At 71.8% G+C, this 56,159-nt stretch carries 57 protein-coding genes and 1 riboswitch (2 of these 58 cut by a window edge); of the genes, 33 read left to right on the top strand and 24 right to left on the bottom strand.

Annotated features, from left to right (window positions below):
* Positions 1-1,231 carry the 5' portion of an FAD-binding dehydrogenase gene (locus tag CLV67_RS11965; protein WP_106317484.1) on the bottom strand. Its footprint begins 440 nt before the window's first position, so 1,231 of the gene's 1,671 nt are visible here — the first part of the coding sequence; it begins with the start codon at positions 1,229-1,231; its stop codon lies beyond the left edge, outside the window.
* A 68-nt stretch (positions 1,232-1,299) separates the two neighbouring features.
* Between CLV67_RS11965 and CLV67_RS11960 the strand changes: the two genes are divergently transcribed.
* From CLV67_RS11960 to CLV67_RS11930, 7 genes are all read left to right on the top strand, one after another.
* Entirely contained in the window at positions 1,300-2,139 is an 840-nt protein-coding gene (locus CLV67_RS11960; RefSeq protein ID WP_106317482.1) for a TIGR02996 domain-containing protein, read from the top strand.
* A gap of 60 nt (positions 2,140-2,199) precedes the next feature.
* Positions 2,200-3,654 carry an IucA/IucC family protein gene (locus CLV67_RS11955; protein ID WP_106317480.1) on the top strand — a complete coding sequence of 485 codons (1,455 nt, stop codon included), beginning with the start codon at positions 2,200-2,202 and terminating at the stop codon, positions 3,652-3,654.
* Positions 3,655-3,676: 22 nt separating this feature from the next.
* A complete protein-coding gene (locus CLV67_RS11950) occupies positions 3,677-5,251 on the top strand; it encodes an IucA/IucC family protein (RefSeq protein WP_106317478.1) in 1,575 nt (524 codons plus the stop codon).
* Positions 5,244-6,371 (top strand): alanine racemase, encoded by a 1,128-nt coding sequence (locus CLV67_RS11945; RefSeq protein ID WP_106317476.1) that lies wholly within the window; start codon positions 5,244-5,246, stop codon positions 6,369-6,371. The genes CLV67_RS11950 and CLV67_RS11945 overlap by 8 nt, the downstream gene beginning before the upstream one ends.
* 88 nt (positions 6,372-6,459) lie before the next feature.
* On the top strand, positions 6,460-6,972 hold the full coding sequence (locus tag CLV67_RS11940) for a hypothetical protein (protein WP_106317474.1): 513 nt from the start codon (positions 6,460-6,462) through the stop codon (positions 6,970-6,972).
* A gap of 83 nt (positions 6,973-7,055) precedes the next feature.
* Positions 7,056-7,655: a hypothetical protein gene (locus tag CLV67_RS11935; protein WP_106317472.1), complete on the top strand. Its 600-nt coding sequence runs from the start codon at positions 7,056-7,058 to the stop codon at positions 7,653-7,655.
* On the top strand, positions 7,652-8,125 hold the full coding sequence (locus CLV67_RS11930; RefSeq protein WP_106317470.1) for a bacteriocin immunity protein: 474 nt from the start codon (positions 7,652-7,654) through the stop codon (positions 8,123-8,125). Before CLV67_RS11935 ends, CLV67_RS11930 begins: the two co-directional genes overlap by 4 nt.
* Positions 8,126-8,986: 861 nt before the next feature.
* On the opposite strand, the gene CLV67_RS11925 is transcribed toward CLV67_RS11930, so the two are convergent.
* On the bottom strand, positions 8,987-9,904 hold the full coding sequence (locus CLV67_RS11925) for a phosphotransferase (protein ID WP_106317468.1): 918 nt from the start codon (positions 9,902-9,904) through the stop codon (positions 8,987-8,989).
* A gap of 90 nt (positions 9,905-9,994) precedes the next feature.
* Here CLV67_RS11925 and CLV67_RS11920 point away from each other — a divergent pair, with 90 nt between their 5' ends.
* The 3 genes from CLV67_RS11920 to CLV67_RS11910 are packed head-to-tail and all read left to right on the top strand — an operon-like array spanning position 9,995 to position 12,410.
* Complete coding sequence (locus tag CLV67_RS11920) at positions 9,995-10,570, top strand: sugar O-acetyltransferase (protein WP_106317466.1); 576 nt, start codon at positions 9,995-9,997, stop codon at positions 10,568-10,570.
* Complete coding sequence (locus tag CLV67_RS11915) at positions 10,567-11,157, top strand: TetR/AcrR family transcriptional regulator (RefSeq protein ID WP_211304151.1); 591 nt, start codon at positions 10,567-10,569, stop codon at positions 11,155-11,157. The genes CLV67_RS11920 and CLV67_RS11915 overlap by 4 nt, the downstream gene beginning before the upstream one ends.
* 56 nt (positions 11,158-11,213) lie before the next feature.
* Positions 11,214-12,410 (top strand): MFS transporter, encoded by a 1,197-nt coding sequence (locus CLV67_RS11910; RefSeq protein ID WP_106317464.1) that lies wholly within the window; start codon positions 11,214-11,216, stop codon positions 12,408-12,410.
* 482 nt (positions 12,411-12,892) lie between these two features.
* Here the strand turns inward: CLV67_RS11910 and CLV67_RS11905 are convergent, their stop codons facing one another.
* Positions 12,893-13,321, bottom strand: a complete 429-nt coding sequence (locus CLV67_RS11905) for a GNAT family N-acetyltransferase (protein WP_106317462.1) — start codon at positions 13,319-13,321, stop codon at positions 12,893-12,895.
* Positions 13,322-13,459: 138 nt separating this feature from the next.
* Between CLV67_RS11905 and CLV67_RS11900 the strand changes: the two genes are divergently transcribed.
* Entirely contained in the window at positions 13,460-15,400 is a 1,941-nt protein-coding gene (locus tag CLV67_RS11900; protein ID WP_106317460.1) for an endo-1,4-beta-xylanase, read from the top strand.
* Between the two features lie 66 nt (positions 15,401-15,466).
* Positions 15,467-16,177, top strand: coding sequence for a hypothetical protein (locus CLV67_RS11895; protein ID WP_146169062.1), 711 nt, complete (start codon positions 15,467-15,469; stop codon positions 16,175-16,177).
* 7 nt (positions 16,178-16,184) lie between these two features.
* Here the strand turns inward: CLV67_RS11895 and CLV67_RS11890 are convergent, their stop codons facing one another.
* Positions 16,185-16,910 (bottom strand): SDR family oxidoreductase, encoded by a 726-nt coding sequence (locus tag CLV67_RS11890; protein ID WP_106317456.1) that lies wholly within the window; start codon positions 16,908-16,910, stop codon positions 16,185-16,187.
* A gap of 100 nt (positions 16,911-17,010) precedes the next feature.
* Here CLV67_RS11890 and CLV67_RS11885 point away from each other — a divergent pair, with 100 nt between their 5' ends.
* On the top strand, positions 17,011-17,850 hold the full coding sequence (locus CLV67_RS11885; RefSeq protein WP_106317454.1) for a LysR family transcriptional regulator: 840 nt from the start codon (positions 17,011-17,013) through the stop codon (positions 17,848-17,850).
* 21 nt (positions 17,851-17,871) lie between these two features.
* Here CLV67_RS11885 and CLV67_RS11880 read toward each other — a convergent pair whose 3' ends face one another.
* Positions 17,872-18,795, bottom strand: a complete 924-nt coding sequence (locus CLV67_RS11880; RefSeq protein WP_106317452.1) for a MerR family transcriptional regulator — start codon at positions 18,793-18,795, stop codon at positions 17,872-17,874.
* Positions 18,796-18,896: 101 nt separating this feature from the next.
* A complete protein-coding gene (locus CLV67_RS11875; RefSeq protein ID WP_106317450.1) occupies positions 18,897-19,427 on the bottom strand; it encodes a TetR/AcrR family transcriptional regulator in 531 nt (176 codons plus the stop codon).
* Positions 19,428-19,521: 94 nt separating this feature from the next.
* Here CLV67_RS11875 and CLV67_RS11870 point away from each other — a divergent pair, with 94 nt between their 5' ends.
* Positions 19,522-20,445 carry a TIGR03564 family F420-dependent LLM class oxidoreductase gene (locus CLV67_RS11870; protein WP_106317448.1) on the top strand — a complete coding sequence of 308 codons (924 nt, stop codon included), beginning with the start codon at positions 19,522-19,524 and terminating at the stop codon, positions 20,443-20,445.
* Between the two features lie 144 nt (positions 20,446-20,589).
* Positions 20,590-21,216 carry an MBL fold metallo-hydrolase gene (locus CLV67_RS11865; protein ID WP_106317446.1) on the top strand — a complete coding sequence of 209 codons (627 nt, stop codon included), beginning with the start codon at positions 20,590-20,592 and terminating at the stop codon, positions 21,214-21,216.
* A gap of 169 nt (positions 21,217-21,385) precedes the next feature.
* On the opposite strand, the gene CLV67_RS11860 is transcribed toward CLV67_RS11865, so the two are convergent.
* From CLV67_RS11860 to CLV67_RS11850, 3 genes are read right to left on the bottom strand one after another with little or no spacing between them, the layout of a single operon-like run.
* Positions 21,386-21,856, bottom strand: a complete 471-nt coding sequence (locus CLV67_RS11860) for a GNAT family N-acetyltransferase (protein ID WP_170153813.1) — start codon at positions 21,854-21,856, stop codon at positions 21,386-21,388.
* A gap of 48 nt (positions 21,857-21,904) precedes the next feature.
* Positions 21,905-22,717 (bottom strand): MerR family transcriptional regulator, encoded by an 813-nt coding sequence (locus CLV67_RS11855; protein ID WP_106317442.1) that lies wholly within the window; start codon positions 22,715-22,717, stop codon positions 21,905-21,907.
* Complete coding sequence (locus CLV67_RS11850; protein WP_106317440.1) at positions 22,717-23,208, bottom strand: GyrI-like domain-containing protein; 492 nt, start codon at positions 23,206-23,208, stop codon at positions 22,717-22,719. The genes CLV67_RS11855 and CLV67_RS11850 overlap by 1 nt, the downstream gene beginning before the upstream one ends.
* Before the next feature lie 82 nt (positions 23,209-23,290).
* On the opposite strand from CLV67_RS11850, the gene CLV67_RS11845 reads away from it, so the two are divergent.
* A complete protein-coding gene (locus tag CLV67_RS11845) occupies positions 23,291-23,686 on the top strand; it encodes a hypothetical protein (protein ID WP_146169061.1) in 396 nt (131 codons plus the stop codon).
* Here CLV67_RS11845 and CLV67_RS11840 read toward each other — a convergent pair.
* The 4 genes from CLV67_RS11840 to CLV67_RS11825 all read right to left on the bottom strand — a co-directional run bounded on the left by CLV67_RS11840 (position 23,661) and on the right by CLV67_RS11825 (position 26,792).
* On the bottom strand, positions 23,661-24,341 hold the full coding sequence (locus CLV67_RS11840; RefSeq protein ID WP_106317436.1) for a class I SAM-dependent methyltransferase: 681 nt from the start codon (positions 24,339-24,341) through the stop codon (positions 23,661-23,663). The genes CLV67_RS11845 and CLV67_RS11840 overlap by 26 nt on opposite strands.
* Complete coding sequence (locus CLV67_RS11835; protein ID WP_106317434.1) at positions 24,338-24,826, bottom strand: peptide deformylase; 489 nt, start codon at positions 24,824-24,826, stop codon at positions 24,338-24,340. The genes CLV67_RS11840 and CLV67_RS11835 overlap by 4 nt, the downstream gene beginning before the upstream one ends.
* Positions 24,827-24,847: 21 nt before the next feature.
* Positions 24,848-25,396, bottom strand: a complete 549-nt coding sequence (locus CLV67_RS11830; RefSeq protein ID WP_239166065.1) for a sigma-70 family RNA polymerase sigma factor — start codon at positions 25,394-25,396, stop codon at positions 24,848-24,850.
* A 181-nt stretch (positions 25,397-25,577) separates the two neighbouring features.
* Positions 25,578-26,792 carry a chorismate-binding protein gene (locus tag CLV67_RS11825; RefSeq protein WP_106317430.1) on the bottom strand — a complete coding sequence of 405 codons (1,215 nt, stop codon included), beginning with the start codon at positions 26,790-26,792 and terminating at the stop codon, positions 25,578-25,580.
* A 120-nt stretch (positions 26,793-26,912) separates the two neighbouring features.
* Here CLV67_RS11825 and CLV67_RS11820 point away from each other — a divergent pair, with 120 nt between their 5' ends.
* Positions 26,913-27,113: a DUF5999 family protein gene (locus tag CLV67_RS11820; protein ID WP_106317428.1), complete on the top strand. Its 201-nt coding sequence runs from the start codon at positions 26,913-26,915 to the stop codon at positions 27,111-27,113.
* Between the two features lie 103 nt (positions 27,114-27,216).
* Here the strand turns inward: CLV67_RS11820 and gcvP are convergent, their stop codons facing one another.
* Positions 27,217-30,009, bottom strand: coding sequence for an aminomethyl-transferring glycine dehydrogenase (gene gcvP, locus CLV67_RS11815; protein WP_373873124.1), 2,793 nt, complete (start codon positions 30,007-30,009; stop codon positions 27,217-27,219).
* A gap of 134 nt (positions 30,010-30,143) precedes the next feature.
* A riboswitch (glycine riboswitch) is annotated at positions 30,144-30,234 on the bottom strand.
* Positions 30,235-30,294: 60 nt separating this feature from the next.
* Between gcvP and mgrA the strand changes: the two genes are divergently transcribed.
* From mgrA to CLV67_RS11785, 7 genes are all read left to right on the top strand, one after another.
* Positions 30,295-31,290, top strand: coding sequence for an L-glyceraldehyde 3-phosphate reductase (mgrA, locus tag CLV67_RS11810; RefSeq protein WP_106317424.1), 996 nt, complete (start codon positions 30,295-30,297; stop codon positions 31,288-31,290).
* 17 nt (positions 31,291-31,307) lie between these two features.
* Positions 31,308-31,982 (top strand): nucleotidyltransferase domain-containing protein, encoded by a 675-nt coding sequence (locus CLV67_RS11805; RefSeq protein ID WP_106317421.1) that lies wholly within the window; start codon positions 31,308-31,310, stop codon positions 31,980-31,982.
* On the top strand, positions 31,979-32,731 hold the full coding sequence (locus tag CLV67_RS11800; protein ID WP_106317419.1) for a nucleotidyltransferase domain-containing protein: 753 nt from the start codon (positions 31,979-31,981) through the stop codon (positions 32,729-32,731). Before CLV67_RS11805 ends, CLV67_RS11800 begins: the two co-directional genes overlap by 4 nt.
* 57 nt (positions 32,732-32,788) lie before the next feature.
* Positions 32,789-33,796 carry an aldo/keto reductase gene (locus CLV67_RS11795; RefSeq protein ID WP_106317417.1) on the top strand — a complete coding sequence of 336 codons (1,008 nt, stop codon included), beginning with the start codon at positions 32,789-32,791 and terminating at the stop codon, positions 33,794-33,796.
* Positions 33,793-34,374, top strand: coding sequence for a pentapeptide repeat-containing protein (locus tag CLV67_RS11790; RefSeq protein WP_170153812.1), 582 nt, complete (start codon positions 33,793-33,795; stop codon positions 34,372-34,374). The genes CLV67_RS11795 and CLV67_RS11790 overlap by 4 nt, the downstream gene beginning before the upstream one ends.
* Entirely contained in the window at positions 34,371-34,604 is a 234-nt protein-coding gene (locus CLV67_RS52635) for a hypothetical protein (RefSeq protein WP_203736889.1), read from the top strand. Before CLV67_RS11790 ends, CLV67_RS52635 begins: the two co-directional genes overlap by 4 nt.
* A gap of 91 nt (positions 34,605-34,695) precedes the next feature.
* A complete protein-coding gene (locus CLV67_RS11785) occupies positions 34,696-35,331 on the top strand; it encodes a hypothetical protein (RefSeq protein ID WP_203736888.1) in 636 nt (211 codons plus the stop codon).
* Here CLV67_RS11785 and CLV67_RS11780 read toward each other — a convergent pair whose 3' ends face one another.
* Positions 35,332-35,721, bottom strand: a complete 390-nt coding sequence (locus tag CLV67_RS11780) for a hypothetical protein (RefSeq protein ID WP_203736887.1) — start codon at positions 35,719-35,721, stop codon at positions 35,332-35,334.
* Positions 35,722-35,845: 124 nt separating this feature from the next.
* On the opposite strand from CLV67_RS11780, the gene CLV67_RS11775 reads away from it, so the two are divergent.
* Positions 35,846-36,190 (top strand): hypothetical protein, encoded by a 345-nt coding sequence (locus tag CLV67_RS11775; RefSeq protein WP_106317413.1) that lies wholly within the window; start codon positions 35,846-35,848, stop codon positions 36,188-36,190.
* Here CLV67_RS11775 and CLV67_RS11770 read toward each other — a convergent pair.
* The gene (locus CLV67_RS11770; protein ID WP_106317411.1) at positions 36,114-36,755 is read right to left on the bottom strand and encodes a VanZ family protein; all 642 of its coding nucleotides are present in this window, start codon (positions 36,753-36,755) and stop codon (positions 36,114-36,116) included. The two genes, CLV67_RS11775 and CLV67_RS11770, sit on opposite strands and share 77 nt — an antisense overlap.
* Before the next feature lie 81 nt (positions 36,756-36,836).
* Here CLV67_RS11770 and CLV67_RS11765 point away from each other — a divergent pair, with 81 nt between their 5' ends.
* From CLV67_RS11765 to CLV67_RS11750, 4 genes are all read left to right on the top strand, one after another.
* Positions 36,837-37,478 (top strand): nucleotidyl transferase AbiEii/AbiGii toxin family protein, encoded by a 642-nt coding sequence (locus CLV67_RS11765; RefSeq protein ID WP_106317409.1) that lies wholly within the window; start codon positions 36,837-36,839, stop codon positions 37,476-37,478.
* A gap of 101 nt (positions 37,479-37,579) precedes the next feature.
* Complete coding sequence (locus tag CLV67_RS11760; protein ID WP_106317407.1) at positions 37,580-38,470, top strand: NAD(P)/FAD-dependent oxidoreductase; 891 nt, start codon at positions 37,580-37,582, stop codon at positions 38,468-38,470.
* 39 nt (positions 38,471-38,509) lie between these two features.
* Positions 38,510-38,992 carry an NUDIX hydrolase gene (locus CLV67_RS11755; RefSeq protein ID WP_106317405.1) on the top strand — a complete coding sequence of 161 codons (483 nt, stop codon included), beginning with the start codon at positions 38,510-38,512 and terminating at the stop codon, positions 38,990-38,992.
* A gap of 271 nt (positions 38,993-39,263) precedes the next feature.
* Positions 39,264-40,268: a hypothetical protein gene (locus tag CLV67_RS11750; RefSeq protein ID WP_106317403.1), complete on the top strand. Its 1,005-nt coding sequence runs from the start codon at positions 39,264-39,266 to the stop codon at positions 40,266-40,268.
* 1 nt (position 40,269) lies between these two features.
* Here CLV67_RS11750 and CLV67_RS11745 read toward each other — a convergent pair whose 3' ends face one another.
* Complete coding sequence (locus CLV67_RS11745) at positions 40,270-40,698, bottom strand: PPOX class F420-dependent oxidoreductase (protein ID WP_106317401.1); 429 nt, start codon at positions 40,696-40,698, stop codon at positions 40,270-40,272.
* A gap of 39 nt (positions 40,699-40,737) precedes the next feature.
* Positions 40,738-40,905, bottom strand: coding sequence for a hypothetical protein (locus tag CLV67_RS51830; RefSeq protein ID WP_170153811.1), 168 nt, complete (start codon positions 40,903-40,905; stop codon positions 40,738-40,740).
* A gap of 232 nt (positions 40,906-41,137) precedes the next feature.
* Between CLV67_RS51830 and CLV67_RS11735 the strand changes: the two genes are divergently transcribed.
* Positions 41,138-44,419 (top strand): DUF4132 domain-containing protein, encoded by a 3,282-nt coding sequence (locus tag CLV67_RS11735; RefSeq protein WP_239166064.1) that lies wholly within the window; start codon positions 41,138-41,140, stop codon positions 44,417-44,419.
* 78 nt (positions 44,420-44,497) lie between these two features.
* On the opposite strand, the gene CLV67_RS11730 is transcribed toward CLV67_RS11735, so the two are convergent.
* The 6 genes from CLV67_RS11730 to CLV67_RS53265 form a co-directional block, all read right to left on the bottom strand.
* Positions 44,498-46,738 carry an ABC transporter permease gene (locus CLV67_RS11730; protein WP_106317397.1) on the bottom strand — a complete coding sequence of 747 codons (2,241 nt, stop codon included), beginning with the start codon at positions 46,736-46,738 and terminating at the stop codon, positions 44,498-44,500.
* Positions 46,735-47,412 carry an ABC transporter ATP-binding protein gene (locus tag CLV67_RS11725; protein WP_106317395.1) on the bottom strand — a complete coding sequence of 226 codons (678 nt, stop codon included), beginning with the start codon at positions 47,410-47,412 and terminating at the stop codon, positions 46,735-46,737. The genes CLV67_RS11730 and CLV67_RS11725 overlap by 4 nt, the downstream gene beginning before the upstream one ends.
* Complete coding sequence (locus CLV67_RS11720; RefSeq protein ID WP_106317393.1) at positions 47,409-47,933, bottom strand: PadR family transcriptional regulator; 525 nt, start codon at positions 47,931-47,933, stop codon at positions 47,409-47,411. Before CLV67_RS11720 ends, CLV67_RS11725 begins: the two co-directional genes overlap by 4 nt.
* 68 nt (positions 47,934-48,001) lie before the next feature.
* On the bottom strand, positions 48,002-48,499 hold the full coding sequence (locus tag CLV67_RS11715) for a hypothetical protein (protein ID WP_146169060.1): 498 nt from the start codon (positions 48,497-48,499) through the stop codon (positions 48,002-48,004).
* A 93-nt stretch (positions 48,500-48,592) separates the two neighbouring features.
* Entirely contained in the window at positions 48,593-49,702 is a 1,110-nt protein-coding gene (locus CLV67_RS11710; protein WP_146169059.1) for a hypothetical protein, read from the bottom strand.
* Between the two features lie 43 nt (positions 49,703-49,745).
* Positions 49,746-52,823: an ATP-binding protein gene (locus CLV67_RS53265; RefSeq protein WP_239166076.1), complete on the bottom strand. Its 3,078-nt coding sequence runs from the start codon at positions 52,821-52,823 to the stop codon at positions 49,746-49,748.
* A 327-nt stretch (positions 52,824-53,150) separates the two neighbouring features.
* Between CLV67_RS53265 and CLV67_RS11700 the strand changes: the two genes are divergently transcribed.
* The 3 genes from CLV67_RS11700 to CLV67_RS11690 all read left to right on the top strand — a co-directional run.
* Positions 53,151-54,107 carry a pectate lyase family protein gene (locus CLV67_RS11700; RefSeq protein WP_106317385.1) on the top strand — a complete coding sequence of 319 codons (957 nt, stop codon included), beginning with the start codon at positions 53,151-53,153 and terminating at the stop codon, positions 54,105-54,107.
* A 231-nt stretch (positions 54,108-54,338) separates the two neighbouring features.
* Positions 54,339-54,695, top strand: coding sequence for an STAS domain-containing protein (locus CLV67_RS11695; RefSeq protein ID WP_106317383.1), 357 nt, complete (start codon positions 54,339-54,341; stop codon positions 54,693-54,695).
* A 63-nt stretch (positions 54,696-54,758) separates the two neighbouring features.
* Positions 54,759-56,159 carry the 5' portion of a cellulose-binding domain-containing protein gene (locus CLV67_RS11690; RefSeq protein ID WP_106317381.1) on the top strand. Its footprint extends 27 nt past the window's final position, so 1,401 of the gene's 1,428 nt are visible here — the first part of the coding sequence; its start codon is at positions 54,759-54,761; the stop codon falls past the right edge of the window.

Genomic DNA, 56,159 nt, shown 5'->3' with positions numbered 1-56,159 from the left:
CGGCGACCAGCTCGTCGAGACCGGCCGCCACCACGAAGTCGGCGCCGTGCTCCTTGAACGCCTCGACCGGGCCCGGCGCGCCCTTGCCGAACAGCCGCTGCTTCATGAACCCGCGCCGGTCACCCGACGTGATGTCGGGGTTCTGCTCGGAGCCCGACAGCGCGAACTCCTTCTCGATGATGCGCTGAGTGAGCAGGAACCACGAGTGGTCGTGCTCGGCGATGCCGGGCGTGGTGCGCAGGTGCTTGAGCGTGCCGAGGGTGTCGTAGCTGGGGAAGTACGGTGCGGGCAGCCGGTTGCCGAACGCGTCGAGCCACAGCGGCGACGGCGCGGACAGGATCCGGATCCCGTGGCCGGGCCAGATCGGGTTCCAGTTCTGCACACCTTCGGTGTAGTGCCACATCCGGTCCCGGTTGACCAGCCGGACCCCGGCGTCCTCGGCGATCTTCAGCATCCGGCCGTCCACATACGCGGGCACCCCGGTGACCATGAACTTCGGGGCCGTGCCCAGACGCGGCGGCCAGTACTGACGAACCAGGTCGTGGTTGGCGCCGATCCCGCCGGTGGTGACGATCACGGCCTGCGCACGCAACTCGAAGTCACCGGCGCGGTCGCGGTTGGAGCTGACCCCGCGGGCGGAGTCGTCGGGAGCGAGCAGGGTCCCGCGGACACCGACGGCCGCACCGTTCTCGATGATCAGCTCGTCGACGCGGTGCCGGTGCTTGAAGTGCAGCAACCCGTTTGCGGCGGCGGCCTGCGCGGCCGCGACGAACGGCGCGACCACGCCGGTGCCGGTGCCCCAGGTGATGTGGAACCGCGGCACCGAGTTGCCGTGCCCGGCGGCACGCAGGTCACCACGTTCGGCCCAGCCCGCGAACGGCAGCCAGCTCAGGCCCATCGAGGACAGCCACGAGCGTTTCTCACCGGCCGCGAACTCGACGTAGGCGCGCGCCCACTTCACGGCCTGCGAATCCTGGTCGTCGAGGCGGTCGAAGCCGGCGCTGTTGCTCCAGTCGGCCCACGCCAGTTCGACGCTGTCGTGGATACGGGCGCGGCGCTGCTCCGGGCTGCCGACGAAGAACAGGCCACCGAACGACCAGAACGCCTGCCCGCCGAGGTTGGCGGCGTTCTCCTGATCGAGCAGGGCCACCGTCTTCCCGGCGCTGGTGATCTCATGTGCGGCGGCAAGCCCGGCCAGACCCGCACCCACCACGATGACGTCGACGTCCACGGCACTCCCCCTCGATTGAATACGAGAATTTATCGGATTCGTGGCGTGGGGGAAATACGCTGCCCGGCGTGTACGCCGACATCCTCGCCGACCCCCACGACATGGACCTGCGGCTCGCCTACGCCGACCACATCCAAGCCACCGACCCCGAACACGCCGAACTGATCCGCCTGCAGATCACCAACGACCGCCAACGCACCAGCGGCGCCTGGCGCCAGCGCCAGCCACCCCACAGGCCGGCGCCCGGCGAGCCCGGCATCAGCTCCCCCACCCCACGCGAACAGCAACTGACCGCGGCCCTCCGCGACCGCCTCACCCCACCCCTGCCCGCCGCCGGCACCGTACGCCTGCAACGCGGTTTCCCCGAATATCCGACAATCGCCCCGGCCGCATTCCTCGACCACGCCGACGACCTGGCCCGGCTCATCCCCTGGCGCGGCATCCGCTTCGGCGACTGGGACGAAACCGACCTCGGTGACCTGCTCACCAGCCCGCTTCTGGCCCGAGCCGTCTACCTCGACCTGTCCTCCAGCCACCTCGACGACGCCGGACTACGCCTGCTGGCCTCCTCCCCGCACCTGAAACGGCTGCGGTGGCTCGGCCTGGCCGACTGCGGCATCACACTGCGCGGCGTGCAGTCGCTCGCCGAGGCAGGCGAACAGAACCTGCCGTCGCTGCAATACGTCGACCTGACCGGCAACCTCGGCGAGTTCACCCCGAGACGCTCCGACACCGGACCACGCCCCTACGACGACTGGGCCACCCCGATCCACATCTACGACCCCTGGGACCGCCCCTGGCTGACCCGGCAGGACAGAGCCGCCCACCTGTACGAACGATTCGAGCACCTGCCGTGGCTCGACGACGCGTGGGCCTGGCACCAGCCACCCATGCCGACCGCGGTGTGACCCCGGCCGCTCACACGCTCCCCCACGACCGCCCACACAGGCGACGGCAACAATGGTGGGGTGCCGCAACCCACCGCCGATCCCGCCGGCACCCGCTCGCAACTCGCCGAGCTGCGCCCCGACCTACTGGACCCCTTCGACGCCGCCCTGCCCGGCGCCCGCGCCGCCGTCATGGGCCGGCTCCTGGTCGCCTGCGCCACCGAACCACTACCCCGCAACGTCCACACCCGCCTGTCCTATCCCGCCGGCGCCGCCACCGCGTTCACCGAACCCGCCGCCGGCCTGACCGTCACCGTCGACGGCACCCGCACCGACGACCCGGCCCGCCTCGCCGCCCTGCTCTGGCCCGGCGCCCCCCTGGCCGACGAGATCGCCGGCAGCGTCGCCAACCTCGCCCTGGCCCGCGCCGCCAACCCCCGGCCACCGGCCATGCCCGCCGACCCGGCACCGGGCGAGATCGAACAGCTGCTCGTCGACGGCCACCCCCTGCACCCGTGCTGCCGCACCCGCACCGGCATGACCGTCGCCGACCAGCTCGCCTACGCCCCCGAACACCGCACCGCCTTCCGCCTGCAACGGCTACGGGTCCCGCCCGGCCGCTGGCACGGCGACGGCGAACCGGTCCTGCTCGCCCACCCCTGGCAGGCCACCCGCCTGCGCGAGCAGTACCGGTGGCTGACCGACGACGGACAGACCGGCCCGGTACGCCCCCTCATGTCCCTGCGCACCGTCGCCCCCCTCGACGGCGGCCCCCACATCAAGACCGCCGTCGACGTGCAGATGACCTCCGCCGTACGCACCGTCTCCCCCGCCGCCGTCCGCAACGGCCCCCTGCTGTCGGCACTGCTGACCACCCTCACCGCCGACCTGCCGCTCGACGTGCTCGCCGAGGCCTCCGCCGGAGCCGTCATCACCGGCAACGGCCCCGACCGGCGGCTCGCCCACCTCATCCGGCAGGCACCCCCGCCCGGCGCCGTCCCCCTCGGGGTACTGGCCACCGCACCGTCGCTGCTCGCCGCGCTCGGCGACCCGTACCAGATCATGAAAGACCTCGGTGTGGTCTTCTTCGCACCCCTGGCCCGGCTCCTCGAACGTGGCGTCGCCCTGGAAGCCCACGGCCAGAACACCCTGGTCCTGATCCGCGGCACCCGGATCGTGCGGACCCTCTACCGCGACCTCGGCGGCGTCCGCGTGCACGCCGGCCGGCTGAGAACCGCCGGCCACGAGACACCACCACTGATCGGCGACCTGCCCACCGGCGACGACACCGAACTGCGCACCAAACTCGCCGCCGCCGCCCTCGCCACCGTCGCCCGCCAAATGATCACCGCCCTCGACGCCGACCCCGACAAGCTGTGGCGCATCATCGCCGACTCCCTGCGCGGCACCACCGACACGACAGCGCTGCTCACCGGCCCCCTGCCGGTCAAGGCGACCACCGCCATGCGACTGGCCGCCGACCCCCTGCACGACCGCTGGACCCACCTGCCGAACCCGATGGCGGCGCACGCATGAACCTGTCGCGGAAGGACCCCCGATGATCCGCATCGTCAGCACCGGCCGACTCGCCGCGGCCGCCGCCCACACCGAGGCCGCCCTCGCCGTGCACGAACCACACCTCGTCGACGGGTTCGTGCGCCACCTGCCCTACGCCGCCGACACCGTCGGCCGCCGCCTGCGCGCCGCCCTCGTCCGCGAAGACCTCACCCCCGCCACCGCCGGCGGCACCCGGCACGCCTTCCACCGCGTCGAATACCCGAACGCCGGCGTCGCCGACCCGGTCGACCTGCTCGCCGGCATCGACCCCGACGGCACCATGTCCGCCGAGATCCGCAACGCCGTGCTCAACCTGGCCCTCGCCATGGCCCGCCGCACCGACAACCTGCCCACCGGCACCGACCCCGACAGCACCGCCGTCGCCCACGAACGCCTCGCCGTCGCCGGCCACAACCTGCACCCCTGCGGACGCACCCGCCTCGGCTGGGACACCGGCGACGTCCTCGCCCACGACCTGGAAGCCGGCCACACCGGCATCGGCTTCGTCGCCGTCCGCGACGACTCCCACCTCGGCGACGACCTCGGCCAATGGCTGCGCACCCGCGTCGACGGCATCCCCGACGCACCCCCCGGCCACCGCGTACAACCCGTCCACGCCTGGCAGCTCGACATGGTCACCAGCCGCTACCGAGAACTGTTCGCCGACGGCACCCTGCGCCGCCTCGACGGCCAGATCGACGCCATCCCCACCGCAGCGCTGCGCACCCTGCTGCTGCCCGGCGGCCACTACCTCAAACTCAGCCTCGACATCCAGGTCACCTCCACCCGCCGCAGCATCAGCGTCGCCTCCACCCGCAACGGCCCCGCCCTGTCCACCCTGCTCACCCGCATGATCGACAACGATCCGGACGGCAGCAGGCTGCTGCTCATGACCGAACCCGCCGGCGCCGCCGTCCCCGCCGGCAGCGGACGCGACCTTTCCGCCATCGCCCGCACCGGCCTCACCGGCCGCCTCCACAACGGCGAACAGGCCCTGCCCGGCGGCGCCCTGCCCCTGCTCGCCGCGGGCCTCGTCGACGAATCCGGCGGCGACCCGGCCGCCTGGCTCACCGCCTACGCCCGCCTCCTGCTGCCCCCACTGCTACGCCTGCTCGCCGACGGCGTCGCCCTCGAAGCCCACCTGCAGAACTGCCTGCCCACCTTCACCGGCGGCCACCCCCACCGCCTCGCCCTGCGCGACCTCGCCGGACTGCGCCTGCACCCCGGCCGCCTCACCGACGCCGGCCACCGCCTCGAACTCTGGCCCGGCTCCGTCGTCGGCACGAACGACACCGAGATCCTGCGCGCCAAACTCGGCTACACCGCCCTGCAAGCCCACCTCGGCGAGCTCATCATCCGGCTCGGCGAATCCCACGACCTCGACGAGCCCCACGCCTGGCGCCTCGTCCGCGACATCGTCGACGACACCTACGACCAGCTCGGCGGCCACCGCCACGCCGCCGCCGACCACAGCTGGCTCATCGCCGCGACCGTCCCCCACAAAGCCCTGGTCCGCATGCGCCTGGCCGGCACCGGCGACATCCACATCCCGGTCGGCAACCCCCTGCATGGCTGAGCACATCACCGCCGCGCTGCGCCACCTGCCGCCACCGCGCTGCGCCTACATCTACGACACCACCGCACTGCGATCACGTGCGGCGACACTGCGGGCCCACCTTCCGGACAACACCACGATGCTGTACGCGGTCAAAGCCAACGGCCATCCCGCAGTCGTACGGACCCTCGCCGAAGTGTGCGACGGACTCGAGGTCGCCTCCGGCGGTGAACTGAACCTCGCCGTACGGGCCGGCGCCCGCCGCATCGTCTTCGGCGGCCCCGCCAAGACCGACAGCGAACTGGCCGCCGCCGTCGCCGCCGGCGCCCTGCTCAACGTGGAGAGCCCCCACGAACTGCGCCGCCTCGCCGCCCTCGGCGTACACGCCGACGTGTGCCTGCGCGTCAACCGGGCCGGCACGGCACTGACCGGCAGCCACACCATGACCGGCACACCCACCCCGTTCGGCATCGACGAAACCCAGCTCCCGCAAGTCCTCGCCGACATACCCGCCGGGCTGCGGGTCATCGGCTTCCACCTGCACGCCGTCTCCAACAACCTCGACGGCCACGCCCACGCCGGCTTCCTCACCGCATCCCTGACCTGGGCCCAGCACACCGCCCGCCGGTACGACCTGCGCCTGCACGTGGTCAACGCCGGAGGCGGCCTCGGCGTCGACTACCTCAGCGACGCCTCCATCGACCCCACCCCGCTGAAGGACGTGACCGTCCCCGACGGCGTCGAACTGATCCTCGAACCCGGCCGCTACCTGACCGCCGACGCCGGCTGGTACGCCGCCGAAGTCCTCGACCTCAAAACCACCCACGGCCGCACCTTCGCCGTCCTGCGCGGCGGCACCCACCACTTCCGGCTCCCCGCCGCCTGGGGCTACTCCCACCCCTTCACCGTCATCCCGGTCGACGACTGGCCCCACCCCTACCCCCGCCCCGAGGTCCACGACACCGAGGTCGACGCCGTCGGCGAACTCTGCACCCCCCGCGACGTCCTCACCCGCGGCCGCCACGTCACCCGCCTACGCGCCGGCGACATCCTGCTGTTCGCCCGGGCCGGCGCCTACGGCTGGGACATCTCCCACCACGACTTCCTGCGCCACGACCCACCCGACTTCATCGTGCTGTGACACGGTTTCCACCCCACTGACCGGTTTTGATCACCAGCACCTCCGGAACACCGGCGGGAACCACCCACCAGGGGCGATCATCGGAAGGGTGGGGATCGATCTTGAGCTGGCCGACTGCGCCGCCGCCCGCAGCCGCCTCGCCGACTGCCGCCAGGCCGGCACACTGTGCGCGCACGAACCCGACTGCGAGGCCGCCCTCTACCGGCTCCTGGCCCGCGCCGCCACCGACCGGCCCGGCGAGGACAACCCCTGGGAGTTCCCCTACCGCAAATTCGCCGACATCAACGAGAAGATGGAACTCGCCGGAATGGGCTACCCCGCCCAACCCACAGCCTGGGAATCCGGCGACACCGACGGCCGCGTCGAACACGACGACGCCTGGCGCGCCCAGACCGTACCCGGCCGCCTCGGCATCCCCGCCTTCAAACTCCTCAGCAACGACCGCTGGCTGATCACCACCAAAGAGATCGACGAAGCCCTCGACGCCTACACCCGCACCCCCGACACCGTACGCGCCGAACTCGAAACCGACCCCAAATGGCTCGCCTGGCTCCGATGGCTCACCGTCGCCCGCGACCACGGCGGCTTCGAAGCCGAATGACCCCCATCTCGGGGAACACTCAGGGTCGGCCACCGGGAACCACCTGAGGCGCCACCACACACCACGCCACCAGGATCATCGACATGACCCGATTCGCGCTCCTGGCCGCGCCCCTCGCGATGACCGCCTACGGCATCACCCGCATCCTCGGCAGACTCGACGGCGACTACGGCCCCGGCGCCGACTGGCAGATCGCCCACCTCTTCGGCCTCGCCGGCATGCTGCTGTTCGTACCCGTCGTCCTCACCCTGCGAGCCCTCATCCCCGGCACCGCCGCCCGCAACGCCCTCACCGGCGTCACCCTCGCCGGTCTCACCGCCACCGTCGTCCAGTTCAGCGCCGACATGCTCCTCGCCCTGGCCGCCGCCGACCGCACCGAACTGCGCACCCTGCAACACGACTTCTCCGACCTGCCCGGCATCCAGCTCGCCGTCTACGACGCCGGCCCGCTGCTGTTCTTCCTCGGCATAGTCGCCATGGCCGCCCTCGCCGCCGCCGCACGGCACCTACCGTGGTGGAGCCCCGCCGTCATGCTCGTCGCGGTCATCCTGCCCGCCGCCGACCTCAACCTCATGCCGGTGACCGGCCTGCTCATGCTCGCCGCCCTGTACCCGCTCACGGAGACGACACCCCCGGCCGGGACGCCCGCCGACGACGAGCAGCGGCGCACAATACCGGCGTGAACCTGCGCCCCGAACTGCTGCCACCACCGGTGGCCCCCGAACGGATCGCCGAACTCGCCGCCGCCATCACCCGCATCGCCGGCCTCATGGACACCGGCCGGCCCTACGCCGACGAGCTCGCCGCCTTCAACACCGACACCGGCGGCGACCTGACGCCGCACGACTTCCACACCTACGACTCCTGGGGCTCCGCCGAGACCTACGCCCACCTCGTCGCCCGCCCCGGCTACCCCCGGATCCCGGACATCACCCGCGACGAACTCGTCGAGATCGCCCGGCGCATCATGGACGGCCCCGGCCCGCAGGCCGACGACCCGGACGCCGACTGGTACACGCTGCTGTTCGACACCAACATCACCCGGCCCGGCGCCTCCGGGCTGATCTTCCATCCGCCCGCCGAACTCGGCCCCGGCCCCACCCCGGAGCAGATCGTCGACACGGCCCTCGCCTACCGGCCGATCGCCCTCTGACCGTTCCGGGAGCCGACGTCGATCGGGTAGCGGGTGCGACCGCGCGGGTCGACACGAGCCCGTGAGCCGTACCCGCCGCACCTCGGCGCACCTTGTCGTGCCTCGGCGCACCTTGTCGTGTTTCGTCGTGTCTGAGGAGCGGCCGGCGGTCCTGGCTCCGGCCGGCTGAGTTGCCTCCCCTCTCGCCGTCACTCTCTCGCTGGATCTTTTGCGCGTGTCGCCGCGCGAGGTGATCCTGTGCGGTGATCGCCGCCCTGAAGGGCAGCCCCGACGGCAGCGGAAGGCCAACATCGGCCGCCCGCTGTACACGTCGAGTGACCGCGACGCACAGATAGCGGGAGGCGCGGCTCCCGCCCGCGACCTTGTGAGGTTGTGCCGCCATCTCGACCGCAGCTGCGCAAGATCGCGGGAGGCGCGCCTCCTCCTGCGCGACCTTGTGAGGTTGTGCCGCCATCTCGACCGTAACTGCGCAAGATCGCGGGAAGGTGCTATCCCTTCGCGCGACGCCTCCGGCTTCCCTTCCCCCAAGAGCTAGTGGCTGGGGTGCAAGGTCGCGGCCAGTGGCTACGAGCGTCCGAGATCCGCCTTGGGGCGATCCTCACGCTCCCCGGAATCACCTTTGCCGCCCTGCCGAACCGGCGCGCCACCCGCGCGACGGACCCTGCCGCGCTCAATCCGACAGGTCGGTCTCGGAAACGTCCAGGCCCCACGGGCAGGTTCACGGGCTCAACCAGGCCGACGACGCTGCCGACTCGGCATGCCGCGCGTGATGTGAGCTGTTCATGGGTTCGCCGGCGAAGCCGTCGTCTCTGGTTTTTCAAGGTGCGGCTTGCCGCACACCGCCTATAGCTTCCTAGGATTCTAGGTAGAAAGTAGGTGCTCGACGCGGGTCCGGCACTCGGCCACGAAAGCCGGGAACGTGTGCCAGTAGTAGGAGATGCCGCTCGCGGCCACCGCGACCGCCCAGGCACGAGCGCGCGTCCAGGTGGGTTCGTCCAGGTCGAAGGCGTTCCAGTAAGCGTCACGGGCCGGGGACGGCAGGTCCCAGACGGTCGCGTGCTCGGCGTCGGGATGACCGATCGACAGGGCGCCGAAATCGATCACCGCATGCAGCCGCCCGGCCTCGACCAGCAGATTCGTGGGCTTCAGGTCACCGTGGAGCCAGACGTGCGGGTGCGGCGAGTCCGCCAGCGCCAGCCCGGCCCTCCAGTGCTCCTCGAGGGCGGCGACGTCGGCCTCGAGGCCGATCAGCTCGCGGCAACGGGCGAGGCTCTCGCTCACCCAGCCGTCGCAGGAGCGCAGGTCACCGCCCCGGTACCAGCTCAGCTCGCCGGCACGGTTCGCGCCCATCAAGTCGACCGCGTGCAGTTCACGGACGAACCGCGCGAGGTCGGCGCCGAGGCCCGCCCAATCGCTGACGAAGCCGGCCTCGGTCGCGGCGGCGGCAGCGTCCGGCTCGGCGCCGTCGATCCAGCCGAACACCGACCAGTCAGCCGGGAAGGCGGGCGACGGGGCTCCCGCGAACACGGGGGCGGGGATGCGCAGACCCAGGCTCGGAGCCAGGCGCGGGAGCCACTCCCGCTCCTTGCGGAGGGACGCGGACTTCTCGACCGTACGGGGAAATCGCGCCAACAGGTCCTCGCCGAGGCGGAACATGGTGTTCTCGGTGCCTGCTCCGGCCGGCCCGAGCGGGAGGTCGGCCCATTGCGGGCACTGCTGCGTCAACAGGCGCCTCACCAGCGTCTCGTCCACAGTGATCTCGTCCTGATGCAGTGTCACGGCCGCGATCCTGCCGTCAATGATCCGCGACGGCCACCCGATTTCCCCAGCCTGTGTACGAGCGTACACATCATGTGTACGCTCGTACACATGCAAAGCGACACCCGCACCATGCGCGAACGCATGCTCGCCGGAGACCTCTACCTCGCCGACGACCCGGAGCTCGGCGAGAACGCGCTGCACGCCATGGATCTCACCGACGCCTACAACGGCACCTCCGCCCGCGACCCCAAGGAACGCCGCCGGATCCTGGAGGAACTGTTCGCCGAGATCGGCGACGGTGTCGAGATCCGGCCGCCGCTGCGGGTCGACTACGGCAGCAACATCCGGATCGGGCCGCGGACGTTCGCCAACTACGGGCTCATCGCGCTCGACGTCGCACCCATCACGATCGGCGCCGACGTGCAGATCGGCACCAGCGTGCAGCTACTCACCCCGACCCACCCGGTCGAGCCGGGACCTCGGCGCGACAAGTGGGAGGCCGCCGAACCGATCACGATCGGCGACAACGTGTGGCTCGGCAGCGGCGCGCTCGTTCTGCCCGGCGTCACGATCGGCGAGAACACGGTCGTGGGGGCGGGCGCCGTCGTGACCAGGGATCTTCCGGCGAACGTGGTGGCCGCCGGGAATCCGGCGCGCGTGGTCCGTACCATCGCAGAGCCGTGACCGGAACCACCGCGGACCCGGACCTGACCGCGACGCCGCCCGTGGCCCGCAGGGCCCGGCGGCACGACCCGAACCGGCGCGACCGGCTCATCGGCGCCGCCCTGACGGTCATCGCCGAGCGTGGCGTCGCCGGAACCACCCACCGTGAGATCGCCAAAGTCGCCGACGTGCCGCTCGGGTCGATGACCTACCACTTCGCGTCGCTCGACGAGATCCTCGCCGAGGCCTTCACCCGCCACGCCGATTCGATCGCCCGCGTCTTCGACGAGCGGCTCACCGCCGCCCGCAACCGCGACGAGGCCGTCGAGGCGGTGATCGCCCTGGTCACCGACGACCTGCTCGCCCCGGGCCACGACCTGGTGCTCACCGTCGAGCTCTACGTCGCCGCCGCCCGCAACCCGCGGCTGCGCACTGTCACCCAGGCCTGGATGCAACGCAGCCGCGACGCCCTCGAGATCCACTTCGACCCGACGACCGCGCGCGAGGTCGACGCCCTCATCGAGGGCCTCACTCTGCACAGCGCCCTCTCCACCGACCCGATGACGCCCGCCCAGATCCGGCACGCCATCGAGCGCTACCTGCGCTGACCCATCCGCTCCTTCGCTCCGCCCCTCGACTCTCCACCCCTTCACCGGAGACCACCGTGTCCAGTTCCACCGCGGCCGCGCCACCGACGCGGCAGGCCCGCCATGCCCGGGCCGCCATCGCGACCCTCTTCCTCACCAACGGCGCCATCTACTTCAACATCGTGCCGCGATACCCCGAGATCAAGGCCGAGCTGGGACTCAGCAACGCCGCCCTCGGTGCCGCGATCGCCGCGTTCCCGGTCGGGGCCCTCCTCGCCGGCCTGGCCGCGGGCATCGTGATCCGCCGGTTCCGGTCGTCGCGCACCGGCGCGCTCGGCATCGTGCTGACCACCGCCGCCACCCTAGGCGTGGCCGTGGCGCCCAACGCCTGGACGCTGGCCGCCGCCCTGTTCGTCGTCGGCGCCCTCGATTCGATCGTCGACGTCGCGCAGAACGCCCACGGCCTGCGGGTCCAGCGCCTCTACGGCCGGTCCATCGTCAACTCGCTGCACGGCGTGTGGAGCATCGGCGCCGTCATCGGCGGGCTGATGGGTTCGGCCGCGGCCGGGCTCAGGCTGCCGCTGCCCGTGCACCTGACGATCTCGGCCGTGCTGTTCAGCGTCGTCGCCGTCGCCGCCTACCGCTACCTGTTGCCCGGCCACGACGACGCTGAACGCGCCGACGCTCCCGCCACGGTGCCCACCGCGCCGGCTGCCGGCGGCACCGCGGTACGACTGCTCGCGGTCCTGGGAATCCTGGCCGCGTGCGGCGCGCTCGTCGAGGACGCCGGCGCATCCTGGGGCGCGGTCTACATGACCGGCTCTCTCAACACCAGCGCCGCCCTCGGCGGTCTGGCCGTCGTCGCCCTCCAGACGGCGATGACCATCGGGCGGCTCACCGGCGACCGGGTCGTCGACCGGTTCGGTCAGCGAACCGTGGTCCGGACCGGCGGTGCCCTCGCCGCCATCGGGATGGCGGGCGCCCTGGCCTTCCCGTCGGTGCCGGGCACTCTGGCCGGATTCGCGCTGGCGGGGCTCGGCGTGGCCACTCTCGTACCGGCCGCGATGCACACCGCCGACGAACTGCCGGGCCTCGCCCCCGGAACCGGGCTGACCGTCGTGAGCTGGCTGCTGCGCGGCGGGTTCCTGCTGTCGCCGCCGCTGATCGGATTGCTCGCCGACCAGACCAGCCTGCGGGTGGGCCTGTTCAGCGTGGTCGCCGCGGGCCTGATCACGGTCCTGCTGTCCCAGGTCCTGGTCCAGCGAACCCGCTGAGCACCGTCGGACTTCCGCGTGGTGATCGGCGGTGCGGTCCGCGCCGCGGATCACCACGCGGTCCCTGAAGCAGCCAGGTGTGGCGACTTGCGGCCCGGGTCACCTCGCAGGGCAACCGCTTCCGTCGCGGGCACACGCGGCGTCGGCGTGTGCCCGCGACGACGTCGGCAGCACACGCCCGGCGCCGCGTGTGCCCGCGACGACGTCAGCAGCACACGGCGGGCTTCGCGTGTGCCGGCAACGATGTCGGCGGCAACGTTGAGGTCGCACACTGAGGATCCGTGGACGCCCACCGTCGCCATCACGACGGCAGAGTCGCGCGCAACCGCTACGTGCGCCCCCACCGCGTAACGCCTGCCCTCCACGAACACCGCGCTCCTGGACACCGGATCAGGCCGCGCCAGCCACTGGATCCCGCCGCCATCCATTGCCTTCGGAGTTCACGACTTGAACTACAGCTGGCACACACCGCCTAGAGCGTCCTAGGAGGATGGGCTGGTAGCTAGCGGCTTCGTGAACAGGACGTCCGGGCAGGGCAGGTAGCCAAGCCTCTGCCAGAAGCGCAGACCCGCTTCGTTGTCCGGCAGCACCAGCAGGTTGATCCGTGGACAGCCGAGATTCGTCAGGCGCTGTTCGAGTTCGGCGACCAGCCCGGTGGCCATTCCCCCGCGGCGATGCGCGGGATGGACCGCGAGCCGGAAGATCCAGCCCCGCCGCCCGTCGAAAGTGCCCATCACCGCCCCGCCGATTCCGCGGGGGCCGGCGGGGGCCTCGGCCACCAGGAACAGCTCGGGATCGCGGGTGAGTTTCGCCTCGAGTTCGGCGCGGCCGACGACGTCGGTTCCGGCCGCACGCCACACCTCGGCGACCGCCTCGTAGTCGGACCATCGGAACTGCCGGATGCGGCTCACACCATCCCCCTCGCTGACGATCGAATCGGACGAAGTCGATCATCAGCGGCACTCCCCGGCAACACCGTTGTAATGGGAGCGCTCCCATGCAACGATGTCGCCCTATCCCCTCCACTCCCCCTCCGAAGGAGCCCGCGCATGCGCGCTCTCCCCAAGCTGGCACTGGCCGCTCTGGTGGCCGCGGCCTCGGTGGCCGTCGTCGCCGCGACCGCCGACGCCGCCGCCGATCCCATCCCCATAACCGTCCTGACCAGCGACTTCGAGGACGGCACCGTCCAGGGCTGGGCCGGCCGGTCCGCCGAGACGATTGCCCACAGCACCGCCGTCGCGCACGGCGGCACCGGCAGCCTGCTCGTCAGCGGCCGCACCGCCACCTGGCAGGGACCGTCCCTGGACGTGCTCGACACCTTCGAGAAGGGCACCGCCTACACGATCTCGGTGTGGGTACGGATGGCGTCCGGCTCCGACAGCGCCAGGCTGAGCGTGGAACGGCGTACCGGCGGGGTCGCCTCCTACGACCAGATCGTGGGCAACACCGCGGTGACCAGTGGCGCCTGGGTCAACCTGACCGGCCGGTACACGCTGGCCACCGACGTGGAGTTCCTGCGCGTCTACGTGGAGACCGCGTCGACGACCGGTGACCTCCACATCGACGACCTGACCGCCGGCTACGTCCCGGCGCTGCCGGTGCAGACCGGCATCCCGTCGGTGAAGGACGTGGTCACCGAGTTCCCGGTGGGCGCCGCGATCACCGGCGCGGAGATCGTCACCGAGCACGGGCAGCTGCTCACCAAGCACTTCGACTCGGTCACGCCGGGCAACGCGCTCAAGTGGGACGCCACCGAGCCGAGCGAGAACACCTTCACGTACGCGCAGGCCGACCCGCTGATGGCCTTCGCGAAGGCGAACGGTCTGGCCGTACGCGGGCACACCCTGGTCTGGCACAACCAGACGCCGTCGTGGGTGTTCACCGGCGCGGACGGCCAGCCGATGACGGCGACCGCCGAGGACAAGGCGCTGCTGCTGGAGCGGCTGGAGAACCACACCCGCAACGTGGCCGCCCGCTACGGCACCGACATCGGCGTGTGGGACGTGGTCAACGAGGTCATCGACGAGAGCCAGCCGGACGGCCTGCGCCGCAGCAGCTGGTTCGACGTGGCCGGTCTCGACTACATCCGGACCGCGTTCCGGGTGGCCCGCGAGGCGGCGCCGCACGCCAAGCTGTACATCAACGACTACAACACCAACGTGCCGGCCAAGCGCGACCACCTGTTCAACCTGGTCCAGCAGCTCAAGGCCGAGGGCGTGCCGATCGACGGCGTCGGCCACCAGGTGCACATCAACATCAACTGGCCGACCGTGGCCGAGACCAAGGCGATGATCGACAAGTTCGTACCGCTCGGGATCGATCAGCAGGTCACCGAGATGGACGTCAGCATCTACACCGGCAACAGCGAGAGCTTCCCGACACCGCCGGCGGACCGGCTGCTCAAGCAGGCGTACGTCTACCGCGACATGTTCGCCCTGTTCCGCCAGTACCCCGGGGAGATCACCTCGGTAACCCTGTGGGGCCTGGCCGACGACAACACCTGGCTGGACACGTTCCCGGTGACGCGCAAGGACGCGCCGCTGCTGTTCGACACCCGGCTGCAGGCGAAGCCGGCGTACTGGGGCGTCGCCGACCCTTCCAGGATCGAGACGAGCCCGTCTCCCAGCAGCCCGTCACCCAGCGCGTCGGTGAGCCAGCCGCCGGTCACCGGCTCCTGCGCGGTCACCTACAAGGTCACCGGCTCCTGGCCCGGCGGGTTCCAGGCCGACGTCACATTCACCAACCGCGGGAGTACGCCCCTGACGTCCTGGAAACTGGCCTGGCAATTCGCCGGCGGCCAGCAGATCAGCCAGCTCTGGGGCGGCGCACACACCCAGTCCGGCACAGCGGTGACGGTCGGCAACGTGGCCTGGAACGGTTCGGTCGCGGCCGGCGGCACGGCGTCGTTCGGGTTCCTGGGCAGCTGGACCGGCAGCAACCCGGCCCCGGCGGCGTTCACCCTGAACGGCACCGCCTGCACCGTCGCCTGACGGCACACCTCCCGGAGGTCACCCCTGGTGGCCTCCGGGATGCGGCGATTTGGCACGATCGGCCTCGTGCACTTCGTAACGGCGACCGCCATCGATCTGACCGGCCACTACCCCGTCATGGTCGAGGTGCACCTGGCCGAAGCCGACGGGCGGGCCGCCGTCATCCTCGGCAACGCGCCGCTGATCGACATCAGCGAGATCCACGGTTCACGGCTGCCCAGCCCGCTGGACCTGCGCTGTGAGGTGGTGGGACGCGACGACGACCAGACCGTGCTGATCCGGCTGAGGCACGGGGTCACCGACCGGGAGGGCCGCGACACGTTCCGGGTCGCGGCCGAGGCCGTACGATCGGAAGGTCCTGATGAGATCCTCGAGCGGCTCCTGCTGGAGCATCACGTGGATCCGGACGCCGTCACCGACGTCGAGTGTGCCTGGCTGCCGTTCACCGAGTTCGCCCAGACCCCGATCGACGGCCTGGCGCAGGACGACGCGGACGGTGTGATCGTCCGGTGGGGCCGTTATTCGTGGACCGACCGGGCGGCCACCCTGACGTTCACGCGGCGACTGGCGCTGTGGCAGGCGAGCCTGGTCATCCAGTTCCGCGGGTTCACGACGCTGCCTGCCGGTGACACCGGCTGGGACCTCTCCCCGCCGGGACCCGCCCGGGCGGCGGCCCTGACGCGGATCCGGTCCGCCGTCGACGACCGTCAAGGTCTGCGTGAGCTGTGGTACGCCCGCCCGTCCGGCAGCTCGGTCACGTTCCGCCAGGCCGACTGAGCGGGTCTCACCAGGGCACCGGCCCGGCGTCGTCGAAGAAGCTCCCGGTCGGACCGCCGTCGGGCAGCGTCGCGAGCCGGATCGCGATCGCCGCACCCTGCTCGGGGGTACGCACGCCGCGGAAGCCGTTGAGGTCGGTCGCCGTGAAACCCGGGCAGCCGGCGTTGACCAGGATGCCGCTGCCCCGCAGGGCCTTGGCGTACTGGATGGTGACGGCGTTGAGGAAGGTCTTCGACGGCGCGTACGCCATGGACAGCGGCCCGGTCTCGCCCGCGGGATCGCTCTGCCGGGTGAGCGAGCCGACGGTGCTGGACATGTTCACGATCCGCGGCGACGGGGAGCGGCGCAGCAACGGCAGCATGGCATCGGTGACCCGGATGACGCCGATCACGTTCGTCTCCACGACGGTACGCACGATCGCGACATCGGTGCTGGTCGGTGCCTGCTCCCAGCCACCGGTGACGGCCGCGTTGTTGACCAGCACGTCGAGACGGCCGGCGCGTTCCCCGATCAGTGCCGCGGCCTCGGTCACGCTGGCCTCGTCCGTCACGTCGAGCGGCACGCCGAACGCGTCGGCACCGCCCGCGCGCAGCTTCTCCACCGCCGCCTCGCGCCGGTGCTCGTCACGGGCGCCGATGCCGACAGTCCAGCCGAGCGCGCCCAGGCCCGCCGCGATCTCGTACCCGATTCCCTTGTTGGCGCCGGTGACCAGCGCAATGGTGCGTTCGCTCATGCCTCGATCCTTGTTCCGGTACGGCCCGTGGCACCAACACCGTCTGGGTCATCACCGATACCCGTGAGGTATCGACGCGGCGTGGCGCTACCGTGGCCGCATGGAGACGCGGGAACTGCGTTACTTCGTCGCCGTGGCCGAGGAGCTGCACTTCGGGCGGGCCGCCGAGCGTCTGGGGATGGCCCAGCCGCCGCTGTCACGCGCCGTCCGGCAGCTCGAGCGCCGGCTCGGGGCCACCCTCTTCGACCGCAACAGCCGGGGCGTCACGCTGACCGAGGCGGGTGCGGTGCTGCTGCGGGAGGGCCGGGCGGCGCTGGACGCGGTCGACGCCGCCGAACGTCGCACCCGTCGCGCAGCGAACGGGCCGGCGGGACTGGTGCTGGTCGCCAAGGCCGGGGCGTCCAGCGAGCTGCTGCCGAAGTTGCTCGACGCGTACGCCGCCGAGCCCGGTGCCGTGCCGGTCGACGTGCTGCTGTGCGGCGTCGGCCAGCAGGAGGGCCTGCTGCGTGACGGGCGGGCCGACGTGGGCCTGCTGCACCTGCCGTTCGATTCGGCGGCCGGCCTCGACGTCGAGCGGCTCACCACGGAGGGACAGGTGGCGATCCTGCCGGCGGGGCATCCGCTGACCGGGCGGCGCACGCTGACCATGGCCGAGGTCGCCGCCATCCCCGGCATGCCGATGCCGCGCTGGCCCGGCCGGGACGGCACCTACCCGGACGGCCCGGGGCCGGAGGTACGCGACCACGCCCAGCTTCTCCAGCTGATCGGCCTGGGCCGGGCCGCCGCGGTGCTGCCGGAGTCGTGCCGGCCCATGCTCGGTCCCGACCTGGCCACTGTTCCCGTGCCCGACGCGCCGAGGGTGACGACGGTGATCGCCTGGCCGCCGCACAGCCGATCGCTGGCGCTCGCCGGCCTCATCCGCACCGCGACCCGTCTCTGACCGGTCACGACAGGCGGTGTCTCACGTAGCGGCCGCTTCCTGGGCGGACAGCTCCACGGCCAGTTCCATACAGCGCAGGCGGGCCGGGGAGAAGTCGTACGGCATCTTGGCGATGGTCTCGAAAAGGCCCATGGAACCGGGCGGCCGCTTGACGGCGCAGACTTCCGGGTCGTCGGCGGCCGGAGGGTGCGACGCGTCCCAGGCGTCGAAGAGGGCCTCGTCGTCCTTGTCCATACCGGACTCCTCGATGAAGGCCAGCAGGGCGTTCTCGAAGGCGTGCCGCTCGGCGGCGACCTGAGCGACCCGCGGGTCATCGACGGCGACACTGTCGTCGAGGGCCTCCTCGGCGGCGTCGACGCGGTCGGATTCCTCCCGCAGCCGGGGATGCATGGCCAGGGCGACGAAGCGGCCGGCCTGGACGGCCGCGCCGAGCGGGCTGAAGATCCGCTCGGTGACCAGCAGAACGTCCAGGTCCGCCTGGCGCAGGGAGCCCTCGGGCAGGTTCTTGAGTCGTTCGGTGACGAAGTGGGAGAGCAGGCCCATCCGGCTGCCTTCGGCGCGCATCCGCTGCACGGCGGTCCGTTGCCGCCGCAACTCCGCCTCCTGCTCGGCAAGGGTCTCCTCCAGCCGATCGAGGATTCCGGCGATGCCTTCGCCGCCGTCCGCGACGCCGTCCGCGTCACCTGCTGCGCCGGCGGAAGCCGTGCCGGTGGTGAAGGCTTTACGGATGTCGTCCAGGGCGATCCCGGCGTCGGCCATCTTGCGAATCCACAGCAGGTGGATCATGTCCTCGTACCCGTAGCGGCGGCGGCCATCACCGCCCCGCGCCGGCTCGGGAAGCAGGCCGATCTCGTGGTAATGGCGAATCGCCCGTGGCGTACAGCCGGCAAAGGCCGCCGCGTCCCCGATCTTGACCTGGCGGGGTGGCATGGGAAACGAATGCACGAGCAGCGGCCTTCCTCATCGGATCGCGACGTGAGTCCACTGGATCACATGCCGTTACGGAAGGTACAAGCCCGCATGCACCCCGGTCCGGCCGGCCGCCGTCATCCGGTCGGCGCGGGCAGGCCGCGGGTCACCAGGTCGAGGAGGCGTTCGAGGCGTCCCGGGACGGCCGGGAGGCGTTCGCTGGCCCAGGCCACCGCGTTGACGACGGTCAGCACGTCGTCGACGCCGTCGCCGGCACCGGCGCGTTCCAGCAGCGCAGCCCCGACGGCGCGGATCTCGTCGTGGCACTCCGCCAGCGCGGAACCGGCCGCGTCGAGGGACTCGGTGGCGACCAGCCCGCGCATCGCGGTGGCATGCACCGCGACGGCCCGCAGCCAGTCGTGCAACCCGCGCGCCGGATCCGGATGTCCGAGCAGCTCACGGCCGGTGGCGCAGAGTTTCGCGACGTCCTCGGCGATGATCGCGGCGAGCAGCGCCGCCGCGGTCGGGAAGTGGCGGTAGAGCGTCCCCGGCCCGACCCCGGCCCGCTGGGCGATCTTGTTGAGCGACGCGGCCGGGCCGTGCGCGGTGAACTCGGCCCGCGCGGCGGCCAGCACGCGGTCGCGGTTCTGTTGCGCGTCGCTTCGCACGAGACCCCCTTGAACCTGGAGCGTTGCCTTCCGGAGAACCTCTCCGTATCCTAGCCCAGTCCATTCGGAGAACCTCTCCGCCTAGGAGGAGACCATGCGCATCAGCGTCATGATCGGCGAACTACGCGGCCCCGCCGGCCGTGACGACCTCATCACTCAGGCCACCGCCGCACGCGGTCTGGACGGCATCTGGTCCGCGCAGGCGCTCGGCTGGGACGCCCTCACCTCGCTGATCCTGGCCGGTGGGCACGCGCCGGGCGTACCGCTGGGCACCGCCGTCGTCCCGGTCCGGCAGCGACATCCGCTCACCCTCGCGAGCCAGGCCCTCAGCGTCCAGGCGGCGACCGGCGGGCGCCTCACCCTCGGCATCGGCGCGGGCATCGCCGCGATGACCGCCGGCATGTTCGGCCTGACGGCCGAGCGCCCGGTCGCCTACCTGCGGGAATACTTGCAGGTACTGCGTCCGCTTCTGCGGGGCGAGCCGGTCGCGCACGCGGGGGATCTCATCACCTCCATCGGTACGGTCGACGTGCCCACCACGGCACCGGAGGTTCTGCTGGCCGCCCTCGGCCCGGTGATGCTGCGGCTGGCCGGCGAGGCCGCCGACGGGACCGTCACATGGATGACCGGCCCGCGCACGCTGGAGTCGCATGTCGTCCCCCGCGTCACCGCCGCCGCACGCGAGACCGGCCGGCCCTCCCCGCGCATCGTCGCCGCCCTGCCCGTCTGCGTGACCGCCGACCCGGACCGCGCCCGGGACCGCATCGACGAGCGGTTCGCGATGGCCACCCAGGTGCCCGAGTACCGCGCCGTCCTGGACCGCGAACCCGCCGCCCGCCCGCGGGACGTGGCGCTCATCGGCGACGAGGAGACGGTGGCCCGCGCCGTGCGCCGGCTGGCCGGCACCGGCGTCACCGAGTTCGTGGCGGCCCCGCTGGGCGACCCGGCCGAGCAGCACCGCGCCATGGCCCTGCTGACCGAACTCGCCGGCGCGCCCCGAAGCCAACCGCCTTCGTAAACGGCCGAACCATCCGCCCCGGCAAGCGATCCCCGCCGACCGCGCCCGCAACCAGCGCAGCATCGCCCCTTTCTCGCGGCTGGTCCGCGATCGACCGGTCATCGCAGGCGGTCCGACATCGACCGGGCTTCGTAGGGTGGGACCATGCGACTGGTCAAGTTCACCCATGCGTGTGTCCGGCTCGACGACGGCGACCGCCGGCTGCTGATCGATCCGGGCGTTTGGACCGAGCCGGAGGCCTTCGACGGCGTGACCGACGTGCTGGTCACGCACGAACACGATGATCACGTCGACCTCGCACGGTTCGCCGAGCTGCCTGCCGGGATCCGGATTCACGCGCCCGGGCCCGTGGCCGCGCTGGCCACGAAGGCGGCGATCCCGCAGACCGTACGGGTCGTCGAGGCCGGCGACGAGTTCACGGCCGCCGGGTTCCGAGTGACCGCGGTCGGCGGCCGGCACGCCGAGATCTACGACGGCCTGCCCGGCTGCGCCAACCTCGGCTACGTCGTCGAGGGCGTCTACCACCCCGGCGACTCGTACTTCGTGCCCGATGTGCCGGTGACGGCACTGCTGGTGGCGGCCGCCGCGCCCTGGGGCAAGCTGCGCGAGGCCCTCGACATGACGCGGGCGATCGCACCGTCCCGGGCCTTCCCGATTCACGACCGGATGCTGTCCTCCGACGTCGGCTACGGCAACTTCGACGCCTGGATGGACCTCAAGGCCGGCACCGAGTACGCCCGCATCCCGCTCGGCGAGGCCGTCGACCTCTGAGCCACCGCCCGACGACCCAGCCCGACAGGATTGCCGACCTCCGCACCGCCGCCCGGCAACCCGCTGGCCTCCGACCGCCTTCCGAGGACCTCGCCGACCGCCGAACCGACGTCCGGTGCTCCTGGTGGGACGAGACCGCCGGCCTCCGGACCCCGGCCGGTGGCCCTGCTCAGGTCAGCGCCTTGGTGAGACGGACGTCCTCCTCCCGGTAACCGCGACTTCCGTAGAACGCCCGAGCCACGCGATTCGCGGCGCCGGTCTCCAACGTGACATGCCGGAGCCCTCGGCGGCGCGCCCAGTCCTCGGCCGCGTTCATCAGCAGCGTGCCGACACCGTGCCGCTCGTGGGCGGCGTGCACCACGAGCTCGCCCACATAGGCGTCGACCTCACCGGTGAAATGCGTCCGCTCGGCCACCGTCACCAGGCCGACGACCTCGCCTCCGGCACTGGCGACAAACACGTCCCGCCCGTCGGCGGCGGCGTTGTCCAGCGATGACGCGATCCAGCCGATCACCGCCCCGCGGACCGCGCCGTTATCACGCCAACCGGCCACGCCCGTCTCCAGGCGGGTGGCGAGGAGGACGGCGGACTCCCGGTCGGAGGGCTCATAAGGACGGATCCGGACAACGGCATCGGACATGAGATCAATGATGACGGCACCGACACCCATGAATAAACACCGCGGGACTCAGCGGAAGGGCAGGGCCACATCACACACCAGATCTCCGGGGCCGGCGGTTTCCAGGACGGCACCGTAGGCGTACACCTCCCGAGGTGACGCGGCCACGGTGTGGCCGTGCTCGCGCACCCACCGCCGGACCGTGTCGTAGATCGAGAGAATCCGCGGCGGCTCGAAGTGGCCCTTCACCACCGGGATGTACGCCTCGCGATGCGCCGGCTCCGCGCGGCCCGCGGCATCCGGGTGGACCGGCACGCAGACCTCGACCGGGCCGTTGGCGTCCTCGGTGACCTCACCGTGGAACACCACGAACCGCGGACCGGCCGGCCCGCCTGACCGGTCGGCAAGGTCGGTCAGGCGGGCGCTGGCCTCCTCGATCCAGCCCATCTCGGTGGCGTTGACGTAGCGGACCTCGCTGAGAATGTGCTGCGCGGCGACGTCACGCACGGACACCTCCCACGTGCCCTCCGGCGCCGGAGTCTCTGCGGCGAGGTTGCGCACCAGGCGGTCGGCGAGCTCACGCTGGGCCGCCAGCCGCTGTTCCACCGCGGTCCAGTAGTCGGCGAGCCGCGCCGCCGCGTCGGAGCCCGCGGCGCCGACGATCGCGGTGATCTCGGTGAGCGGCATGTCGAGCCTGCGCAGCAGCGCGATCAGCCGGCCCGCGTAGAGCTGGCCGCTCGCATACCGGCGGTAACCGGTGGCGGGAACCACGTGGGCGGGCCGGAGCAGTCCGATCCGGTCGTACAGCCGCAGAGCACGGATCGACAGGCCGGACCGGCGCGCGAACTCCCCGATCGTCAGCAGTCCGGGCTCGCCGGACATCAGGTCACCGGGAAGGCCACGTCGAAGACCTCGTCGTCGTCCTGGGCCGCCCCGAAGTCGGTCCAGTAGGTTTCACGTGGGGCGCTGGCGACACTGAGCCCGTTCGCGGTGATCCACTTCTCGATCGCCTCATACACCTCACCGAGTCGTCCGCTGACGACGTCGCCCTTGGTGACCCGGACATACGCCTCACGGAGCGCCTCGATGGTGCGATCGCCACCGGTGGCCACGACGGCGCAGACCTCGATCTCGGTCGGGCCCTCGTTCGGATTGCCCTCGTAGATCACCACGAAGACCAGCTCGTCCGCGCGACCGGAGCGTTCGAGGAACGGCCAGTCCACCGTGCCGAGCAGGCCGCCGGCCGCCCTCGCGCGCTCGGCCACCCGGGCCATCGCGCCGGGCAGCCAGGCCTGTAGACCGGCCTGGTCGTGAAGGCCCTCCTCGGTCACGACCCGCTGCTGTGGCACGTCACGAACCCGAATCTCGAACATCGTCGTCTCCCGTCTCGTGGCGCCCGCACGCCAACGGATTCAGGTTGCGGTCTCCCCCAGGGGCAGAGTCAAGATGACCATCGTGGCCACGCACGAAATCACGGTGATCGCAGCGTTCGACGAGGCGCTCCGGGCCGGCGACGCCGGCGACGAGGACCGTTGCTGGACGCTGATCACCCACCTTCACCTTCACGGCGGGCGGCCGGCCCTCGAAGTGGCCGCCCGGTGGGCCACGTTCGGGCTCGCCCGCCAGAGCTCCGCGGACTCGCGCCGGCTCCGGGACGCCCTCGCGGATCCCCGCCTGCTCCCCCAGTTGGTGGCCGAGCGGGACGATTTCCTGGACGACCCGGTCGACGAGTGGCCGGGCGACCTGCGGGCCGCGCTGGCGAGGCACGGCGAGCGCGGTGCGATTCGCGGCCCGCGGACGCGTGAAGACGGCGGGCGCGGTGCGATCAGCGGCCCGCGGACGGACGCGTGAAGACGGCCCGCCACCGGGTGGGCAGCGTCGTGCCCGGGGCGGGCGTCCGGGTGACCGAGACCGGGCTCAGGTCGCCGGTGGCGAAGGCGTCGATCTCGGCGCGGGTCAGCGGCCACGGCGGGCCGGAGCCGTCGCTGTCCAGGCGGGTGGTCGCGGCGGCCAGCACGATCAGGGTGCCGCCGGGCGCCACGAAGGTGCCGACCGTCGCGATCGCGGCCGCCCGGATCCCGGGCGGCAGGGCCTGCACGTTGTTGCTCTCCACGACCAGGTCGTACGCCGCCCGCCAGGCCGCCGGCGGGTCGAGCAGGTCGGCGACGACGTAGTCGACGGTGCTGCCGGGGTGCCGTTCGCGGGCCAGGTCGATGGCGGTGGCGGAGATGTCGAAGGCGGTGACCCGGTATCCGAGGGCGGCCACGTGCTCGGCGTCGCGGCCGGGCCCGCAGCCGACGATCAGGGCGCTGCGTCCGCCACCGGGCGGCAGGCCGAGGGCGCGCAGGTGGGCGCTCGGTTCCGGCACGTCCCAGGGCACCTCGGCGGTTCCGGCGCGCGATTCGGCGTACAGCCTCTCGAACCAGCCGGTGGAATCGCCCGCCGCGAGGGATTCCGCGGCGAGGCGCCGGGCGTCGCCGGCCGGGACGGGCGGCGGTGAGGTCATCGGGTCATGACGCGGCGCATCTCGCGCAGCGCCTGGCGGCGCACGTCACCGGTCAGGGTATCGACGTAGAGGCGTCCGTCGAGGTGGTCGGTCTCGTGCTGCAGCGCGCGGGCCAGGAAGCCGGTGCCCTCGATGACCAGCGGCTCACCGTGCTGGTCGAAACCACGGGCCACCACCACGTCGTAACGGGTGGTCGCATAGCCGAGGCCGGGCAGCGACAGGCAGCCCTCCTCGTCGGTCTGCTCGCCCGCGAAGCCGCTGAGAACCGGGTTCACGAGATGACCGACGACACCGGCGACGTTGTACGAGAACACGCGCAGACTGACACCGATCTGCGGTCCGGCGACCCCGGCACGGCCGGGCTCCCGGACGGTGTCCTCCAGGTCGCGAACCACTTCGCGCAGCTGCGCGTCGAAGTCGGTGACCTCGTCGGCGGGCGTGCGCAGAACCGGGTCACCGTAGAGCCGAATGGGCCGAACTGTCATGCCCGAGAGCCTATCCGGTCGTTACGCCGCGAACAGGGCCGGGCGCTCGGCGCAGAGCATCTGACGCAGTTTGACCAGCGAACGGCGGGTCTGGCTCTTCACCACGGTGATCGGCACGTCCAGTTCCTGGGCGACCTGCTCCACGCTGTGGTCGGCGAAGTAGCGCAGCATCACGATGGCACGGTCGCGCACGGGCAGGCGGGCCAGAGCGTCGAGCAGGGTGACGCGCAGCTCCGGGCTCACCGAGTAGGCGGCTTCGCGCAGCTCACCGGGGACGCTCTCGGTGGAGCTGCGCCGCCGCCGGTGGTCCAGATAGACCCGGAGAAGGACCTTCTGGGCGTACGCGACGAGGTTGTCGCTGTCGACGGCACGCTCCCAGCTGAGGAACAGTTTGGCCAGCGTGGTCTGGGTGAGGTCCTGAGCCAGGTGCCAGTCACGGCAGAGCTGGAAGGCGCTGCTGTGCAGCCGGGCGGTGGCCGCCAGGGCGAACCCGTCGAAGTCCACCCACATCGTGGTGGCGGGTCGACGTGTCCGGACCGTCGTGACCGTTTGGTCGAGGAGTTCAAGCATGGCCGCTTTTGTCGCCTTTCGTGCGTCCCCCCGGGCACGCGGGTTGCCACTGTAGAGCGTCCCCGTGCCGCGCGTGCGTCAAAGTACGCGCTCGGCCCCCTTTCGTGGGGGCGGTTGCCGACAGTGGCACGCAATCGGTAGAGACAGCTCGGAGATCACTGTGGCGGGGCTGTGCAACCCCTCATCGGCCGCGCAGTGCGGCACGCAGGGGACCGGCCTTGGCGGCCGCCTCGTCGACCTCGGCGGCCGGGTCGCTGTCGGCGGTGATGCCGCCACCGGCCCACGCGTGCACGCGGTGACCGTCGGCCGCGACTGTCCGGATGGTGAGACCGAGGTCGAGGTGGCCGGGTCCGATCCAGCCGAGTCCGCCCATGCTGACGCCGCGGCCGACCGGTTCGAGGGCGGCGATCCGGGCGAGGGCGGCCAGTTTCGGCGCGCCGGTGACGCTGCCGCCGGGGCAGACGGCCCGCAGCAGGTCGGCGAGGCCGACGTCGCCGTCGAGGTCGGCGGAGACCACCGACTCGGCCTGCCACAGGCCGGACCATTCGCGTACGGCGAAGAGCTCGTCCACCCGCACCGGCCCGGTTCCGGGGAGCCGGGCCAGGTCGTTGCGCTCCAGGTCGACGATCATGACGTGTTCGGCGCGTTCCTTGGCAGAGGCGAGCAGTTCGCGCCGGCCCTCGGCGGTGGCCGGCCGGGTGCCCTTGATCGGCCGGGTGACGACGCGCCCGTCGCGGACCTCGACGAGGGTCTCGGGTGAGGCGGTGGCGATGGCCCAGCCGTCGCCGGTGAGGATGCCGCCGTAACGGGCGCCGGACAGCCCGGCGAGGCGCCGCAGTGCCGGGGCGGGGTCACCGGTGTAGGCGGCCGAGGCGTGGCCGACCATGTTGACCTGGTACACGTCGCCGCGGCCGATGGCGGCGCGGACCTGTTCGACGGCGTGGGCGTGCTCGGCGCGGGTCCAGCTGTCGTGCCACGGGCCGAGACTCCACGACCCGCCGCCGCGGCCGGGAATGTCACCTGTGAGCATGACATCGGAGGCATGTCCGTAAACGACGGCGTATACATCGGGAATGCCGGGCACCGGAGAGCGCGCTCCGATGACACCGCCTGCCATCACGCAACCGGCATCGGCGGATACGTACAGTGCTGCTCCGCAAATGGCGCTATCGCCGATCGTCTGCTTTTTGTCACCCGTTCGGCCAAGGTTGCGCACCGCTAGTCCGTTGCCGTCCAGGAACTCGGACAGAAGCTCGGCAGGGTCACCGGGATCACCCCGATGCCATCGAAAGACGCTCAACACGAGGTGGCGGGCTTGGCAGTCGCCCGGCGCGCCCGGCGGACGACCGATCGGAGGTAGCGGAGAGTGGTCGACGACCGGTCCGGCGTGGACCATGGGAGCCGAGGAACCGCGAGCCGACGCCGTCACCGGGTTGAACCAGTGTCGTTCGATGTGAGGTAACGTTCGTCACCGCGTTTGTGAACCTTCACACAGCCCCCAACCGGAGTAAACCTGATGTGCCAGCACCAGATCGTCTGCCCACCAGCCGATGCGACCGACCGTGAGGCCGCCCGCATCATCGCCACGTTCCAGGAGCAGGGCTGGAGCCTGCTCTGCAACGGCGTCATCGTCTTCGAGGACACCGGTGAGCTGCTGCCGGACGGCACGACCATCGAGCCGCACCGTGGCCCGGCCGTGCACGCCCTCGCAGCCTGAGCAACTCCTGACACGCGACGCAGCGTAGTCAATCGAGGACCGAGGAAGCGGCGCAGGCCGCGATCAGAGACGACCGCGACCTGCGCGACGAGCCGGCGACGGCTCAGTCCTCGAACGCCTCCGGCGACGGACAGGAACACACCAGGTTCCGGTCCCCGAAAGCCCCGTCGATGCGGCGCACCGGCGGCCAGTATTTCGCCGTCCGGTCCACGCCCTCCGGGAATCCGGCCACAGAGCGTGAGTACGGATGCGTCCACTCGTCCGCCGTCACCGCCGACGCCGTGTGCGGCGCGTTCGCGAGCGGGTTGTCACCGGCCGGCCACTCGCCCGCCGCGACCTTGTCGATCTCGCCCTTGATGGCGATCATCGCGGCGATGAAGCGGTCCAGCTCGGCCAGGTCCTCGCTCTCGGTCGGCTCCACCATGAGGGTGCCGGCGACCGGGAACGACATGGTCGGCGCGTGGAAGCCGTAGTCGATCAGCCGCTTCGCGACGTCGTCGACGCTCACTCCCGTGGCCTTGGTGATCGGCCGCAGGTCGAGGATGCACTCGTGAGCCACCAGGCCGTGCTCTCCCGCGTACAGCACCGGGTAGTGCTCGCGCAGCCGCGCGGCCACGTAGTTGGCCGCCAGCACCGCCGACGCGGTCGCCGCCGTGAGACCGTCCGGGCCCATCATCCGGATGTACGCCCACGAGATCGGCAGGATGCCGGCCGAGCCGTGCGCCGCCGCCGACACCGCGTGGTGCTCACCCGGCTCCAAGGGGTTGCCGGGCAGGAACTCGGCCAGATGCGCGCCGACCGCGACCGGGCCCACACCGGGACCGCCACCGCCGTGCGGGATGCAGAACGTCTTGTGCAGGTTCAGATGCGACACGTCGGCGCCGAACTTCCCGGGCCGCGCGAAACCGACCAGCGCGTTCAGGTTCGCGCCGTCGACGTACACCTGGCCGCCGGCTTCGTGCACCTTGGCACACAGGTCGGCGATCAAGGTCTCGTAGACGCCGTGGGTCGACGGGTAGGTCACCATGATCGCCGCGAGCTGGTCCCGATGCTTCTCGATCTTGGCGTCCAGGTCGGCCATGTCGACGTTGCCGTCGGCGTCGCACGCCACCACGACGACCCGCATGCCGGCCATCACGGCGCTGGCGGCGTTGGTGCCGTGCGCGCTGGACGGGATGAGGCAGACGTCGCGGTGCGCCTCACCGCGCGAGCGGTGGTAGCCGCGGATCGCCAGCAGACCGGCCAGCTCGCCCTGGGAGCCGGCGTTCGGCTGGACACTGACGGCGTCGTAGCCGGTGATCTCGGCGAGCCACGCCTCCAGCTGCGCGACCAGGTCTTCATACCCCCGGGTCTGCGAGGCCGGGGCGAACGGGTGGATGTTCGCGAACTCGGGCCAGGTGACCGCCTCCATCTCGGTGGTGGCGTTCAGCTTCATCGTGCACGAACCCAGCGGGATCATGCCGCGGTCCAGCGCGTAGTCGCGGTCGGAGAGCTTGCGCAGGTAGCGCAGCATGCTCGTCTCGGAGTGGTGGGTGTTGAACACCGGGTGCGTCAGGTAGTCGCTCGATCGCTCGAGGTCCGCGGGGATCGGCCGGCCGGCGACCTCGTCGAGCTGGTCGCCGCTGACCATGCACACGGTGTGCCCGGCGACCCGGCCGAACGCCGACCAGACCGCGTTGACGTGCGCGGTCGTGGTGGTCTCGTCGCACGAGACGGACACGTGGTCGGCGTCGACCAGGCGCAGGTCGATGCCGTCGGCAGCGGCCTCGTCGACGACCTGGGCGGCCTTGCCGGGGAACCGCACGAGCACGGTGTCGAAGAAGGCATCGTGCACCACGGTCGCGCCCTGGACCGCGCGCAGGCCCGCGGCGAGGCGGGCGGCGTTGCGGTGGGTGCGCTCGCCGATGGCGCGCAGACCGGCCGGGCCGTGGTAGACGGCGTACATACTGGCCATCACGGCGAGCAGCACCTGCGCGGTGCAGATGTTGCTGGTCGCCTTCTCGCGGCGGATGTGCTGCTCACGGGTCTGCAGGGCGAGCCGGTACGCCTGGTCGCCGTCGGCGTCCTTGGACACGCCCACGAGACGGCCGGGCAGCGACCGCTCCAGACCGGCGCGGACGGCGAGGTAGCCGGCGTGCGGGCCGCCGAAGCCGAGCGGGACGCCGAAGCGCTGGGTGGTGCCGGCCGCGATGTCGGCGCCGATCTCGCCGGGCGCGCGCAGCAGGGTCAGCGCGAGCAGGTCGGCGGCGACGGTGACCAGGGCGCCCTTGGCGTGGGCGGCCTCGGCCAGGGCGGCGTGGTCACGGACCGCGCCGGACGCTCCGGGGTACTGCAGGTGAAGGCCGAAGTACTCCTCGGGCAGGTCCCCGCTCTCGAGGTCGACGACCCGCACGTCGATGCCGAGCGGCTCGGCGCGGGTGCGCAGCACGGCGAGGGTCTGCGGGAACGTGTCGGCGTCGACCGCGTACACGTTCGTCCTGACCTTGGACGAGCGGCGGGCCAGCGTCATGGCCTCGGCGACCGCGGTGGCCTCGTCCAGCATCGACGCGTTCGCCGTGGTGAGGCCGGTCAGGTCGGTGACCATGGTCTGGAAGTTGAGCAGCGCCTCGAGGCGGCCCTGGCTGATCTCCGGCTGGTACGGGGTGTACGCCGTGTACCACGCGGGGTTCTCCAGCACGTTCCGCTTGATCACCGCGGGCGTGTGGGTGCCGTAGTAGCCGAGCCCGATCATCGGGGTCGCCACCACGTTGCGGCCGGCGATCGCGCGCAGCTCGGCGATCGTCTCCTCCTCGGAGATCCCGGCCGGCAGGTCGAGGGTGCCGTGGAAGCGGATCGACTCGGGGATGGCCGCGTCCATCAGCTGCTCGACGGAGCCGTACCCGATCGCCTTCAGCATCTGGGTCTGCTCGTCGGCGTCCGGACCGATGTGCCGGGAAACGAACGGGGACGTCATGGGCGACTCCAAGCGTGAGAAGGTCGAGGAACAGACCTCCCCCTCTGTCATACCCAGAGACGGGCACTTCAGAGCGCCTAGCCAATACGGTTCGGGTGCCTGAGAGGTTCCGGGGAGGAATTGCCCCTTCGGCGCCTTTTCGAAAAAGGTCTCTCCCGCATCGGTGTTGCCGGCACCGCTAACCTACCAGCGCACACCCATGATCCAGCGAGCCCTAGGGTGTGCGATGTGACGTACTTCCCTGCCGCCGACCGCTACGCCTCGATGATCTACCGGCGTGCGGGCCGCAGCGGCCTCAAGCTTCCCGCCATCAGCCTGGGTCTCTGGCACAACTTCGGTGACGCCCGCCCCGCCGACCGTCAGCGCGCCATCGTCCGCCGCGCCTTCGACCTCGGGGTGACCCACTTCGACCTGGCGAACAACTACGGCCCGCCGCCCGGCAGCGCCGAGACCAACTTCGGCACCATCCTCGACGCCGACTTCCGCGGCCACCGCGACGAGATGATCATCTCGACGAAGGCCGGCTACACCATGTGGGACGGCCCGTACGGCGACTGGGGCTCCCGCAAGTACCTGGTGTCGTCGCTGGACCAGTCGCTGAAGCGGATGGGCCTGGACTACGTCGACGTGTTCTACCACCACCGGCCCGACCCCGAGACCCCGCTCGAGGAGACGATGACGGCGCTCGACGCGATCGTGCGCTCGGGCAAGGCGCTGTACGTCGGCATCAGCAACTACAAGAGCGCCGACGCCGCCCGCGCCGCCGACATCCTGCGCGAGCTGGGCACCCCGCTGCTGATCCACCAGCCGTCCTACTCGATCCTGAACCGGTGGATCGAGCACGACCGGCTGCTGGACACCCTCGAGGCGGCCGGGGCCGGCTGCATCGCGTTCAGCCCGCTGCAGCAGGGCCTGCTCACCGACCGTTACCTCGGCGGCATCCCGGAGGACTCGCGGATCCGCACCAGCGTGTTCCTCAACGAGAGCGCCCTGGACAACAAGACCCTCGCCCGGCTGCACTCGCTCGACGACATCGCCAAGCGGCGCGGGCAGTCCCTGGCCCAGCTGGCGCTGGCGTGGGCGCTGCGCGACGAGCGGATGACCAGCCTGATCATCGGCGCGTCCAGCGTCGGGCAGCTGGAGAACAACGTCGCGGCGCTCGGCAACCTGACGCTGGACCAGGGCGAGCTCGACGAAATCGACGCGACGGTGCTGGACCTGTAGCCGTACGCTCCGGCGTCATGATCGAGTACGCCGAACGGCACACGGCCCTGGCGGTCGTGGTCGGGTCGCAGGCCTACGGTTTGTCCGGGCCGGTGTCCGACCACGACCGGCGGGGTGTCTTCGTGGCCGCGACCCGCGACTTCTGGACTCTCGACAAGCCGCCCACCCACGTGGACGACCCGGGCCGGGAGCGGTTCTTCTGGGAGTTCGAACGGTTCTGCACGCTCGCGCTGCAGTCGAACCCGACGGTCCTCGAGGTGCTGTGGTCGCCGATCGTCGAGTCGATCGACGAGGACGGCTCGGCGCTCGTCGCGGTCCGGCAGGCGTTCCTGTCGCGGCGGGTCGCGGCGACCTACGGCAACTACGCCCGCGACCAGCTCACCAAGGTCGACCACCGGCGGATCCGTACCGGTCAGGTCAACTTCAAGCAGGCCATGCACATGATCCGGCTGCTGATGGCCGGGGCGCACGTGCTGCGTACCGGCGAGGTCCTCGTCGACGTCTCGCACCTGCGCGAGGAACTGCTGGCCGTCAAGCGCGGCGACATGCCGTGGGAGCGGGTGTCCGAATGGGCCGGGCGCCTGCAGGACGAGCTCGCTGCCGCGGCGGCCTCCACGCCCCTCCCGGAGCACCCGGACCGGGCCGCTGTGGACCGGGTGCTCGTAGCCGTACGAGAAAGGAATCTGAAGTGACCCTCGACGTGCCGGAGTGGGCCGCGGACGCCGCCACCGCAGTGCCGTATCCGTTGATCTTCGCGACCGTGAGTGGCGCGCACCTGTACGGCTTCGCCTCCGTCGACTCGGATCTGGATCTGCGCGCCTCGCACATCCTGCCGGCGCACGAGGTCGTCGGCCTGCGCACCGGCCCGGAGACGATCCAGGACACCGGTGTCCGCGACGGCGTCGAGCTCGACGTCGTGAGCCACGACCTGCGCAAGTTCGCGAAGCTGTTCAACAGCCGTAACGGCTACGTCCTCGAACAGCTGATGTCGCCGCTCGTGGTGGTGACCTCACCGCTGCACGAGCAGCTCAAGGCCCTCGCGCCGCGCATGATCACCAGCGGGCACGCGCACCACTACCTGGGGTTCTCGCACAGCCAGCAGAAGCTGTACCACAACACCGGCCGCATCAAGCCCGCCCTGTACACGCTGCGGGTCCTGCTCACCGGCATCCACCTGATGCGCACCGGCACCCTGGAGTGCGACCTGGGCGTTCTCGGTCAGCACATCCCCTACGTGCCGGAGCTGATCGCCACCAAGCGCGAGGCCGAGCACGGCCCCATGCCGGCAACGGCGGCCGCACACCTGGCCGCCGACATCCCGGCGCTGCGCGCCGAACTGGAAGAGGCAAGGGACAAGAGCCACCTTCCCGGGTACGCGGACCCGGGTGCCGTGGACGAGCTGCACGATCTCATCGTGCGCACCCGCCTCGGTCAGAGCTGAGCCCGGAGCACCCCGGGTCACGGTGGCCGATCCACGGGTGCGCATTAGGATCAAACGATGGAGTACCGGTACGTCGGGGGCAGCGGACTTCGGGTCAGTGAGCTGTGCCTCGGGACGATGACATTCGGCAAAGAAGCGGACGAGACGGCGTCGCACGCCATCCTCGACCATTACGTGTCGGTCGGCGGTGACTTCATCGACACCGCCGACGTGTACGCGGGCGGCGCCTCCGAGGAGATCATCGGCCGCTGGCTCGCCAGACAGCAGCGCGACTCGCTGGTGATCGCGACCAAGGGGTTCTGGGCCACCGGCGACGCCGGCAACGACCACGGCGCGGGCCGCAAGCACCTGATCTCGGCGGTGCACGCCAGCCTGCGCCGCCTCGGCACCGACTACATCGACCTGTATCAGCTGCACTGCTTCGACGAGACCACCCCGATCGAGGAGACCCTGTCGACGCTGGACAACCTGGTGCGCGCCGGGCTGATCCGGCACCTGGGCGTCAGCAACTACGCGGCCTGGCAGCTGCAGAAGTCCGTGGACATCGCGAAGTTCCGCGGCTGGGAGCCGTTCGTGGCCGCGCAGCCGCTGTACAACCTCATCGACCGGGAGATCGAGACCGACCTGGTGCCGGTCTGCCGCAACGAGAACGTCGGCATCATCCCCTGGTCGCCGATGCGCGGCGGCTGGCTCACCGGCAAGTACCGGCGCGGCATGACCTCGGCACCGCCCGGCAGCCGCTGGGACGGCGACAAGCAGCCGTGGCTCGGCAACTGGGAGGACAGCGTTGACGAGCGGGTCTGGAACGTCACCGACGCGCTGATCGACGTCGCCTCGTCCGTCGGGCGCAGTCCCGCCCAGGTGGCGCTGCGCTGGCTGCTGCAGCGGCCCGGCGTGACCGCCCCGATCGTCGGTGCCCGCACCGTCGAGCAGCTGGCCGACAACCTCGGCGCGACCGGCTGGAGTCTCGACGAGAAGCACCTCGAGCAGCTGACCGCCGCCGGGGAGCAGCCACTGCCGTATCCGTACGCCTACATCGCCCGGTCGCCGCGGCGACGGTCGTGAAGACCGTCACCACCCGGGACTGGGACGCCGGCGCCGGCAAGGAACGCCGGCACGAGGGGGTGCAGTTCTCGGCGCTCGACCTGTGCGAGACCGACCTCGAGGGCGTCGAGTTCGACGGGTGCGTGTTCCGTGACGGCCGGTTCAACTGCTCCCAGCAGATCGACGTGGCCTACCTGAACTGCCGGTTCGTCAACTGCAACTTCTTCGACGCGACGCTGACCAACTGCAAGGCGGTCGGCAGCACGTTCGAGGGCTGCACCTTCGACCTGACCACGGTCGACGGCGGCGACTGGTCGTTCATCGGGTTGCAGCGCGCCGACCTGGGCACGGCCACGTTCACCGGCGTACGCATGCGCGAGGCCGACCTGACCGGAGTCCGGGCCCGCAACGGCACGATGCGCGGGCTCGACCTGTCGGCGGCCCAGCTCACCGGCGCCGACTTCAGCGGCTGCGACCTGCGCGGGACCGACTTGCACGCCTTCGACCCGCGCACCCTCGAACTGCGCGACACCGTCATCACCGCCGACCAGGCGGTGGTGCTGGCGATGTCGCTCGGCCTGCAGATCCGCGACGCATGAGCCGGACCACTCCCCCACGGCCGTACGACGTGGCAGCGATCTTCCCCGAGCTGCGCGAGCACTCGGCGACGGCGACCCGGCTGTCCGCCGCGGCCGGGCTCGCCGACCGCGGCGGACAGCTCGGTCGGCGGGCCGCTGCTGTGGCCTGCCGGCGAACCGTGGCCGGTCTGCTCGGACGGCGACGAGCACGACGTCGACACACTGCTGACCCCGGCGGCGGTCCGGCGTAAACGGGCGATCCTGGCGGCGGCGAAGGGCCGCGATCTCACCGAGGCGGAGCGGGCCGAGATCCCCGGATGGGACTTCTCCGAGCCGACCGGCATGCTGCGCGAACCCGTACCGATGGTCCCGGTTCTGCAGTTGCGCCGTGACGACGTGCCCGACTTCGCCGGACCGGACGACTGCGACCTGCTGCAGCTGCTCTGGTGCCCGCTCGACCATCCCGACGACGACTACAACCCGCGGGTCCGGGTGTACTGGCGGCGCAGCGACGACATCGGCGACCCGCTCGCCGACGCGCCGGAGCCGGCGGTGGTCGCCGACCGCTATCTGCCCCGGCCGTGCGTGCTGCATCCGGAACGGGTCGTCGAATACCGGTACCGGGGGCTCCTGCCGGACGATCTCCAGGCCCGGATCGAGGAGTGGGAGGAGCAGACCGGCGCCGACTACTTCTTCGACCACTCTCTGGCGCCGGGCTGGAAGGTGGGCGGCTTCCCGGACTGGTCGGTGTCCGATCCGCGCGACGTCGACTGTGCCGAGTGCGGCGCGGCGATGGTCCTGCTGCTCACCGTGGCCAGCGGCGAGTGGGCGAACGAGGGCGTGAGCTGGCGGCCGGTCGAGGACCCGGCAGACGCCGCCTTCGACCCGACCGAGGTCGTCATCGGCCGGGCCTGGGACCTGCACGTCTTCCGCTGCCCGGTCTCGTTCGACCACCCGGTCGCCGCCGCGTCGCAGTGACTAGGTGAGCGGGCTGGCCTCACTCGCCGGGGGCGGCCGCAGCATGCCGTCGGTGGCGCACTCGTGCGCGAAGACCGCCGCCGCGACCCGGGCCGGGTCGAGGGTGACCACCACATGCGCTCCGTCGTCGCCGATGGGCTTTCCGGAGTCCCGGATCTCCAGCCCGATGAGGGCGAGCGTGGCCGCGAACGTGCGGACGTACCCCTGCTCGCCCGACTCCGGCGTGGGCGGGTCGGTCTCGTCGCGTTCCCAGGCGCGGACGGCGGCGTCGGCGGTCTCCCGGGGCAGGCGGAGAGTCAGCGGCGGCAGCTGGCCCACCAGGTGCGCGCCGATGACGGCCAGGAGTCGTGCGTCGTCCCGGTAGCGACGCTGTGCGGGGGTCTCGGACATGATCGGCAGAGTAGTCACTTTCCGGCCACCACACCCCATACCGTCACACCCCTAACACCGTCTAGATCATCCTAGGAATCTAGGTGTTTGCCTTCTGTACGGTGTGCCGGTTTACGCTGATGGCATGTCTGTGAGTGCCGCCCCCGTTACACACCTCGCACGGCCCCACCGGCCGGTGGTCGTGGCGGGCACCCTCAGCGAGTTGCGCGGCCCCACGACCGGCTTCGCCGAACTGCCGCTACGCCTGTGGTGGCACCCGCAGCGGGCCTTCGACCTGAGCCAGCACACCATGCTGCTGTGGATGTACGAGAACGTCCTGCGCGAGGCGATCCGCGTCGACGAGCTGCGCGACCACCTCGACGGCGCCACCCTGGTCCGCCTCTGGGCGGAGCTCAACCTGCCGCGCGGCGTCCGCGCTGCCTGGGAGGCCCGTCACCCGCGCCTGCGCCGCCACGCCACCGCGGCCTGACAACCCCTGCCCGCTCCTGCGAGGCCGCCGGGTGCCACCAGCGGCGCGACAGCAGGGCCGCCAGCGCCGCGCCCGCGGCGTTGAGCAGCACGTCGTCCACCGACGACACCCGGTCCAGGCGCAGGACGTACTGCAGAGTCTCGACCAGAATCGACCCGGCCGCCGCAAGCGCCAGGATCCGCGGGACCGACGCCAGCGCCGCGAAGCGCATCGGCCCGAAGAACCCGAAAGACGCGAACACCAGCAGGTTGCCGACGATCTGAACCGTCGCCGTCAGAGGTCCGTCCGCCAAGACCTCGACGAGATCCCTCAGCGGTACGAGGTTCAACCGCGCCCGGGGCTCACCGGCACCACCGTTGGGCAGCAGGATCATCCAGATCCAGGGCACGGTCCCGTAGACGACGCCCACCTCGGCCAGCGACCTCCGCCACGCCGACGGGGCGCCCGCCGCCCGGCGCCGGCGCGCCAGCACCCACACCAGCAGCACCGCCGCCGGCAGTGCGAGCACCGTGATGACGACCACGCCGGTGATCGTCGCGAACCAGCCGTGCCAGCCCTCGAGCATAAAATCCCCCCGTCAGACCCGCGAATGGTAGTCACCCGGGCCGGCGCGGGCCGCACGGCGGGTTTGTGCCAACCTGGGCGTGTGAGTGTCGACGACTTCTACCGGGACGTTGCCCGCATCGCGCTGGCGGTCGCCGACAAGCACGGGTTCGTGCTCGGAGGCGGGGTGGCGTGGCTGGTCAACGGCCTCGTCGCGCGGCCGACCGAGGACATCGACCTGTTCACCGACACCGCGGGCGGGGTCGCGGCGGCCGCCGGTGAGGTGACGTCGGCGCTGACCGCGGCCGGCTACCGGGTGGTGCGCGAGGACGCCGACGAACTGTTCGCCGGCATGGACGCCGACATCCAGGAGTTCCTCGTCGCGGGTGAGCACCGGGCGCTGCGCCTGACGCTGTGCCGCCTGGACCGGCACCGCGCGCCGGTCGTGATGGACGTCGGCCCGGTCATGCATCTCGACGATCTGGTCGCCACGAAGGTCGCGGCCCTGGTCAACCGGCGTGAGGTCCGTGACTACATCGACGTCGCCGCCGCGCTGGAGCGCTACCCGCTGGACCGGGTCCTGGCCCTGGCGCACGCCGCCGACCCGGCGCTCGACCCGGAGGACATCGCCGACGCGGGCCGCTACCTGGATCGGCTCGACGACGCCCGGTTCGCGCTCTACGGCCTGGACCGCGAGGCGATCGCCACCCTCCGCGCGAGGCTGCGGGACTGGCCGCGATCATGATGCCGTGTGCCGGTCGATCCAGGCGGTGACTGGACCGTCGCCTGCGATCGGCACGGCCAGTGGGACATGGCACTGGTCCGGCATTGACGTAGGGTCCGATCATGAACGTGGTCGTGGTAGGCGCCGGGATCGCCGGTCTGTCGTGCGCGCGGGCCCTGGCCGACGGCGGCGCCCGGGTCCGGGTCTTCGAGCGGGGCCGGGTGGTCGGGGGCAGGCTGGCCAGCAAACGTTTCGACGGACGGTACGCCGACATCGGCGCCGCCTATCTCGTCGCCGACGATCCGGCCTTCACCGCGCAGGTCGCGTCGTGGCGGCAACGGGGGCTCGCCCGGCCGTGGACCGACACGTTCCGGGTCCATCCGGGAGGGGACACGACCACCGGGCCGGTACGGTGGGCGGCTCCCGGCGGACTGCGGTCACTGGCGGCCGACCTCGCCGAGGGACTGGATGTACGCCTGTCGTCCCCGGTGGACTCGCTGCCCACCGACGCGGACGCGGTCGTGCTCGCCATGCCCGGGCCGCAGGCGCTGCGCCTCGGCCCGCCGCCGGGGATCGCCGCGGCGGCGTCCGCGCAGACCTGGCGGCCGGTGATCGCCACGGTCCTCACCTACCCGGAACGCGAGTGGGAGCCGTTCGCCGGCGCCTTCGTCAACGACCACCCCGTCCTGGCCACGGTCTGCGACGACGGCGACCGCCGCGGTGACGGCGGTCCGGTGCTGGTCGCCCACTCGACCGCCGCACTGGCCGCGAAGCACCTGGACGACCCCGTGGCCGTCGGGCCGGTCCTGGCCGCGGCGGTCGGCGAGTTGCTCGGCATCGCCGGGGCGCCGCGCGTGGACGTACATCGGTGGAGTTTCGCCCAACCGGAACCGACGGACGAGACCTTCGCCGTGGACGGCCGGGTGTGGCTCTGCGGTGACGCTTTCGGGCGCCCGCGCGTGCAGACGGCGTGGCTGTCGGGCCGTGCCGTGGCCGAGGCCCTCCTCGCTTGACCGAGTCCGAAGCTTGATCAAGTCCGGTACGGTGCCCGGATGCCCATCCCGGAGTTCGTCCTGGCCCTGCGCGCCAAGGTCGGAAGCGACCCGCTGCCACTGCCCGGCGTGATCGCGGTAGTTCTCGACGAGCACGGCCGGGTTCTGCTGGTCCGGCGCTCGGACACCCACGACTGGGCCCTGACGACCGGCTGTCTGGAGCCGGGCGAGCAGCCGGTCGCGGGCGCGGTGCGCGAGGTGCACGAGGAGACCGGTCTCGACGTGGTGGCCGACCGGCTGCTGTCGGTGGAGGCGCTCGACCTGTCGGTGGCGCCGAACGGTGACCAGGTGCACTGGCTGGCCGTCGGCGTACGATGCCGGGTCACCGACGGCACGGCACGGGTCAACGACGACGAGTCGATCCAGGTCGGCTGGTTCGACCCGGCGGAGATGCCACCCCTGCCGCCGCATCAGCGGCGTTGTCTGGACCTGGCGCTGTCGGAGGATCCGCACGCCTGGGCCGCGGGTCTGACGGCCGTCTGAGCAGGCGGTCAGGTGATCGGGCGGGCGCTGCGCCGCCGGGACCGCAGCAGCCTCTCGACCGGACCGGTCAGGAACAGCAGGGAACAACGCCCACAGGAATGCGCCGAATCCGGGTAGGCGCCCACGGATCAGGCCGCCCAGATCCGCACTCCGACGCTTCTGGACACGACGCGCGCTGTCCCCCGATCAGGGCATTGCACGCACCTGCTGTCCGGCGCGCGCCGGATCGACGACCGCAACATCGACGGTCGGCGAACCGGCGAGGAGTGGCATGCTGTTGAGCGCGGTCCTGGGGACGGTCCTGCTGGCGGCGCTGGTGACGCGCGGCCCGGGTGACCGCCGGTTCCGGCGTGCCCGGGGCGGGCGGAGGGCGTACCCCTGGGCGGGGTTCGGGGCGCCGTTCGCGGTGGTGGCCGGTTCACCGCTCGTGGCGGCGCCGGTCGTGCCGCTGCTGGCGCAGTCGCCGCCGTGGACGTGGGGCGGGGTCGTCCCGGCTGCGGGGACGGCGTTCCTGCTGGTCCGGCGGATCAGCCCGCCGTGGTGGCGACGGCAGCACGGGTGGATGGCGGGGCGGGCGGTGCTACTGCTGTTCCTCGTGGCCGGGGTGGAGTCGTCGATTCTGGACCGGGATCTGCCGGTACGGCCACAGGCGGGCCGGATCCTGCTGGTGGCGCTGATCGTGACGGCCGGATATCTGGCCTGCTGGCGAATGGTGGACACCGGATACTGGCCGGTGCTGTCGGTCCGGGACGGTTCGGTTCTGCTCCTCGTCGCGGCGGGAGCCGCCGTGCTGCGGCGTGACGAGGAGCCGCTGCTCATCGGCGCGGTCGCGGCGGCCGGGGCGGCGGCGATGCTCAGCGGTCTGTGGCGGCTGCCCCGCTGGCTGCGGCACGGTCCGCCGGCCTGGCCGCGGCCGCCGGGTCTCGCGACGTGGCCGCCCGAGCCGGGTCAGGTGTGGAACGCCACCGTCGATCGGGAGGACCGGGCGGTCGTGGTGTGGGAGCTCAGGACCGATGGCGCGTACGTCCTGCCGGTGACCCCATCGGAGACGGCCACCGACCGGCTGCGGCTGCCACTCGCCGAGTGGCACCGGGTGCTCAGCGACGACGCGTGGCTGTCGCTGCAGCTCACGCCGGTGCCGTACACCGGTTTCCGCAGCGTGCGAGGCCGGTGCCCGCAACGGTTCTGGGAGCGGGTCGGCCGCCGCACGCTCGGCGTGCCCCGGCCGGAGCGGACGGCGCTGGGGCGGCGGCTGCGGGCGGCGGCGAACCGGTGACTCAGTCGGCGACGCCGGTGAAGCCGTGGTTCTTCTCCAGGCGCAGGCGTACCAGCAGCTCGCCCTCGACGGCGTTGCGGGCGCCGAAGCCCGCGGCCAGGTCCGGGCCCATGTAGCGCTCGGCGATCCGGGTGGCCCAGACGAGCATCTCGTCCAGGTCGGTGCTGAGGGTGACGGGTCCGCGGACGGTGACGTAGGCGTACGGCGGTGCCTCCTCGTCGACACACACGGCGGCCCGGCCGGTACGGGCCAGCGCGCGGCCCTTGACGGTGTCGGCGCCGGTGTTGAAGACCAGGTCGTCACCGTCGAGCACGAACCAGATCGGCACGACGTGCGGGGTGCCGTCCGCCCGTACCGTCGCCAGTTTGCCGGTCCGCGTGCCGGCCGTCAGAAAGTCGCGGAGCTCGGCCGTCGTCATTGCTTTCGCCATGCCCGCATTCTGCCCTCTCCCGGCCGGGGAGGCCGTGGTTCAGCCGGCGACCAGCCGCATCCCCTCCGGTGTCATCTCCCGCTGCCGCCGGACCAGGTGCTCGCCCGGCCCGCAGCCGTCGATGAATCCGGGCCGGCCGTGCCGCTCGATCGCGCAGCGGCGCGCCTCGAGGTTCGGTTCGTCGATGGCGGCGGAGTACTTCGCCACCTCTGCACGGAAACGCCGCAGTACGTCCATGGCCGGTGTCGCCGGGCCGTCGCAGTGCCGCCACCAGGGCGAGAAGGTCCCGGGCGTCCGCGGCGCGACGCGGGTCGGGCGCTGCGTCCACGGTGGCCTCCCCGGGTTCCGGAGTTCCACAGCCTACGGGGGCACGCCGAGCCCCTTTTTGTCGTACGTGGCGGGTAGGTTGCGCCGCGTGGACGACACGGGGGTGGTTGAGGTGACGGCTTCGGAAGACGTGTTCGTCATGCCGGAGGAGTGGCTGGAGCGGGTGCATCCGCGTCGTGGCGGCGCCGGGGTGCGGCCGTTCGCGGCCGAGCCGTGGTCGCGCGCCCAGGTCGATCACGTGCTCGCCGAAGCAGGCGACGACATGGCCCGGATGATCGCGGCTTCCACTTCGCCGGACGTCCGGGACGCCGAGGCGCAGTCCCCGGCCTGGGCCGCCGTCGTCGCGTTGACGGCGACGTACGGCCGCGGTGGCATGGCAGCGTTCGCCGACGTGTGGATCACCGACCACGGGCTCCGGTTCGCGGCGCTCGCCGCGGCCGGGACGGCAACGCTGATCATCGATGATCCCGCTGCCCGCTACCGCCGCAACCCCACGGCGGGGGCGAGCATCCGACACCGGGTGGCAGCCGATTCCAGCGGCCGCTTCCGGTCCTCGCTGGAGGCCTTGCTAAGGGTCCGAGCGGCGCTCGCGGCCGCTCCTGAGGATGAGTTCGAGCAGGTCAGCGCAGCAGTCGCGGCCTACCGGTCCGGTCTGCCACATGTCCGGGCCGCCTGTTCGGTGCTGATCCCGAGGCCCGACTGGGTGTCGGAGGACGTGGCCGAGGCGCTGGCCGCCGACGACTCCTCCCGGTGCCGGATGCTGCTGCACGCGGTGGGGACACCGGCCCAGGCGGCCTCGCTGACCCGCGCGGTGCACCTCCATCACCTCGACCAGGACAGGCTCCCGATCACCGTCGTCGACGGCGTCGGCGCGGGTGCCGCCACCGCACTCTTCCACTGGCTCGACCAGCGGTTCCAGTACTCCCCGGGGCAGAGCACCGCCGACGAGCTCCTCCCGGTGCTCGCCGCGCTGCCGGGCGACGACGTCATGCGCGGACTGCTGGCGCGTTCCGGGCAGCGCAGTGTCCGGATGGCGCTGCAGGACGCCGCCCGGCGGTTCCCGGCACGGGCCCTCCGCATCCTCGCCGAGGAGAACGACGACCTGCTCCGGCTGCACGTGATCAAACACCTCGACCTGGTCGATCAGGTCATGCCACTGCTGAGTCCGGCGGCCACCGGCCGGGTGCGCGCCGTCGTCGGCTCCTGGGACGAGGTCGTGACCGCTCCCCCGTCCGCGGTGCCCGCGGTCCTGATCGACCCGCCCTGGCAGAACCGCCGGAAAGCCGCGAAACCGCCGGTCGTCACCGGGCTGACCTGCACCGACCCGGCCAGCGAGGATTGGCTGCCGGGCGAGCGGGAGGAGTGGGCGGAGCGGGCGTCGTCGCGCGACGACTCCCGCACCGACTGGGCCGCACTGGCGGAGAAGGTGATCGGCGGCACCGGCCAGTGGTTCGACGCCGGCGCCCTCTTCAGCCGCGGACCGGAGGAGATCGCCCGCCCGGCACTGGCCCGATGGCATCCGCGTACCGACTACCACTCGCCGTTCTGGTTCCCGATCGCCGCCGCGCGGTTCGGGACCGATGCGCTTCCCGCGCTGCTGACGCTGGCCCGGTCGACGCCGGCCGACTACGGGCCCTCGCTGATGCCGTTCACCTCGCCCGAGGTGGCGACGCTGATGGCCGACTGGGCGGCCCGGCTCAAGTCGGTGCGCCGGCTGGCCCAGCAATGGCTGCTGCGGCATCCCGCGGCGGCCGCCCGGGCGCTGATCCCGGCGGCGCTCGGCAAGGCCGGCACCGCCCGCCGCCAGGCGGAACGCGCCCTGTTGCTGCTGCACGAGCGCGGTCACACCGGGCAGCTCCGGACAGCGGCCGCCGGGTACGGGCCGGAGGCCGCCGCCGGGCTGGAGGCGCTGTTCTCCGCCGACCCGCTGGCGGCGCTTCCCGCTCGCATGCCGTCGCCGCCGGAATGGGCGGCGCCCGCCGTGCTGCCGCCGGTGCGGCTGTGTGACGGGTCCGGGGCGCTGCCCGCCGAGGCCGTCGCCAACCTGGTCCGGATGCTGATGATCTCGCGGTTCGACGAGCCGTACGCGGGTCTGGGGCCCGTGCGGCGGGCCGTCGACGCGGCCGGGCTCGCGGAGTTCGGCTGGGCACTGTTCGAGATGTGGCAGGCCACCGGCGGCATCGCCAAGGACGGCTGGGTCCTCGACGCGGTCGCCCTGACCGGTGACGACGAGACCGTCCGGCGGATCACCCCGCTGATCACGTCGTGGCCCACCGAGGGCTGGACGGCCAAGGCGGTCACCGCCCTGTCGGTGCTGGTCGGCATCGGCACCGACGAGGCGTTCCTGCACCTGCACCGGATCTCCCAGCGCGCCAAGTCGGGGCCGCTGCGCAAGGCCGCCGCCGCACGGCTGACCGATATCGCGGAGAGTCTCGGGCTCACCGCCGATCAGCTTGCCGACCGGCTGGTTCCCGATTTCGGGCTGGACGCCGACGGCAGCCTGCGCCTGGACTTCGGGGCCCGCCAGTTCATGGTCGGCTTCGACGAGCAGTTGCGCCCGTTCGTCACCGACGGCGGCGGGCGGCGGGTCAAAGCCCTGCCCAAGCCGGGCGCCAGAGACGACGCGGAGCTGGGTGAGGCCGCCTACCAGCGGTTCTCGGCTTTGAAGCGAGGGGTGCGGAAGGTCGCGGTCGAGCAGGTCCGGCGGCTTGAACAGGCCATGGTCGCGGGCAGGCGGTGGACGCCCGCGGAGTTCCGGCGGCTGTTCGTGGAGCACCCGCTGATGTGGCACATCGGTCGGCGCCTCGTCTGGGTCCGTCACGACGAGAGCGGTGCCGTGGCCGGCACTCTGCGGATCGCCGAGGACCGCAGCTTCGCCGACGCCGACGACGAGCCGGTGGAGATCGGCGCGGACGAGACTCTCGGTGTCGCGCACCCGCTGCAGATGGCTGATGACCTGGCCCGGTGGGCCGGGGTGTTCGGCGACTACGAGATCCTGCAGCCGTTCCCGCAGCTCGGGCGTCCGGTGTACGCCTTCTCCGACCCGGAGCGCACGGCCGGTCGGATCGAGCGGTTCGAGGGCGTGACCGTGGCGACGACCAAGGTGCTCACACTGGACCGGCGTGGCTGGCGCCGGCAGGAGGCGGTGAAGGCCGGCATCCAACCGGGCTTCGACCGTGTGATCGACGCGGGACAGGTGCTGACCGTCCACCTCGATCCGGGGATCGTCGGGCAGGTCGGGTTCGACCCGCAGCAGAAACTGGTCGCGGTCTTCCTGCACGACGGCAGCGCCAGTGCCTGGAGTCTCACCGAAGCGGACACCCTGCCGCTGAGCAGCCTCGATCCGATCATCGCGTCGGAGATCCTGCGCGACCTGACCGACGTCACCGGCTGACGGGCATCCGGCCCGCCGATCGGGCGGGTCCCGGCAGCGGGCGCCGGCCGGTCGCTGCCGGCCGGCGCTCCACCGGGCTCACTCGTGCTGCAGCTGCTCCGTGCTGGTCACGCGCCGCGCGGCCGGCAGCAGGATCGCGACGGTACAGATCAGCACCAGGGCCGCGCCCGCAGCGACCGGAGAGAAGACCGCCACCGGGTCGATACGGACCGGGACCTCGGACAGGCGCATGAGCACCACGCCCAGCCCGATCCCGGTCGCGACCGCCAGCGCGAGACCGGCCACCACCGGCACGAGCGCTTGCAGCATCACCGACCGGAGCACCGTGGCCCGGGTCGCACCGATGGCGGCCAGCACCCCGAGCAGCCGCCGCCGGTCGTGCAACCGGTCGGCGACGTCCAGCAGCAGGCCCAGGCCCATCAGCAGCAGGATGATCGTCGACCCGATGTTGAGGGCGGTCTTCATCGCGCCGTACCGGTCGGCCTCCGAGACCAGGTTCGTGACCTGCAGGAACGGGTCGACACTGATTGCCGCGGCCCGGATGTCGCCGCTCTTCTCGGCCGGTGTTCCGGAGGTGAGCCGGATGCTGGTGGTGACGAAGTCCAGCCCGGCGCGGGACAGCCCCTCCGGCGCGGCCGCCGGGGTGAACAGGACCGCGGCGAAGACGTTCTGCGCGGTCGATCCGGTCAGCACCGCCGGGCGGGCCTTGGCCGGCACGGCCACCCGTGGTCCGTCCTTGACGGTGACGTCGCGTCCGGTGTCGCCGAACACGAAGGCGTCGCCGTCGGCGCAGCGGCCGATGTCGGCGATCCCGTCGAGCGCCTCGCAGTCGCCGACGAACAGGAAGCCCTGGTACGTGTCGGTGGCCGGGTCGTAGAGGGTGTAACTGGCGGTGGTCGTGGCCTTTACCCCGTCGACCCGCTCGAAAGCGGCATTCAGGCGCTTCATCGCGGCCGGTGAGGGGTCCGTGGACCCGATGATCGAGTAGTCGGCGTCCGCGGGGTCGTCGTGGACCTTGCGCTGCACGTCGACGGTGGCGAACGTGGCGTTCAGCGCGATCACCCCGGCGACACCGACCACGATCCCGGTGACCGCCCGCGTCGAGGCGACCGGGTTCTGCCGCAGCTGCCGCGACGCGAGCTGCCAGGACACCGGTCCCCCGGGCACGGCTCCGACCACCAGCGGGATCAGATACGGCACGAGTGGGATCAGCCCGGTGAGCAGCGCGATCACACCGATCGTGACCATGGTCTCGGCCTTGCCACCGGTGAACGCCGGATACATCAGCACCAGCCCGAGGACCGGCAGGATGAGCCGCCACCAGAGCCGTCCCCGCCAGAGCACGGTCCGGCGCACCACCCCGAGCGGCTCGATCGCGACGCCCCGCAGTCCCAGCAGGGTCATCGCCGCGGCCAGGATGATCACGGCGGCCACGGACAGCGCCGCCAGCACGGGCATCGGCCGCACGTCGGACGTGAACACGCTGACATCGAACAGGCTGAGCCGGCCGATCATGGCCCGGACCAGCAGGTACGTGACGGTGCCGGCCAGCAGTCCGGCCGCTGTCGGCACCAGCGACTCACCGACCGCGATCCGCAGGGTGGCCCGGTTGTCGCCGCCGACCAGGCGGATCGCGGCCAGCCGCCGATCACGCGCGTCGCCGCCGAACCGCAGCGACGCCCCGATGAAGATCGCCACCGGGAGCAGCAGCGTCGCCACCATCAGGCCGAGCATCACGTAGGTGGCGGTGTCGTCGTCCTCCGACACCCGGTACGCCCCGAACCGCTCCAGGCGGTAGGCGCCTTCACCGATCCGGTCGGGCAGGGTCCGGTTGCCCGCGTAGTAGGCCAGCTCCTGCGGGCCGGCCAGTCCGGCGTCGCCGATCGTGCCGGCGATCTCGTACGGCATCTGCGCGCGCAGCCGGTCACTGCCCGGGGCGGCCAGCGCCTCGCGCAGGGCCGGGGACACGTACATCCGGCCGTCCGGCGGGAACGCGGGGATGCCGGGTGGCACCGGGGCGCGCTCGGTCTCGGGCCACATCAGCAGGCCGCGGAGGTCGGAACCGTGCCAGGAGGACTCCACGACGCCGACCAGGAGGGTGTCGCCGGCCGGCACGTCCACGCCGCCGGTGAACGGGCCGAACGCCTCGATCCGGGCCTGCCGGGTGTCGAGCATGACCGGCACCGAGGCGCTCAGCAGCAGGACGGCCGTGCCGAGGGCGACTCCGCCCGTGGACAGCGCCGTCCGGGTCCGGCCACGCCGCCCGCCCGCGAACGCCAGACGCATGCCGAGCAGCATCTCGGTGAGAACGCGCGTCATCGCGCACGGGCCCGGTCGAGGCTGCGGCCGTCGCGGACCACGATGCCGCGGTCGGCGTAGGCCGCGATCCGGGCGTCGTGGGTGACCAGCACGACGGCGGCGCCGGACTGCCGGGCCGACCTGGTCAGCATCTCCATGACCTGCTCGCCGGAGACCGAGTCGAGGGCGCCGGTCGGCTCGTCGGCGAACAGCACCTTCGGCTCGGCGATCAGCGCGCGGGCGACCGCGACGCGCTGCTGCTGGCCGCCGGAGAGTTCGCCGGGCCGCGAGCGCGCCTTGCCGGCGAGGCCGAGCCGGTCGAGCAGGCCGGTGGCGCGGCGCTCGGCGGCCCGTTTGCGGATGCCGTCGAGCCGCAGCGGCAGGGCGACGTTCTCCAGCGCCGTCAGTTCGGGCACCAGCTGCCCGAACTGGAAGACGAAGCCGAACTCGCGGCGACGCAGGGCGCTGCGCTCGACGTCGCTCATCTCGGTCAAGAGCCTGCCGTCGTACGTGATGTGCCCGCTGTCCGGGCTGGTGAGGCCCGCCGCGCAGTGCAGCAGGGTGGATTTGCCGGACCCGGACGGCCCCATGATCGACAGGATCTCACCGGCGTGCAGCACCAGGTCGGCGCCGGCCAGGGCGGTCGTCGGCCCGTACGACTTGTGCAGCCCCTCGGCGATGAGCAGCGGGTTCATCCGCGCACCTGCTCGGCCAGCTCGTCGAGGTGATCGGCGGTGTGTTCGAGCCAGCGCAGGTCGGCGTCGAGGTGGAACAGCGCGTGGTCGCAGATCAGCCGATCGGCGAGGTCACCGTCCATCTTGCGCCTGGTCAGCTCGCGCATCGCGTCCAGGTGCTCGTCGCGCTGGGCGTCCAGGACGGCGGCCGCGGAACGGCCGGTCAGCAGCGCGCCGATGACCTTGGCGTAGAGGCCGCTCTGCAGGTACTGCTGCGGCTTCTCCGGCTCGTCGAGCCAGCGCTGCACATCGGTGACGCCGGCCTCGGTGACCGTGTATCTTTTGCGGTCCGGTCCGCCGTCGCCCTCGACGCCGTCGACGGTGACGAGTCCGTTGCGCAGCAGTTTGGCGAGCGTGGTGTAGACCTGGGCGTAATGCAGCGGCCGGTCGACCCCGAAGTGCTGGTCGTAGGCCTGCTTGAGGTCGTAGCCGTGCCGGGGCCCGCTCTCCAGGAGCGCGAGGAACGCGGTCGCGATCGTCATGGCAGCGCACTAGACACACGGGTGTATAGCCGGGCGCCCCCATCGCGCGCCCGGCTATCGCACCGGCCCTACCTACAGGCGAACTCGTACGAGACGATTCCGGTCTGACGGGTGGTCCACTGGCCGTTGTGCGGATCGAACCAGGAGATGTGGGCGTACAACTCGTCCTTGCCGTCGGTGTCCTCGTTGAGGTACCGGCAGCTCATCCAGATGGCGTGCTCCTGGCCGAGGCCCTCCGCCCCGGCACCCACCCAGGCGAGCGGGATCGAGGCGATCAGCCGATCGCTGCCGCCCGGGTCATCGGCGTAGAGGTTGGCCGTGAAGGCACCGCCCGCGACGACCTCCCCGGCATACTGCTGGGACATGAACGAGTCCAGCCCAGCGGTGATCTTGTATTCGTTGAAGACCGAGGTCGACTCCACCGTCAGGCAGGCGTGATAGGCGACCGTCGGGCGGGTGCAGGCCTGCGCCAGCTGGGCTGCCTGCGCCGGGGTGGCGATGACGGCCGAGCCGAGGCCGGCGGCCAGGGCGACCGCCGGCACGGCCAGAACGCGAGATGATTTCATTCGAGGGTGCTCCGTTTCTCGGCGCCAAAGGTTGACGCCGGGAACATTGCCAGCGGGAACACCCAGCCCACATGGGTAGTCGCTACCCGGGTTTCACGTCGCCCTGCGCAGAACCCGCGTCCCGTTGCCCTTGCAACCGACCGCCCACAGCTCGCCGGCCGGGGTCGCGGTGACACCGGTGATCGCGGTCCCGCTGTGGTTCTGCGAGTACGGCGGCGGCGGGTCCTTGACGAACTTCTCGCCGTCGAACGTCATGATCAGCGCGGTGTCGACCCGGTCGACGTAGTAGCCGACCGCCCACACTCCGCCCGGCACCGCCACCACACCGCGGAACTGGGTGCCCTCCTCGGTGACGTCGACCGGGATCCGCTCCCACGCCGTCCCGTCGAAACGCAACGCCAGCGCCTGCCGTTTGCCGCGCGGCCAGGAGTAGCCGACCGCCCACACCTCACGATCAGAAACGGCCGTGACGCCGTAGAGGGCGGTGCCGGTGGCAGCGTCCAGGCCGAGCTTCGACTGCTGCCACTCCAGGCCGTCCCAGTGCAGCGCGACCGCTTCGCCGGTGCCGCGGTACCCGACCGCCCACACGTCGTCGGCGGTCCGGACGCTGACGCCGGTGAGCCACAGCGGCCCCGGGCCGGGTGCCGGAACCTGCGCCCAGGTGCGGCCCGTCCAGCGCAGGATCAGCCCGCGCGGTTCGACGGCTCCGGCCGGGATGTGGGAGCCGACGGCCCAGCCGTCGGACGAACCGAACATGTCGACGGCGGCGAGATGGCCGGGCCCCGCGATCGGCCATGGCGTCCACCGGGTGCCGTCACCGCGCAGGATCAGCGGGCGTGGATCGGCCGGATCGGAACGGCTGTCAGGATCGTGAACGGACGTGGCGGTGGATCCGACGGCCCACAGATCGGCCGGCGCCGCCCCGGCCACCGCGGTGAGTGTGGCGTGCCGCTCCTCGTCGACGGCGACGGCGACGGTCTTCCACGACACGCCGTCCCAGTGCTGGGTCATCGGCTGCTGCAGGCCACCTCCGCCGAGCGAGTGGCCGACCGACCAGACGTCGCCGGCGGCCACCGCGGACACGCCGCGCAGCCGGTTCGACTCGGGGCCCGGGCTCGGGCTGGGCACTTCCGTCCAGGTGCTCGCCGGCACCGGGTTCACCGCGAGGAGAGCGGCGAGGGTTGCTGTCAACAATGGACTCATCCTCGCAGTCTCGACGGCAGCGCACCGTCGGCGGCGAAGTCGATCAACCCATGTTCGTGCCGGGACCACCCATATTCTCCAGCCGCGCCAGCGCCGCCCGGTCCCGCCGGCCGGTCTTGAGCAGCAGACTCGCCACGTGCTTCTCCACGGTGCGCGGCGACAGGAACAGCCGCGCCGCGATCTCCCGGTTCCCGAGACGCTGCGCGACCAGCTCGAGCACCTCCAGCTCCCGCACGGTCACCCCGGCCTTGCGCAGCGCGGGCGGGATCCGGTCGCTGCCCCGTCGGCGCTGCGGCAGCGGTACGCCCATCGCGCGCAACAGATGCCGGCAGGACGCCGCGACCCGAGCCGCTCCGGCGTCGTGGAACCAGGCCTCGGCGACGGTCAGCCACTCCCGCGGGCGGCCCCAGCCGTCCGTGTACGCGCTCTCCCCGATCAACCGCAGACCCCAGTTCCTGGCGAGCGGGTACGGCGAAGCGAGCTCCTCGAACGCCGCCACACCCGCTACGGCGTCCGCGGCAAGACCTTCCCGCCCGTCCAGTATCGCCCGGCTGAGCAGCACGAACTGCCGGTTCCAGCGGGCCTGGCCGTGCGCCGAACCGGCGAGCGCGTCAGCCTCGGCCCGGCCCGCCTTGCCGGACAGCACGGCGAGCAGCAGGTGCGGGCCGCGGTTGAACGACAGGTAGTGCGGGGGCAGGTCGTCCTCCTTGGCGATCGCCCGGTCCAGCCAGTGCCAGGCCCGCTCCCGGTCCTCGTCCATGATCGCTTCGAACGCGAGACCCAGCCCCCAGACGGCGGCGGCGTGATCGGTGCCCGCGCCGCCCAGGGCGCTGAACCGTCCGTACAGCTGCTCGGTCTCGTCCTTGATCCCCCGGTGCCCGGCCACGCAGACGCGGAAGGCCAGCGCGATCAACCGGGTCGCCGGAAGGCGCAGCCGGCCGGCGGCCTCCTCGACGTGGCGCGCCCGCCGCTCCGCCTCGCCGAACTCGCCGCGGGTGAGGTGCACGACGACCAGCTCACATTCGATGATCAGGGCGGTGACGACGGCGCCCGCGGTGACGGCGGCCGCGTGGGCGAAGACCAGCCGGGCCGGGTTCGCCTCGTGAATGCCGTCGAGAACACCCAGGTGGAACAGCATCCGCAGCCGATGACCGGTCAGCCCGTGCTCCTCGGCGATCGCGAGCGCCCGCTCGCTGAACGCCCGGGACGCGCCGAGGTCGCGGCTGCGGGCGCAGCCGGCCAGCACCTCCAGCGCCGCACACCGCACCTCCGGCGAGGCGGCGGCCCGCAGAGCACGCTCGGCGAGGTGCCCGGCCCGCGACATCCGATCCGGCGCCGGGTTCAGGAACACCAGGAACGCCTCCACGGCGTCGGCCTCGGCGGCCAGCTCCGGCCCGGGGTCCAGGGCACGGACCATCGCGATCTCCCGCAGTCCGTCCGCCCACCGCCCGGCGGTGCTCGCGGCTTTCGCAAGACGCAGGTGTACGGCAGCGCGGCGCCCGGCACCGGCATGCAGGTCCAGGCGCGCCCCCTCCTCGGCGGCGCGCTCCATCTCACCCGCGTCGACCAGCGCGTCCAGCAGAATCGTGCGCAGGTCGACGACCGTGGGATCGCCCTCGGGTTCGCCGTCCAGCGTGGCCAGCGCCCTCCCGGCCTGGACGACCGCGGTCGAGGCGGCGCCCTGCAACCGGGCCCGCTCCGCGAGCTCCCCGAGCAGCCGAGCCGCCCGCTTCGCCTCCCCGGCCTGCAGCCACAGCCGCGCCGCCAGTTCGGCGTCCCCCTCCCCCGGCCACGGCCCCGGCTCCCGCCCCTCCACCGCCGGAACACGGCCGGCCTGCCCCGATCTCGGCCCCGGCTCCCACCCGTCCAGCGCCGACGCGGCCCTGCGGGCAAGATCGGCGGACTCGGCGGGGAGCAGCGTCGAGCGCAGAGCCTCGGCGGTCAGGGCATGGCGGAAGGCGTACTCACCCGGCCTGCCGGTGGGGTTGATCAACTGGGCGTCGGTGGCCAGACGCAGGCAGTTCGCCATGTCGCCGGCGGGCAGGCCCGCCGCGACGGCCGCGATCCCGGACGGGAAGCGGTGCCCGATCAGCGCCGCGGCCCGCAACAGCGCCCGGGCCGGCGGGCCGAGGTGGTCGGCACGAACGGCGATACCGGCGGCCAGGCCGGGGGGAAGCCGGGGCTGCCACGGCTCGCGGGCCCGCCAGCCGTCCGCCTCCACGACGAGGGCCTGGTCGTCGACCATGCCGGCCACGAGTTCCTCGATGTGGAACGGGATACCGTCGGCAGCCTCGATCAGCCTGCCCAGCGCCGGTTCCGGCACCCGATCCGGGGTCACGCCGAGGCACTGGGCCGCGAGTTCGCGCACCTCGCCGCCGCCGAGCCGGCCCAGCTCCAGAACCGTGGCCGCCCGGCGGCGGGTCGCGGCCCGGATCAGGGTCATGCCGGGGTTGGCACCGGGCCGGACCGTCGCGATCACCAGCACCGGCTCGCCGTCGAGATGATCGACCAGGTAGTCGAGGACCGCGAGAGTGTCCGTGTCGGCATCGTGCAGGTCCTCCAGCACGAGCACGCATCCCCGCCCACCGCCGTCTCCGGCGGCGCGGGCAGGTCCGCAAGCCCCGACGGCGTCGCGGGGAGGCCCGGAAGCCCGGGCGGCGCCGACGGGCGGTTCGGCAGGACGGGCGGCGGCGAGGCGGGCCAGGGCGGTGAGCAGGCGCAGGACGCCTTCGGCGAGGACCACCGGGGCATCGTCGGGGCCGCTGCTGCCGGTGGCGGCCCTGTCGTCGGGGCGCCACTCGGGCAACAGCCGGGACAGGGCGGCGCGGTACGGGCGCAGCTGTGGATCATCGGGCGGCCCGGTGTGGCGGAGGGCCGGCATGAAGGCTTCGCGAAGGGCGCGGTACTGGGCCGTACCAGAGGTGGCTCTTCCGCGAAGGACCCGCAGGCCCGCGTCACGGGCGGCGACCATCGCATCGGTGGCGAGCCTGGTCTTGCCGATGCCGGCCTCGCCGGTGAGGAACAGCACCCCGCCGGATCCGTCCGCGGCCTCGGCAACGGCAGCGCGGACGGCCGTCCGCTCCCGGTGCCGTCCGACGAGGACGGGCCCGCCGAGTCGCAGACGCGGTGCCTTCAGGGCGTACCCACTCCCCCGGGCACTCGGGCATCCATCGCGGACGTTGCGGATGCGGTGACCCGGACGTTAGGCCCGAGGCCCGGCGCAGGGAACGTGCACGTCGGCAACCTGACTGGGGAGCGCGCCCACAACACATTGACATAGTTCGATTGCAGCGCTTACCGTCAGCCGAGGAAAGCGCTTACCTGCAGCGTACGGCCGGACCCACCGATCCGGCCGCGCGCCGGACCGCCATTCCCCAGGGCGAGGTTCGCGCCGTCCACCCCATTGCCGCCACCCCGGGCGGCATCCGTCCCCCAACGGAGGATCCCCATGTCCACACGGAGAACCGTCCTCTCCGCCCTCTCCGCCGGCGTCCTGGCCGCCAGCGGCCTCGCCGTCGCCACCGCGACGCCGGTGTGGGCGGCCGAGACGAGCCCGGTCGGTTTCGCCAGCCTCAACGGCGGAACCCCGGGCGGCTCCACGTCCACGGTCGTCACCGTCACCACGGCGTCCGCCCTCAAGTCGGCGCTGAGCTCGGGCACGTCACAGACCGTCCGGGTGTCCGGCCTGATCACCATCTCGGGCATGTACAGCGTCGCGTCGAACAAGACGGTCATCGGCGTCGGCTCCGGCAGCGGTATCACCGGCGGCGGGCTCAACCTGTCCGGCGTCAAGAACGTGCGGATCCGCAACCTGGTGTTCCGCAACGCCGCCGACGACTCGATCAACGTCCAGGAGGGCAGCACCAACATCTGGATCGACCACAACGATCTGTCGAACGGCTACGACGGGCTGATCGACATCAAGCGCGGCTCGGACTACATCACGGTCTCCTGGAACCGCCTGCACAACCACGACAAGTCGATGCTGCTCGGACACAGCGACGACAACGGCTCCCAGGACATCGGCAAGCTGCGCGTGACGTACAAGCACAACTGGTTCGAAGGCACCGGACAGCGCCACCCGCGGGTCCGTTTCGCGAACCCGGTCCACGTGCTCAACAACTACTACGGCAACATCGGCTCGTACGGTGTGGCGAGCACCGAGAACGCCGGCGTCTTCGTCGAGCGCAACTACTTCGAGAACGTCGGCAGCCCGACCGTCACCCAGACCGGTGACTCGGCCCAGGGCAACGTGAAGGTGCTCAACAACTACAAGGTCAACTCCGGCACCGAGCAGGTCCGCAACGGCGCCAGCGTCGCGGCGATCCCCTACTCGTACACCCCGCAGGCCAACAACACGGTCAAGGCGACGGTGGTCGCCGGAGCCGGCACCGGCAAGATCTGATCCCTGTTCCCACCCCCCGGCGGCGCCCGCTCACACCCTCGAGCGGGCGCCGCTCCCCGTTCGGGCGCTGTCGTTTTTCACGCACCACGACCGGTCGGGTGACACTGCGCAGCTCGAACCTGTGAATTCCCTAAGGCCCAGGTGAAAGAGCCGGTTGACGTCTCGACGAGTACGGCTGGAGGACCTAGCGTTGACGACCCGGGAACAGCCGGGTGACTGGAGGTTTCCGTCATGGCCGCCAGCACGCTCGAAGTCGTCACCGTCCCCGACGGCACTCTCGTCCTCCACCCGCACGCCCTGCTCGCGGACGACGACGCCTGCCAGTTGCGGCACGCTCTGATCCGTGCCATCCGGCAGGTCCGGCCACTACGCCTGGTCCTCGATCTGGCCGACGTGGTCGAGCTCGGCCCGCTCAGCCTCGGCGCGCTGGCCGCCGCCTGCCATGTCGGCGACGCCCGGCACGTGACGGTCCTTTTCGACAACTGCACTCCGGACGTGGCGGCCGTGCTCATGTCGGCCGGCGTCTCCCGGCTCCGCATCGGCAGGCGCCGGCCCGCCTCGGACGTCCCCGGCCAGGCCGCCGCCTGACGTACCGGACGGGAGCGGCAGCGATCCGTTGACATCCGGCGATCTGTTAAGTCAACTTACTAAATGCCTCGTGTTCGCTCCCTGCTGCTCGGCGCGGCAGCCACGGTCCTGCTGGCCACCATCGCGCCACAAGCCTTCGCCGCCACCGCACGCCTGACCGCGACCGTCACGCAGACCTCGGTGTGGAACACCGGATACGGGGCGGACGTCGTCATCGCCAACTCCGGCGACGCCGCCGCGAGCGGGTGGACCGTCGAGTTCGATCTCCCGGCCGGGACCACGGTGAGCAGGGCCTGGAGTGCGACGATGACCGCCAACGGCAATCACTACCGGTTCACGAACCTGGGCTGGAACGGCACGGTCGCACCGGGCGCGACGGTGAGCTTCGGCTTCAACGCGGTGAACGGTGGCCTCCCGAGCAACTGCACGCTCAACGGCGCACCCTGCTCGGACGCCACGCCGGGCACCCCGCCGCCGACGACGACGCCGCCGGCCCCGAGCACCCCGCCGACCAGCACGCCTCCGGCCGGACCGATCGTCGACGTCAGCACCGCCGCCCAACTGAGCGCCGCCCTCGCCGCCGCCACTCCGGGGCAGACGATCCGCCTCGCGCCCGGCACCTACCACGGCGCCTTCGTCGCCCGTACCACAGCAATCGCGTCAGCGCCGATCACCGTGACCGGACCGCCCACCGCGATCCTCACCAACCCGGACTCCTCCGGCACCAACCCCGGCTGCTCCGTCCCGGCGGAGGGCTTCGATCCCGGCTACGGCTTCTGGCTGTACGGCGCCGCGCACTGGCACCTCACCGGCTTCACGGTGGCCGGCGCCAGGAAGGGCATCATGATCGACGCATCGCCGTTCGTCACGATCGACGGCGTCCAGGTGCGTGACATCGGTGACGAGGGCGTGCATTTCCGCCGCTCCTCGTCCGACGGCGTGCTCCGCAACTCGCGGATCTTCAACACCGGACTGACCCAACCGGCGTACGGCGAAGGCGTGTACCTGGGTTCGGCGAACTCGAACTGGTCGTGTTACGGCAACTCCGGCGGCATGGACGCCTCGGACCGCGTCAGCGTGCTCGGCAACTGGATCGGCCCCGGCGTCGCGGCCGAGCACGTCGACATCAAGGAGGGCACGTCCGGTGGTGTACTGCGCGGCAACACGTTCGACGGCCGCGGGATCGCCGGGCAGAACTCGGCCGACTCGTGGGTGGACGCCAAGGGCAGCGACTATCTGATCGAGGACAACACCGGATCCTTCGGTACGCCGGGCACGTTCGCCAACGGCTACGAGACCCACAACCCGACGGCCGGTTCGGGCTGCGGCAACGTGTGGCGCGGCAACGTTTCCGACCTGGGCGGTGTCGGGAAGTGGGCGATCAACGTGACGTCCACTTCGAAGTGCGCCGGAAATCTGAACGTCGTGCACGCGTCGAACACGGTGACCCGGGCGACGGGCGGG

Origin of the sequence: Actinoplanes italicus (genome assembly GCF_003001815.1) — a bacterium.
In the GTDB taxonomy this organism is placed as follows: domain Bacteria; phylum Actinomycetota; class Actinomycetes; order Mycobacteriales; family Micromonosporaceae; genus Actinoplanes; species Actinoplanes italicus.
Note: the sequence above shows the minus strand (reverse complement) of the source record. Positions and strands in the feature narration are given on the sequence as shown.

Bases quoted from the DNA above. Each gene is read 5' to 3' on its own strand.
- CLV67_RS11950 (WP_106317478.1), top strand. From the start codon at position 3,677: ATGATCCGCATCGTCAGCACCGGCCGACTCGCCGCGGCCGCCGCCCAC.
- CLV67_RS11945 (WP_106317476.1), top strand. From the start codon at position 5,244: ATGGCTGAGCACATCACCGCCGCGCTGCGCCACCTGCCGCCACCGCGC.
- CLV67_RS11935 (WP_106317472.1), top strand. From the start codon at position 7,056: ATGACCCGATTCGCGCTCCTGGCCGCGCCCCTCGCGATGACCGCCTAC.
- CLV67_RS11920 (WP_106317466.1), top strand. From the start codon at position 9,995: ATGCAAAGCGACACCCGCACCATGCGCGAACGCATGCTCGCCGGAGAC.
- CLV67_RS11900 (WP_106317460.1), top strand. From the start codon at position 13,460: ATGCGCGCTCTCCCCAAGCTGGCACTGGCCGCTCTGGTGGCCGCGGCC.
- CLV67_RS11890 (WP_106317456.1), bottom strand. From the start codon at position 16,910: ATGAGCGAACGCACCATTGCGCTGGTCACCGGCGCCAACAAGGGAATC.
- CLV67_RS11885 (WP_106317454.1), top strand. From the start codon at position 17,011: ATGGAGACGCGGGAACTGCGTTACTTCGTCGCCGTGGCCGAGGAGCTG.
- CLV67_RS11870 (WP_106317448.1), top strand. From the start codon at position 19,522: ATGCGCATCAGCGTCATGATCGGCGAACTACGCGGCCCCGCCGGCCGT.
- CLV67_RS11865 (WP_106317446.1), top strand. From the start codon at position 20,590: ATGCGACTGGTCAAGTTCACCCATGCGTGTGTCCGGCTCGACGACGGC.
- CLV67_RS11860 (WP_170153813.1), bottom strand. From the start codon at position 21,856: ATGTCCGATGCCGTTGTCCGGATCCGTCCTTATGAGCCCTCCGACCGG.
- CLV67_RS11855 (WP_106317442.1), bottom strand. From the start codon at position 22,717: ATGTCCGGCGAGCCCGGACTGCTGACGATCGGGGAGTTCGCGCGCCGG.
- CLV67_RS11850 (WP_106317440.1), bottom strand. From the start codon at position 23,208: ATGTTCGAGATTCGGGTTCGTGACGTGCCACAGCAGCGGGTCGTGACC.
- CLV67_RS11840 (WP_106317436.1), bottom strand. From the start codon at position 24,341: ATGACCTCACCGCCGCCCGTCCCGGCCGGCGACGCCCGGCGCCTCGCC.
- CLV67_RS11835 (WP_106317434.1), bottom strand. From the start codon at position 24,826: ATGACAGTTCGGCCCATTCGGCTCTACGGTGACCCGGTTCTGCGCACG.
- CLV67_RS11830 (WP_239166065.1), bottom strand. From the start codon at position 25,396: ATGCTTGAACTCCTCGACCAAACGGTCACGACGGTCCGGACACGTCGA.
- CLV67_RS11825 (WP_106317430.1), bottom strand. From the start codon at position 26,792: ATGGTCCACGCCGGACCGGTCGTCGACCACTCTCCGCTACCTCCGATC.
- CLV67_RS11820 (WP_106317428.1), top strand. From the start codon at position 26,913: ATGTGCCAGCACCAGATCGTCTGCCCACCAGCCGATGCGACCGACCGT.
- gcvP (WP_373873124.1), bottom strand. From the start codon at position 30,009: ATGCTGAAGGCGATCGGGTACGGCTCCGTCGAGCAGCTGATGGACGCG.
- CLV67_RS11805 (WP_106317421.1), top strand. From the start codon at position 31,308: ATGATCGAGTACGCCGAACGGCACACGGCCCTGGCGGTCGTGGTCGGG.
- CLV67_RS11795 (WP_106317417.1), top strand. From the start codon at position 32,789: ATGGAGTACCGGTACGTCGGGGGCAGCGGACTTCGGGTCAGTGAGCTG.
- CLV67_RS52635 (WP_203736889.1), top strand. From the start codon at position 34,371: ATGAGCCGGACCACTCCCCCACGGCCGTACGACGTGGCAGCGATCTTC.
- CLV67_RS11785 (WP_203736888.1), top strand. From the start codon at position 34,696: ATGCTGCGCGAACCCGTACCGATGGTCCCGGTTCTGCAGTTGCGCCGT.
- CLV67_RS11780 (WP_203736887.1), bottom strand. From the start codon at position 35,721: ATGTCCGAGACCCCCGCACAGCGTCGCTACCGGGACGACGCACGACTC.
- CLV67_RS11775 (WP_106317413.1), top strand. From the start codon at position 35,846: ATGTCTGTGAGTGCCGCCCCCGTTACACACCTCGCACGGCCCCACCGG.
- CLV67_RS11770 (WP_106317411.1), bottom strand. From the start codon at position 36,755: ATGCTCGAGGGCTGGCACGGCTGGTTCGCGACGATCACCGGCGTGGTC.
- CLV67_RS11760 (WP_106317407.1), top strand. From the start codon at position 37,580: ATGAACGTGGTCGTGGTAGGCGCCGGGATCGCCGGTCTGTCGTGCGCG.
- CLV67_RS11755 (WP_106317405.1), top strand. From the start codon at position 38,510: ATGCCCATCCCGGAGTTCGTCCTGGCCCTGCGCGCCAAGGTCGGAAGC.
- CLV67_RS11750 (WP_106317403.1), top strand. From the start codon at position 39,264: ATGCTGTTGAGCGCGGTCCTGGGGACGGTCCTGCTGGCGGCGCTGGTG.
- CLV67_RS11745 (WP_106317401.1), bottom strand. From the start codon at position 40,698: ATGGCGAAAGCAATGACGACGGCCGAGCTCCGCGACTTTCTGACGGCC.
- CLV67_RS11730 (WP_106317397.1), bottom strand. From the start codon at position 46,738: ATGACGCGCGTTCTCACCGAGATGCTGCTCGGCATGCGTCTGGCGTTC.
- CLV67_RS11725 (WP_106317395.1), bottom strand. From the start codon at position 47,412: ATGAACCCGCTGCTCATCGCCGAGGGGCTGCACAAGTCGTACGGGCCG.
- CLV67_RS11720 (WP_106317393.1), bottom strand. From the start codon at position 47,933: ATGACGATCGCGACCGCGTTCCTCGCGCTCCTGGAGAGCGGGCCCCGG.
- CLV67_RS11715 (WP_146169060.1), bottom strand. From the start codon at position 48,499: ATGAAATCATCTCGCGTTCTGGCCGTGCCGGCGGTCGCCCTGGCCGCC.
- CLV67_RS11710 (WP_146169059.1), bottom strand. From the start codon at position 49,702: ATGAGTCCATTGTTGACAGCAACCCTCGCCGCTCTCCTCGCGGTGAAC.
- CLV67_RS11700 (WP_106317385.1), top strand. From the start codon at position 53,151: ATGTCCACACGGAGAACCGTCCTCTCCGCCCTCTCCGCCGGCGTCCTG.
- CLV67_RS11695 (WP_106317383.1), top strand. From the start codon at position 54,339: ATGGCCGCCAGCACGCTCGAAGTCGTCACCGTCCCCGACGGCACTCTC.